General features: G+C 68.0%; 53 protein-coding genes, 1 tRNA gene and 7 pseudogenes (2 of these 61 only partly in view). 31 read left to right on the forward strand and 30 right to left on the reverse strand.

Annotated features, from left to right (window positions below):
- The 3 genes in view from ASF41_RS21725 to ASF41_RS21735 are tightly spaced (at most 13 nt apart) and all read left to right on the forward strand, a layout consistent with a single transcriptional unit that may run on beyond the window.
- Positions 1-343, forward strand: the 3' portion of a protein-coding gene (locus tag ASF41_RS21725; RefSeq protein ID WP_056496961.1) for an ABC transporter substrate-binding protein. 884 nt of this gene lie to the left of the window's left edge; the window shows 343 of its 1,227 coding nt (coding positions 885-1,227); its start codon lies beyond the left edge, outside the window; the stop codon is at positions 341-343.
- 13 nt (positions 344-356) lie between these two features.
- Complete coding sequence (locus ASF41_RS21730) at positions 357-1,226, forward strand: branched-chain amino acid ABC transporter permease (RefSeq protein WP_056213336.1); 870 nt, start codon at positions 357-359, stop codon at positions 1,224-1,226.
- 4 nt (positions 1,227-1,230) lie between these two features.
- Positions 1,231-3,699, forward strand: coding sequence for a branched-chain amino acid ABC transporter ATP-binding protein/permease (locus ASF41_RS21735; protein ID WP_056496964.1), 2,469 nt, complete (start codon positions 1,231-1,233; stop codon positions 3,697-3,699).
- Positions 3,700-3,741: 42 nt separating this feature from the next.
- Here ASF41_RS21735 and ASF41_RS21740 read toward each other — a convergent pair whose 3' ends face one another.
- Entirely contained in the window at positions 3,742-4,119 is a 378-nt protein-coding gene (locus tag ASF41_RS21740; RefSeq protein WP_347379729.1) for a response regulator, read from the reverse strand.
- A gap of 212 nt (positions 4,120-4,331) precedes the next feature.
- Between ASF41_RS21740 and ASF41_RS21745 the strand changes: the two genes are divergently transcribed.
- Entirely contained in the window at positions 4,332-4,997 is a 666-nt protein-coding gene (locus tag ASF41_RS21745; RefSeq protein ID WP_056496967.1) for a class I SAM-dependent methyltransferase, read from the forward strand.
- A 71-nt stretch (positions 4,998-5,068) separates the two neighbouring features.
- On the opposite strand, the gene ASF41_RS21750 is transcribed toward ASF41_RS21745, so the two are convergent.
- The 3 genes from ASF41_RS21750 to ASF41_RS21760 form a co-directional block, all read right to left on the reverse strand.
- Positions 5,069-5,440 carry a DUF6883 domain-containing protein gene (locus tag ASF41_RS21750; protein ID WP_056496969.1) on the reverse strand — a complete coding sequence of 124 codons (372 nt, stop codon included), beginning with the start codon at positions 5,438-5,440 and terminating at the stop codon, positions 5,069-5,071.
- Positions 5,437-5,715 carry a hypothetical protein gene (locus tag ASF41_RS21755; RefSeq protein ID WP_056496972.1) on the reverse strand — a complete coding sequence of 93 codons (279 nt, stop codon included), beginning with the start codon at positions 5,713-5,715 and terminating at the stop codon, positions 5,437-5,439. Before ASF41_RS21755 ends, ASF41_RS21750 begins: the two co-directional genes overlap by 4 nt.
- A 112-nt stretch (positions 5,716-5,827) precedes the next feature.
- Complete coding sequence (locus ASF41_RS21760; RefSeq protein WP_244479748.1) at positions 5,828-6,409, reverse strand: transcriptional regulator; 582 nt, start codon at positions 6,407-6,409, stop codon at positions 5,828-5,830.
- A 124-nt stretch (positions 6,410-6,533) separates the two neighbouring features.
- Between ASF41_RS21760 and ASF41_RS21765 the strand changes: the two genes are divergently transcribed.
- The 3 genes from ASF41_RS21765 to ASF41_RS21775 all read left to right on the forward strand — a co-directional run bounded on the left by ASF41_RS21765 (position 6,534) and on the right by ASF41_RS21775 (position 9,873).
- Positions 6,534-7,631, forward strand: coding sequence for a phosphatase PAP2 family protein (locus tag ASF41_RS21765; protein WP_244479749.1), 1,098 nt, complete (start codon positions 6,534-6,536; stop codon positions 7,629-7,631).
- A gap of 231 nt (positions 7,632-7,862) precedes the next feature.
- Positions 7,863-9,341, forward strand: coding sequence for a YdiU family protein (locus ASF41_RS21770; protein ID WP_056497342.1), 1,479 nt, complete (start codon positions 7,863-7,865; stop codon positions 9,339-9,341).
- 343 nt (positions 9,342-9,684) lie between these two features.
- A complete protein-coding gene (locus tag ASF41_RS21775; protein ID WP_056496979.1) occupies positions 9,685-9,873 on the forward strand; it encodes a hypothetical protein in 189 nt (62 codons plus the stop codon).
- 10 nt (positions 9,874-9,883) lie between these two features.
- Here the strand turns inward: ASF41_RS21775 and ASF41_RS21780 are convergent, their stop codons facing one another.
- Together ASF41_RS21780 and ASF41_RS21785 are read right to left on the reverse strand one after the other, a co-directional pair.
- Positions 9,884-11,230, reverse strand: a complete 1,347-nt coding sequence (locus ASF41_RS21780; protein ID WP_082504736.1) for an adenylate/guanylate cyclase domain-containing protein — start codon at positions 11,228-11,230, stop codon at positions 9,884-9,886.
- A gap of 78 nt (positions 11,231-11,308) precedes the next feature.
- Positions 11,309-11,794 (reverse strand): MmcB family DNA repair protein, encoded by a 486-nt coding sequence (locus ASF41_RS21785; RefSeq protein WP_056496981.1) that lies wholly within the window; start codon positions 11,792-11,794, stop codon positions 11,309-11,311.
- A 206-nt stretch (positions 11,795-12,000) separates the two neighbouring features.
- Between ASF41_RS21785 and ASF41_RS21790 the strand changes: the two genes are divergently transcribed.
- Positions 12,001-12,429 carry a hypothetical protein gene (locus tag ASF41_RS21790; protein WP_244479750.1) on the forward strand — a complete coding sequence of 143 codons (429 nt, stop codon included), beginning with the start codon at positions 12,001-12,003 and terminating at the stop codon, positions 12,427-12,429.
- Between the two features lie 6 nt (positions 12,430-12,435).
- Here the strand turns inward: ASF41_RS21790 and ASF41_RS21795 are convergent.
- Together ASF41_RS21795 and ASF41_RS21800 are read right to left on the reverse strand one after the other, a co-directional pair.
- Positions 12,436-13,221: pseudogene (locus ASF41_RS21795) on the reverse strand (cobalamin-binding protein).
- Between the two features lie 6 nt (positions 13,222-13,227).
- Positions 13,228-13,749 (reverse strand): DedA family protein, encoded by a 522-nt coding sequence (locus tag ASF41_RS21800; RefSeq protein ID WP_056496987.1) that lies wholly within the window; start codon positions 13,747-13,749, stop codon positions 13,228-13,230.
- A gap of 151 nt (positions 13,750-13,900) precedes the next feature.
- Here ASF41_RS21800 and pdxY point away from each other — a divergent pair, with 151 nt between their 5' ends.
- The 3 genes from pdxY to ASF41_RS21815 are packed head-to-tail and all read left to right on the forward strand — an operon-like array spanning position 13,901 to position 16,387.
- Positions 13,901-14,749, forward strand: a complete 849-nt coding sequence (gene pdxY / locus ASF41_RS21805; RefSeq protein ID WP_056496989.1) for a pyridoxal kinase PdxY — start codon at positions 13,901-13,903, stop codon at positions 14,747-14,749.
- A gap of 32 nt (positions 14,750-14,781) precedes the next feature.
- Positions 14,782-15,678: a PhzF family phenazine biosynthesis protein gene (locus ASF41_RS21810; RefSeq protein ID WP_056496991.1), complete on the forward strand. Its 897-nt coding sequence runs from the start codon at positions 14,782-14,784 to the stop codon at positions 15,676-15,678.
- A complete protein-coding gene (locus ASF41_RS21815) occupies positions 15,671-16,387 on the forward strand; it encodes a hypothetical protein (RefSeq protein WP_056496994.1) in 717 nt (238 codons plus the stop codon). The genes ASF41_RS21810 and ASF41_RS21815 overlap by 8 nt, the downstream gene beginning before the upstream one ends.
- Here the strand turns inward: ASF41_RS21815 and ASF41_RS21820 are convergent.
- Positions 16,378-16,707, reverse strand: coding sequence for a hypothetical protein (locus tag ASF41_RS21820; RefSeq protein WP_056213371.1), 330 nt, complete (start codon positions 16,705-16,707; stop codon positions 16,378-16,380). The two genes, ASF41_RS21815 and ASF41_RS21820, sit on opposite strands and share 10 nt — an antisense overlap.
- A gap of 165 nt (positions 16,708-16,872) precedes the next feature.
- A complete protein-coding gene (locus ASF41_RS21825) occupies positions 16,873-17,358 on the reverse strand; it encodes an SRPBCC family protein (protein WP_056213373.1) in 486 nt (161 codons plus the stop codon).
- Between the two features lie 561 nt (positions 17,359-17,919).
- Here ASF41_RS21825 and ASF41_RS21830 point away from each other — a divergent pair.
- From ASF41_RS21830 to ASF41_RS25345, 3 genes and pseudogenes are all read left to right on the forward strand, one after another.
- Positions 17,920-19,497: a 2-isopropylmalate synthase gene (locus tag ASF41_RS21830; RefSeq protein WP_056496997.1), complete on the forward strand. Its 1,578-nt coding sequence runs from the start codon at positions 17,920-17,922 to the stop codon at positions 19,495-19,497.
- Between the two features lie 103 nt (positions 19,498-19,600).
- Positions 19,601-19,676: transfer RNA gene (locus ASF41_RS21835), tRNA-Lys, on the forward strand.
- Between the two features lie 882 nt (positions 19,677-20,558).
- A pseudogene (locus ASF41_RS25345) lies at positions 20,559-20,840 on the forward strand (transposase); the annotation flags it as partial.
- 264 nt (positions 20,841-21,104) lie between these two features.
- Here ASF41_RS25345 and ASF41_RS21840 read toward each other — a convergent pair.
- Positions 21,105-22,148 (reverse strand): annotated as a pseudogene (locus ASF41_RS21840) (IS110 family transposase).
- Positions 22,149-22,289: 141 nt separating this feature from the next.
- Between ASF41_RS21840 and ASF41_RS26735 the strand changes: the two are divergent.
- The 4 genes and pseudogenes from ASF41_RS26735 to ASF41_RS25350 form a co-directional block, all read left to right on the forward strand.
- Positions 22,290-22,533: pseudogene (locus ASF41_RS26735) on the forward strand (IS3 family transposase); the annotation flags it as partial.
- 1 nt (position 22,534) lies between these two features.
- Positions 22,535-23,261 (forward strand): annotated as a pseudogene (locus ASF41_RS25825) (IS3 family transposase); the annotation flags it as partial.
- Positions 23,262-23,560: 299 nt separating this feature from the next.
- A complete protein-coding gene (locus tag ASF41_RS21850) occupies positions 23,561-25,063 on the forward strand; it encodes an integrase family protein (RefSeq protein ID WP_056496999.1) in 1,503 nt (500 codons plus the stop codon).
- 48 nt (positions 25,064-25,111) lie between these two features.
- Positions 25,112-25,483, forward strand: a complete 372-nt coding sequence (locus tag ASF41_RS25350) for a hypothetical protein (protein WP_156653435.1) — start codon at positions 25,112-25,114, stop codon at positions 25,481-25,483.
- Between the two features lie 228 nt (positions 25,484-25,711).
- Here the strand turns inward: ASF41_RS25350 and ASF41_RS25355 are convergent, their stop codons facing one another.
- On the reverse strand, positions 25,712-26,260 hold the full coding sequence (locus tag ASF41_RS25355; protein WP_156653436.1) for a hypothetical protein: 549 nt from the start codon (positions 26,258-26,260) through the stop codon (positions 25,712-25,714).
- Positions 26,261-26,988: 728 nt separating this feature from the next.
- On the opposite strand from ASF41_RS25355, the gene ASF41_RS21855 reads away from it, so the two are divergent.
- Positions 26,989-27,453 carry a hypothetical protein gene (locus ASF41_RS21855; protein ID WP_156653437.1) on the forward strand — a complete coding sequence of 155 codons (465 nt, stop codon included), beginning with the start codon at positions 26,989-26,991 and terminating at the stop codon, positions 27,451-27,453.
- 158 nt (positions 27,454-27,611) lie between these two features.
- On the forward strand, positions 27,612-30,944 hold the full coding sequence (locus tag ASF41_RS21860; protein WP_056497005.1) for a PIN domain-containing protein: 3,333 nt from the start codon (positions 27,612-27,614) through the stop codon (positions 30,942-30,944).
- 169 nt (positions 30,945-31,113) lie between these two features.
- Here the strand turns inward: ASF41_RS21860 and xerC are convergent, their stop codons facing one another.
- The 5 genes from xerC to ASF41_RS26500 all read right to left on the reverse strand — a co-directional run bounded on the left by xerC (position 31,114) and on the right by ASF41_RS26500 (position 36,157).
- Positions 31,114-32,280, reverse strand: coding sequence for a tyrosine recombinase XerC (gene xerC, locus ASF41_RS21865; protein WP_056497008.1), 1,167 nt, complete (start codon positions 32,278-32,280; stop codon positions 31,114-31,116).
- 1 nt (position 32,281) lies between these two features.
- Complete coding sequence (locus ASF41_RS21870) at positions 32,282-32,689, reverse strand: hypothetical protein (protein ID WP_056497011.1); 408 nt, start codon at positions 32,687-32,689, stop codon at positions 32,282-32,284.
- A gap of 913 nt (positions 32,690-33,602) precedes the next feature.
- Positions 33,603-33,818: a hypothetical protein gene (locus tag ASF41_RS21875; protein ID WP_056497014.1), complete on the reverse strand. Its 216-nt coding sequence runs from the start codon at positions 33,816-33,818 to the stop codon at positions 33,603-33,605.
- Between the two features lie 188 nt (positions 33,819-34,006).
- Positions 34,007-35,980, reverse strand: coding sequence for an AAA family ATPase (locus ASF41_RS21880; RefSeq protein WP_056497017.1), 1,974 nt, complete (start codon positions 35,978-35,980; stop codon positions 34,007-34,009).
- A gap of 45 nt (positions 35,981-36,025) precedes the next feature.
- Positions 36,026-36,157 (reverse strand): hypothetical protein, encoded by a 132-nt coding sequence (locus ASF41_RS26500; protein ID WP_280138167.1) that lies wholly within the window; start codon positions 36,155-36,157, stop codon positions 36,026-36,028.
- Between the two features lie 654 nt (positions 36,158-36,811).
- On the opposite strand from ASF41_RS26500, the pseudogene ASF41_RS24465 reads away from it, so the two are divergent.
- A pseudogene (locus tag ASF41_RS24465) lies at positions 36,812-36,973 on the forward strand (cation transporter); the annotation flags it as partial.
- 291 nt (positions 36,974-37,264) lie between these two features.
- On the opposite strand, the gene ASF41_RS25755 reads toward ASF41_RS24465, so the two are convergent.
- Entirely contained in the window at positions 37,265-37,543 is a 279-nt protein-coding gene (locus ASF41_RS25755) for a hypothetical protein (RefSeq protein WP_200941306.1), read from the reverse strand.
- A gap of 101 nt (positions 37,544-37,644) precedes the next feature.
- Here ASF41_RS25755 and ASF41_RS25760 point away from each other — a divergent pair, with 101 nt between their 5' ends.
- From ASF41_RS25760 to ASF41_RS21905, 4 genes are all read left to right on the forward strand, one after another.
- On the forward strand, positions 37,645-37,893 hold the full coding sequence (locus tag ASF41_RS25760) for a hypothetical protein (RefSeq protein ID WP_056497023.1): 249 nt from the start codon (positions 37,645-37,647) through the stop codon (positions 37,891-37,893).
- Between the two features lie 66 nt (positions 37,894-37,959).
- On the forward strand, positions 37,960-38,322 hold the full coding sequence (locus ASF41_RS21895; RefSeq protein WP_244479751.1) for a hypothetical protein: 363 nt from the start codon (positions 37,960-37,962) through the stop codon (positions 38,320-38,322).
- A gap of 143 nt (positions 38,323-38,465) precedes the next feature.
- Positions 38,466-39,830, forward strand: coding sequence for an efflux RND transporter periplasmic adaptor subunit (locus ASF41_RS21900; protein WP_056497024.1), 1,365 nt, complete (start codon positions 38,466-38,468; stop codon positions 39,828-39,830).
- An 11-nt stretch (positions 39,831-39,841) separates the two neighbouring features.
- Entirely contained in the window at positions 39,842-43,096 is a 3,255-nt protein-coding gene (locus tag ASF41_RS21905) for an efflux RND transporter permease subunit (RefSeq protein ID WP_056497027.1), read from the forward strand.
- A gap of 68 nt (positions 43,097-43,164) precedes the next feature.
- Here ASF41_RS21905 and ASF41_RS21910 read toward each other — a convergent pair whose 3' ends face one another.
- Positions 43,165-43,425, reverse strand: a complete 261-nt coding sequence (locus ASF41_RS21910) for a hypothetical protein (protein WP_056497350.1) — start codon at positions 43,423-43,425, stop codon at positions 43,165-43,167.
- A gap of 155 nt (positions 43,426-43,580) precedes the next feature.
- On the opposite strand from ASF41_RS21910, the gene ASF41_RS21915 reads away from it, so the two are divergent.
- From ASF41_RS21915 to ASF41_RS21930, 4 genes are all read left to right on the forward strand, one after another.
- On the forward strand, positions 43,581-43,865 hold the full coding sequence (locus tag ASF41_RS21915; RefSeq protein WP_056497030.1) for a hypothetical protein: 285 nt from the start codon (positions 43,581-43,583) through the stop codon (positions 43,863-43,865).
- 36 nt (positions 43,866-43,901) lie between these two features.
- Positions 43,902-46,067: a heavy metal translocating P-type ATPase gene (locus ASF41_RS21920; protein ID WP_056497033.1), complete on the forward strand. Its 2,166-nt coding sequence runs from the start codon at positions 43,902-43,904 to the stop codon at positions 46,065-46,067.
- A 111-nt stretch (positions 46,068-46,178) separates the two neighbouring features.
- Positions 46,179-46,580 (forward strand): signal peptidase II, encoded by a 402-nt coding sequence (locus ASF41_RS21925; RefSeq protein WP_244479752.1) that lies wholly within the window; start codon positions 46,179-46,181, stop codon positions 46,578-46,580.
- 112 nt (positions 46,581-46,692) lie between these two features.
- Positions 46,693-47,739 (forward strand): L,D-transpeptidase family protein, encoded by a 1,047-nt coding sequence (locus ASF41_RS21930; RefSeq protein ID WP_407067312.1) that lies wholly within the window; start codon positions 46,693-46,695, stop codon positions 47,737-47,739.
- A gap of 60 nt (positions 47,740-47,799) precedes the next feature.
- On the opposite strand, the gene ASF41_RS21935 is transcribed toward ASF41_RS21930, so the two are convergent.
- The gene (locus tag ASF41_RS21935; RefSeq protein ID WP_056497036.1) at positions 47,800-48,894 is read right to left on the reverse strand and encodes a HigA family addiction module antitoxin; all 1,095 of its coding nucleotides are present in this window, start codon (positions 48,892-48,894) and stop codon (positions 47,800-47,802) included.
- Between the two features lie 18 nt (positions 48,895-48,912).
- Positions 48,913-49,251 carry a type II toxin-antitoxin system RelE/ParE family toxin gene (locus ASF41_RS21940; protein ID WP_056497039.1) on the reverse strand — a complete coding sequence of 113 codons (339 nt, stop codon included), beginning with the start codon at positions 49,249-49,251 and terminating at the stop codon, positions 48,913-48,915.
- Positions 49,252-49,541: 290 nt separating this feature from the next.
- Here ASF41_RS21940 and ASF41_RS21945 point away from each other — a divergent pair, with 290 nt between their 5' ends.
- Positions 49,542-49,805 (forward strand): hypothetical protein, encoded by a 264-nt coding sequence (locus tag ASF41_RS21945; RefSeq protein ID WP_056497041.1) that lies wholly within the window; start codon positions 49,542-49,544, stop codon positions 49,803-49,805.
- A 67-nt stretch (positions 49,806-49,872) separates the two neighbouring features.
- Here the strand turns inward: ASF41_RS21945 and ASF41_RS25830 are convergent, their stop codons facing one another.
- The 4 genes and pseudogenes from ASF41_RS25830 to ASF41_RS21965 all read right to left on the reverse strand — a co-directional run bounded on the left by ASF41_RS25830 (position 49,873) and on the right by ASF41_RS21965 (position 52,946).
- A complete protein-coding gene (locus tag ASF41_RS25830; RefSeq protein ID WP_210167001.1) occupies positions 49,873-50,205 on the reverse strand; it encodes a hypothetical protein in 333 nt (110 codons plus the stop codon).
- Positions 50,206-50,537: 332 nt separating this feature from the next.
- A pseudogene (locus ASF41_RS21955) lies at positions 50,538-51,311 on the reverse strand (cobalamin-binding protein); the annotation flags it as partial.
- Between the two features lie 136 nt (positions 51,312-51,447).
- A complete protein-coding gene (locus tag ASF41_RS21960; RefSeq protein WP_056497051.1) occupies positions 51,448-52,191 on the reverse strand; it encodes a DUF4396 domain-containing protein in 744 nt (247 codons plus the stop codon).
- Positions 52,192-52,196: 5 nt separating this feature from the next.
- On the reverse strand, positions 52,197-52,946 hold the full coding sequence (locus tag ASF41_RS21965; protein ID WP_056497053.1) for a glutaredoxin: 750 nt from the start codon (positions 52,944-52,946) through the stop codon (positions 52,197-52,199).
- A gap of 136 nt (positions 52,947-53,082) precedes the next feature.
- On the opposite strand from ASF41_RS21965, the gene cueR reads away from it, so the two are divergent.
- Entirely contained in the window at positions 53,083-53,556 is a 474-nt protein-coding gene (gene cueR / locus ASF41_RS21970; RefSeq protein ID WP_056497056.1) for a Cu(I)-responsive transcriptional regulator, read from the forward strand.
- 35 nt (positions 53,557-53,591) lie between these two features.
- Here the strand turns inward: cueR and ASF41_RS21975 are convergent, their stop codons facing one another.
- From ASF41_RS21975 to ASF41_RS21995, 5 genes are all read right to left on the reverse strand, one after another.
- Positions 53,592-53,774, reverse strand: a complete 183-nt coding sequence (locus ASF41_RS21975) for a hypothetical protein (protein WP_056497059.1) — start codon at positions 53,772-53,774, stop codon at positions 53,592-53,594.
- Positions 53,775-53,833: 59 nt separating this feature from the next.
- Positions 53,834-54,166, reverse strand: a complete 333-nt coding sequence (locus ASF41_RS21980) for a four-helix bundle copper-binding protein (protein ID WP_056497061.1) — start codon at positions 54,164-54,166, stop codon at positions 53,834-53,836.
- Between the two features lie 165 nt (positions 54,167-54,331).
- Positions 54,332-54,733, reverse strand: coding sequence for a DUF305 domain-containing protein (locus ASF41_RS21985; RefSeq protein WP_056497071.1), 402 nt, complete (start codon positions 54,731-54,733; stop codon positions 54,332-54,334).
- A gap of 160 nt (positions 54,734-54,893) precedes the next feature.
- Positions 54,894-55,259: a hypothetical protein gene (locus ASF41_RS21990; RefSeq protein WP_056497074.1), complete on the reverse strand. Its 366-nt coding sequence runs from the start codon at positions 55,257-55,259 to the stop codon at positions 54,894-54,896.
- A gap of 30 nt (positions 55,260-55,289) precedes the next feature.
- On the reverse strand, positions 55,290-55,495 hold the final stretch of the coding sequence (locus ASF41_RS21995) for an efflux RND transporter permease subunit (RefSeq protein WP_056497077.1). The gene runs 2,941 nt beyond the window's last position; the window shows 206 of its 3,147 coding nt (coding positions 2,942-3,147); its start codon lies beyond the right edge, outside the window; the stop codon is at positions 55,290-55,292.

The raw sequence follows: 55,495 nt of genomic DNA on the forward strand, positions 1-55,495 counted from the left end.
CCAGACCTTCACCTTCGCGGGCAACACCAGCCCGAAGGCCCTCGCGGTCCTCGACGCCCTCAAGGCGAAGTATCCGGCGATCAAGTCGATGGCCGACGTCACCCCGGCGGTGGGCATCGCCAACGCCTACGACGCCACCCACCTGCTCGCCCTGGCGATCCAGGCCGCCGGCTCGACCAAGGGACCGGAGGTGCGGGACGGCTTCTACAAGGTCGCGACCTATCCGGGCCTGATCAAGACCTACGACAAGCCCTTCGCGCCGGGCCAGCACGACGCCCTCGGGCCGCAGGACTACGTCTTCACCCGCTTCCAGAACGGCGAGATCGTCGCCGTTACCAATTGAAGGGACGGGGCCGATGCTCACGGGAACGCTCATCACCGGCCTCGGCCTCGGCAGCATGTACGGGCTCGTGGCGCTCGGCTTCCACGTCACCTACGCGGTCTCGGGCACGGTGAACTTCGCGCAGGGCAGCGCCGTCACCCTCGGGGCGGTGCTGGGCTACACCCTGGCGGTGACGCTGGGCTGGCCGATGCCGGCGGCGATCCTCGGGGCGCTCCTGGGCTGCGCGCTCCTCGGGGTCACGGTGGAGCGGCTGCTGGTGCGGCCCTTCGTCGAGAAGGGCTCGGACGCCTGGCTCCTCGCCACGGTCGCGGGCGGCATCGTCCTCGACAACGCGATGCTGTTCACCTTCGGCAAGGAGCCGCGCAGCCTGCCCTCGTCCCTGGCGGTGACGCCGGTGGAGATCCTCGGCACCGGCCTCTATCCGCTCCAGCTCCTCATCCCGGTGGTCGGCCTCTCGGTGGCGGTGGCGATCCGGACCCTGTTCCGGCGCACCGACCTCGGCCGGGTGCTCCTGGCGGTGGCGCAGAACGCCGACGCGGCGCGGCTGATGGGCATCGACGTCCGGCGCACGGTGGCCTGCGCCTTCGCGCTCTCGGCGCTGCTGGCCGGGGCCGCCGGCCTCCTCATCGCGCCGCTGTTCTCGGTCTCGGCCGAGATGGGGGCGCTGTTCGGGATCAAGGCCTTCGCGGTGGCGATCCTGGGCGGCATCGGCTCGGCCACGGGCGTGGTGCTGGCGGGCCTGCTCTACGGCCTCGTCGAGGCCGGCGTCACCGCGACCCTCGGCTCCACCTACACCCAGCTCGTGGTCTTCTCGGTGATCATCCTGGCCCTGGCCCTGCGCCCCGACGGGCTCCTCGGCCGCGCTGCCATCAACAAGGTCTGAGCCGATGCACCGCCTGCGCGCCCCCGCCGCGATGCCCCTCACGATCCTGGCCCTGACCCTGGCGGGGCTGGCCCTGGTGGGGCTGACCGGCGGCTACAGCCACTTCGTCATCGCCCTGGTGGCCCTGACCACGGTCGCCGGAACGGGGCTCAACGTCCTCCTCGGGCTGACCGGGCTGATCTCCTTCGGCCATGCCGGCTTCTACGCCATCGGCGCCTATGCCAGCGCGATCCTCACCGGGGCCGGGCTGAGCTTCTGGCTCGCGCTGCCGGCGGCCGGCCTGCTCTCGGGCCTGGTCGGAGCGGGGCTCGCGGTGCCGGCCATGCGGGTGAAGGGCCCCTACCTCGCCATGGTCACCATCGCGTTCGGCTTCATCATCGAGCACGCCCTGATCGAGGGCGGGGCGCTCACCGGCGGCCAGAACGGCCTCGTGGTCACCGCCGGGCCGAGCCTGTTCGGCACCCCCTTCGCCGAGCGCGAGCTGGCCCTCCTCGCCGTGCTGGGCGCGGGCCTCGCCCTCTACGGCTTCCATCGCCTCGCCCGCAGCCGCCTCGGCCGGGCGATGCGGGCGGTGCGCGACGCCGACGTGGCGGCCGCCTCCCTGGGCTTCGACCCGGTGCGGGTGAAGACGCTCGCCTTCGCGATCTCGGCGGCGCTGACGGGCCTCGCCGGGGCGGTGCTGCCGCCCCTGATGCTGTTCATCGCCCCGAGCTCGTTCCCGTTCTCGCAGTCGATCCTGTTCGTGCTCTCCGTGGTGGTCGGCGGGGCCGGCACCGTGCTCGGGCCGCTCTTCGGCGCCCTCGTCACCGTGCTCCTGCCCGAGACCCTGGCGGGGCTCGCCGAGTACCGGCTGCTGTTCTTCGGCCTCGCCACCCTGGTGGTGCTCTGGCTGGTGCCCGCGGGGATCGTCGGCAGCGCGGCCCGGCTGCTGCCGCGGCCCCGCACCGGCGCCCGGCCGCCGGCGCTGGATTTCGCCCGGCTCATCGGGCAGCGCGGGGGCGAGTCCCTGGTGGTCGAGGGCATCGGCATCCGCTTCGGCGGCATCCGCGCGGCCGAGGGCGTCTCGGTCCGGGCCGAGGCCGGGGCGGTGACGAGCCTGATCGGCCCCAACGGCGCCGGCAAGACCACGGTGCTCAACATGATCTCGGGCTTCTACCGGCCGCAGGCCGGGGCGATCCGCTTAGGGGACCGGGACCTCGCCGGGGCCCCGGCCCACGCCATCGCCCGGGCCGGCATCGCCCGCACCTACCAGACCACGCGCCTGTTCGGCTCGCTCGGCGTCCTCGACAACGTCGCCCTGGCCTTCGAGCCGGGCCGCCTCTGGCGCCCCTCCGGCAAGGGCGACCGCGTTGCCGCCGCGTCCCTGCTGGACTTCGTGGGCTACGCGGGCGACCTCGACCGGCCCGCCGGGGAGCTGCCCCATGTGGACCGCCGCCTGGTGGAGATCGCCCGGGCGCTCGCCGGCCGGCCGCGCATCCTCCTCCTCGACGAGCCCGCCGCCGGCCTGACCCGGGCCGACACCGACGCCCTGGGCGGTCTCCTGCGCCGGATCGCCGGGCAGGGCATCGCCGTGGTGCTGGTCGAGCACGACATGCCCCTGGTGATGGGCGTCTCCGACGCGATCCTGGTCATGGATGCCGGGCGTCCGATCGCCCACGGGACGCCGGCCGCGATCCGGCACGACCCGGCGGTGATCCGCGCCTATCTGGGCGGGGCCGACACGCCGGCCCGGCCCCGCGCCGTCGCCTGGAAGGCGCCGGCCGACGCGGTGCTCTCCACCCAGGGCCTCACCGCCGGCTACGGCGCCGCCCCGGTCCTCGACCGCGTCGCCCTCGAGGTCCGCCCCGGCGAGACCGTAGCGCTGCTCGGCGCCAACGGCGCCGGCAAGTCGACGACCCTGCGGGCCCTCGCCGGCCTGCTCCGGCCGGTCTCCGGCGGGATCGTGCTGGAGGACCGGGCCATCGCGCAGCTGCCCGCCCACACCATCGCCCGCCTCGGCCTCGCCCTGGTGCCGGAGGGCCGGCAGGTGTTTCCCGAATTGACCGTGATCGAGAACATCCGCCTCGGGGCCCATGGCCGCAAGGCGCCCATCGACCCGGCCGAGATCGAGGCGCTGCTCACCCGCTTTCCCCGCCTGCGCGACCGGGCGACGAGCCGGGCGGGCCTGCTCTCGGGGGGCGAGCAGCAGATGCTGGCGATCGCCCGCGGGATGATGGCGCAGCCGCGCATCCTGCTCCTCGACGAGCCCTCCCTCGGCCTGGCCCCGGCGATGATCAACGCCCTCTACGCCGTGGTGGCGGACCTGCGCGACCAGGGCGTCACCATCCTGATCGTCGACCAGATGGCGGCCCTGGCCCTGACGGTGGCCGATCGCGGCTACGTGCTGGAGCAGGGCCGCGTCGTCACCGCCGGCACCGCCGCCGAACTCAGCGCCGATGCCGGCCTGGAGGCCGCCTATCTCGGCGCCGCCTGACAGGGCGGCCGGTCCGACCGGTGGCCGCGGCCAGCGCCCCTTCTAGCGCTTGCGTGCTTTCAGAGGCTCGGGTTTCTGACCGTCCGGCAGGATCATGTCGAGGTGGTCGTGGACGATCTGAGCGCTGAAGGGCTTGCCCAGGAAGACAGCCCCCTCGGGAAGATCCCCCACCCCCGGTTTGACGCCGCCGGATGCAACGACGATCGAGATGTCGGGCCAGCGCCTCGCGGTCGTTCGTGCCAACTCGAAGCCATCGGGGCCGCCCGGCATCTCCACATCGGTGAACAGCAGCACGATCAGGTCTGCGTGGTCCTCAAGCAGCTTGATCGCTTCAACGCCGTTTGCTGCCGACAGGGCGTGGAAGCCGGCATCCTCCAAGATCGTTTCCGCATCCATCCGAACGAGGAAATCGTCGTCCACGACGAGGGCATACGGCGCGTTCGGGGGGTGAGGCATGTCCATCAAGCCGAGGGGACGGACAAAAGTTCAGATTGGCGGGAGCATGGGTCTGGATCGCCCCGGCTGGCGCGCCTGATGGATCGGGCTTCGGAGCGGGAGCCAAGAGGGTCGAAGCGTCCGCAAGCCACCCGACGCGGACGTTCGCCGGATCGTCGCGCGTGATACGATCCGGCATGGATGCTTTCTCAGATTCGCAGGCCGTTGCCCGCTACGCCGAAAACCCGCCGCGCATGGTGCCCGGCTATGCCGACATGCAACGTATGGCGAGGCTTCTCCTCGCGGAACGCGCCCCGGACAAGGCACAGGTGCTCGTTCTCGGTGCGGGCGGCGGCCTCGAACTCAAGGTGTTCGCCGAGGGGCAGCCCGGGTGGACGTTCGTCGGCGTCGATCCGTCTGCCGCAATGCTCGACCTTGCCCGGAAAACCCTGGGCCACCTCTCCGACCGTGCGCATCTTCATGAGGGGCTGATCGATGGCGCGCCGGAGGGGCCGTTCGACGCTGCCGCCTGCATCCTGACCCTGCACTTCATCGAGCGTCAGGAGCGGTCACGCACCCTCCGGGAAATTCGGCGTCGTCTAAAGCCCGGTGTACCCTTCGTCGCGGCGCACTTCAGCATTCCGCAGGATGAACGCGACCTCTGGCTTTCACGGTATGCCGCTTTCGCGACGGCCTCCGGCATCGAACGCTCACACGCTGAGCGTGCAAAGACCGGGATCGTAGAACGCTTGCCGATCCTTTCGCCCGAGGAGGACGAGACGCTGTTGCGCGAGGCTGGGTTTAGCGGGGTCCGCCTCTTCTACGCCGGGTTTGCCTTCCGGGGCTGGGTCGCCTGGGCCTGACGCCAAAGAGCCGCAAACCACCCCTGCTGGTCGTTCACACGGTCGAACGGATCGGCGCCCGATCCTCCGGATCAGGGTCGCGGCGCCGACCGGTCACGGTCGGGAAACGCCGCCCCGAAGCGGCCCGTTTCGCCCTCGGCCCCTGCGATCACCAGCCAGACCGAGCGGATCCAGGGCCTGCGGCCCGAGGGTGTCCCCAGGGGACCGACGCAGGTCAGCATGTCGGCTCCGTATTCGGAGGGCTGGCGGGCGACGAGGGCAGCGCCCTGGGCTTGGGCAAAGAGGGCGTCCGCGAACGCCAAGGGCTCGGTCGGCGCGAAGCCGAACCCGGGGAAGAAGCGTGCTTTCGGCCCGCCATGCGGGTGTGTCACGTCCAGCAGATCATTGCAGATCTTGCGGGTATCGATGCCGAGCCGGTGCGGGACGACCGCGTTCCCGCTCACCGCTCCGCTGGGACGGCGAGCGTCAGGAGCGCGGGCGGGACCGCCGCAAGGGCCTCGGCGGTCTCGGCAAACTCGACCAGGTACGCGCTGGATCCCGGATAGACCCCGACGATCGTCCCCTCGGTCCCCGCTTCGATCCGCGCGCCCGACTCGGCGTTCACCGCACCGATCAGCACGACGCGGTCCAGGTGTCGCAGGCCTGGCTGGTCGTTCCTCGGCAGGAACTGCGTTTCGATCGACAGGCAGGAGAGGATACGCTGCCCGCCGAATGGCACACCTGGCACCGATCCGCGACGGCCGCGGGCGGGTGATGAAACCTCGCCGGCCTCACCGGACGCAGGGTTCGGGCGCTGGGCAAAGGCTCGCCCCATCTCCACCCGAGACCGCTCACTCCACCCCGCCTCCGCCCTCCTCGCGGAGCAGCGCCGCGGCGCGGCTTCGGGCGCGGGCCCAGCGCCGGCACTCGCGCCGGGCATCCGACAGGGCGCGATGCTCCGCCGCCGGATCGTCGCGCGCCTCCAGGCGTAGGGTCGCCAGGAGCTTGCCCGCCAGGGCGTCGCGCGCGGTCGGCGCCACGCCGCCCGCCGCGAGCACGTCCAGGACGACGCGGCGCTGCGCCTCCGCCGTGGCCTTCAGCCGGAGGGCGTGGCGCGGCAGGCCGGCGGCGCGCAGGAGCCGGCTCAGCCAGTGCCCGTCCCAGGAGGGCGCCGAGGCGTAGATCGCCACGTCGCGCAGGGCCGTGAGCATGTGCAGCGCCACCCAGTCGTGGGCGACGCCCTCCCGCACCAGGCGTTCCCGGGCGAGCCCGTGCACCGCCTCGGCCTCGGGCGCCCAGTCGGTCCAGCCCGGGGCCGGGCGGATGAGGAAGCTCTCCGACTTACCGTCGGGAAACACCCACGCGACCTCGATCGGGTAGCTGGTCTTCGCGAGGGAGGACGCCTCGAAATCCAGGAAGGCGATGCGGCTCAACGGGGGACCATTGGGGGGACCATCGGGGCTGGGAACCGGAACGGGATGGGGAAAAGGAACGCCGCCGGGCAACAAACCGGCGCAAAGCCGAGTTCCGGCTGCGACGAACCACGAAGGATGCCGGGTGAGCGACGCAACTCCGATTTCGATGCCCGCGCGCGGGACGCGCCGCGGACTCGCCGAGGCCGCCTCCCTCGCAAGATCCCCCCTTTCAGGATCCGCCCTTTCAAGATCCGCCCTCGCCAAACCCATCGCCCGCATCGGCCGGGTCTCGGCCGCCCTGGCCGCGCCGCATCCGGCGCTCTGGGGCCTCGCCCTGGCGGTCGCCCTCCTCGATGCGGTGTGGCTGCGCCGGGCCGGGATCGCCCTGGCGCCGTTCGGCTTCGGCGTGGCGGCGGGCCTCGTGGCGGCGCTCCTCGCCCTCGCGGTCCTGTTCGGCCCGATCCTGTCCGAGCCCAAGCTGCGGGCGATGGCCCTGGCGAGCGCCGGCCTCATCGCCGTGACCGTGCCGATCGCGGTGCTGCACTACCTCACCGCCACCTGGGCCCTGCCGCTGGCCGATGCGCGGCTGGCCCGAGCGGAGGCGGCGCTCGGCCTCGACTGGCCCGCCTACTACGCTGCCCTGCAGGCGCAGCCGCGCCTCGCCTGGTGGCTGGCGCTCGCCTACCACACCAGCGGGCCGCAGGTCGGGCTCACGGTGATCGCGCTCAGCGCCACCCTCCGGGTCGGCCGGCTCTGGGCCTATGTGCGGATGTTCGCCGTGCTGCTCCTCACGGTCGTGCTCATCGCCGCCCTGGTGCCGGCGGCCGGCCCCTTCGTGCAGTACGGTCTCGCCACCGTGCCGGACGGCTCCATCGAGACCCTGGGCGCCCTCTGGCACCTCGACGCCCTGGAGCACCTGCGCGCCGGGACCCTGCGCACCCTGGCCCTGGAGGACATCCGCGGCCTCGTGACCTTTCCCTCCTTCCACGTCTGCCTTGCGGTGCTGACCGCCTGGGCGCTGGCGCCGATCCCGGTCCTCGGCCCCCTGGCGATCGCCCTCAACGCCGTCATCGTGGTGGCGACCCTCGGGGCCGGTGGGCACTACCTGCCCGACCTGCTGGCCGGCTTCGTGCTCTCGGTCACGGTCATCGGCGGACGCGCGATCCTGCGCGGACGCCGCACCCGCGCGCCGGGCCTCCTGACCGAACCCGCCCCGCACGGGTCGCGTTGTCCGGGGTGAACGCGCGCGGCCGGCCCCCTCAAGGCCCCCGCGCCGTGCGCCATCACCCGAGCCGGGGCCGATACGCCCATCGCCGGGGCCGTCGCCTCCGGACAGGACGGCCCCGCGCGCGACGTTCGGGATCGCCATGATGTGCCTTGGCCTTTGCCTGAGGATTTGCCTTGGCGCATGCGGCGCCCCACCTCGAGAGCAATGCCGCCCGCCGCGCCGCACACGGGACCCATGCCCTCGATGACAGCCGCCATTCCCTTCGCCAACACCTATGCCCGCCTGCCGGAGCACTTCTTCGCTGCGGTGAACCCCACCCCCGTGGCGGCGCCCCGCCTGATCCGGGTCAACCGAGAACTCGCCGCGGACCTCGGGATCGAGGCCGCCTGGCTCGAGAGCCCGGAGGGCGTCGCGGTGCTGGCCGGCAACCGGGTGCCGGAGGGCGCCGAGCCCCTGGCCATGGCCTATGCCGGCCACCAGTTCGGCAACCGCGTGCCCCAGCTCGGGGACGGCCGGGCGATCCTGCTCGGCGAGGTCGTCGGGCGCGACGGGGTCCGGCGCGACATTCAGCTCAAGGGCTCGGGCCCGACGCCGTTCTCCCGGCGGGGCGACGGCCGCGCCGCCCTCGGGCCGGTGCTGCGCGAGTACGTGGTCAGCGAGGCCATGACGGCCCTGGGCATCCCCAGCACCCGCGCCCTGGCAGCGGTGCTCACGGGCGATTCCGTGAGGCGCGAGACGGTCCTGCCCGGCGGCGTCCTGACCCGGGTCGCCACCAGCCACATCCGCGTCGGCACCTTCCAGTACTTCGCCATGCGGGGCGACGTCGACGGCGTGCGGGCGCTGGCCGACCACGTCATCGGCCGGCACTATCCGGAGCTGGCGGAAGACGCCAACCCCTACGGCGCCCTGCTGACCCGGGTGGTGGAGCGCCAGGCCGACCTCGTCGCGCGCTGGCTCCTCGTCGGCTTCATCCACGGGGTGATGAACACCGACAACTGCGCCGTCTCCGGCGAGACCATCGATTTCGGACCCTGTGCCTTCCTCGACGCCTACGATCCCTCCGCCGTGTTCAGCGCCATCGACGAGAATGGCCGCTACGCCTACGGCAACCAGCCGGGCATCCTGCACTGGAACCTGACCCGGTTCGCCGAGGCGCTGCTGCCCCTGCTGGCGCCCGAGACCGAGGACGGCATCGCCGTGGCGCAGGACCGCCTCGCCGCCTTCGGCCCCCGGTTCGAGGCGGCCTATTACGGCGGCCTGCGGGCCAAGCTCGGCCTCACCACGGACCGGGACGAGGACCGCGAGCTCGGCCGCACCCTGCTGGAGGCGATGCAGGCCGGGCGCGCCGACTTCACCCTGACCTTCCGGCGCCTCGGCGCGGCGGCCCTCGGCCCCGAGGGCGACGGTCCGGTGCGCGACCTCTTCGACGACTCCATTGTATACGAGGCCTGGGCGACCCGCTGGCGCGCGCGTCTCGCCGCCGAGCCGGGGGACCCGGCCGCGCGCCGGGCGGCGATGGACCGGGTCAACCCGGCCTTCATCCCGCGCAACCATCGGGTCGAGGCGGTGATCGAGGCGGCGGTCGCGCGCGACGACTTCGCGCCGTTCCACGAGCTCGTGGCGGTGCTGGCCCGCCCCTACGACGACCAGCCCGCCTTCGCAGCCTATGCCGCGCCGCCGCAGCCGCACGAGCGCGTGCTCCAGACCTTCTGCGGCACCTGAACCGAACCGGCTCCGCGCCGGCCGGCGAAAGTCCCCGCCGCCGAAGCCGGCGTGGAGCCCCTGGATCGGCCCCGGACCGAGGGCGCGGAAGCGGGCGCCATCGACCCGCCGCACCTGACTTTTCAAGGGCTTATCGGCGACGCGGACCAGGATGCCAACGAGCCCGACCCGATGGGCCGCGGGAAGACCGGGTGGGTGGACAAGGCCGGAGGCGCGCGCGTCCGGCGGACGACCTTCCGAGGCCACGGATTTCCCCGGTGGGGAGGGAACGCGGCTAGGCTTGCGGCATTTCTGGTATATTGTATTTTAAAGCGGCTCGTCAGCCCATGCCAGAGGTGTCCCGATGCCCCAGACACTGAAGCCGGACCGTCCGATCTGGCCCTCCGTCCCGGACGACCGTCCGCCGCCGCGGACCACGCAGCCGGAGACCCCGGCCCCCGAGATCGATCCCGCGATCCTCGATCGGTCCAAGTCCGACGAGGCGGCGAGCCAGCGGGTCGGGTTCGAGGGCTTCGGCTCGTTCGCGGGCTGACCGTCTCCGCTCACGCCATATAGGCCATCGGGTGGTCCGGCACCGCGTTATCCGCCGCGGTCGGCTCGGCCCAGTCCACTGCGAACAGCAGCATGTCGCGGGTGTCCCGGCACTCCGATGGGGGCATGTTCGCGAGCTGGAGCGATGCCCGGGTGGCCGGCCCGAGGAGGCGGATCACCTCGTCCGAGGCTGCCAGGGTCAGATCGGCGGCCTTGGCCCGGGCCTCGATCCGCGCGAGCCGGTTCATCGCCGTGCCCAGAACCGTGAATTCGGCCCGGTGCCCGTCGTCGAAGACACCGACCAGCACCTCGCCCGCATGCAGCGCCATGGTGATGCGCAGCTCCGGCCGCTCCTCGCGGCAGCGGTCCGCGTTCAGGTCCGCGAGACGGGCGACGACGGTCCGGGCGCAGGCCAGCACCGCCTCGGCCTGCGCCTGGGGACGCCCGGCGATGAACTGGGCCAGGATGCCGTCACCCACGTACTTGTCGACGATGCCCCCGTGCTCGCTCACGGCCACATGGGTCAGGGCGCGGACATCGAGCAGGGCCCGCACCACCTCCTCCTGGGCATGGTCCCGCGAGAAAGCGGAGAAGCCGCGCAGGTCGAGGCCGAACAGGCAGGCGTGGCGGGACTGGACCGCACCGACGCCGCCGCCGCTCTGGGCGAGCTCCCCCGCCACCCGGCGCGGCACGAAGCGCGCGAGATTCGTCCGTTCCCGCTCCATCCGCAACGCGGTGGTCACCGCCATCTGCAGCCGCCGCACCCCATCGATCACCACGAGGCTCGCGGCCAGGAAGGTGAGGAGGCCCGGCACCTCCTCCTCCAGGGTCACGTGTGGACCGAGAAGGGCGCTCTCGGGAGCGAGATAGGCGAGGAGGATGGTGCCGCCCCAGGCGAGACTCACCAGTCCCGAGAACACGACGGTGTGCCAGACCCGCATGCTGAGCCCGGTCTGGAGCAGGAGCAGGAACGCCGGCAGGCGGCTCACCGCGGTGGCCGTCTCCTCGGTCTCCACCGCACCGAGCAGGATATGCTCGACGATCAGGAACAGGGCCACGCCGGCGTTCAGCAGGGTCGCGGTCCAGGCCAGCCACTCCGTCCCGGGCTCCGCTCCGCCGTCCCGCTGCGAGGCACGCCAGTCGGCGATCCCGAGGCCGAGGGAAAAGAGCGCGTAGACCCCGAGGCCGATCCAGTGATGGGTGGAATGGGCCGAGCCGTCGTAGCCCTGGGCGGTGGCCACCAGCACCAGGACGATGACGAGGTAGAGCACCAGGGAGCGGCGGCCCGAGGCGGCCTGGAGCCGTCGCAGGATGGCGGGATCACCGTCGTGTGGACGGCGACGGGAGGGCAGGCGCATGCGGTTGGCAATCGATGAGTGGTGCGTGGTTCCTTACCACGCCGCGCCGCCCGCGCATCGGCGGCGATTCGCCGTGCCTCAGAGGGCGCCTTCGCGGATGGCGCCGGGATCGGCCAGAACGTGCAGAAGGCGCGCGGCGCTGTGGGCGAAGCGCAGGGTCACGGCCTTGCGCCGGGGGCCGCTCAGGGGATGGTCCGCCGGATCGCGCAGGATCGCGGCGCCGAAGGCATCGGCGACGATGAGGCCGGCGTCCTCCGGTGTCATGGTGGTCGAGAGCGTCTCGGGGATCGCGAAGTAGAACCGGTCGCAGTAATCCCGGTAATCCGGCCATTTCCGGTCGGCCCGGAAGTCGGCGACGCTGGATTTGATCTCCACGATCGTCAGGCGCCCGGCCGGGCAGAGGGCGATGACGTCGGCACGGCGGCCGTTCGCCAGGGAGAATTCCGGAATGGTGACGTGACCCAGTTCGGCGAACAGACGCCGGACGCCGCGCTGGACCTGGAGGGCGGTGGCCGACTGACGCCGGTCGGGCGGAAGAATCATGGACGCGAGGGCTGCTGACATACGGCTCTGATGCATCGGAACGACGTCCCGAATCGGGACAGGTCCCAGGAAATCAGCCGCCGCGCGGCTTGTCACCTGCGACCCCTTTGCGCCCGTCGGGGATGGAGCGCGGGCCGGGTTCATGGCACCGCTCGTGATGGATCGGGTGCGGGGAGGCAGGCCTGCCGCAGGACGAAGACGCAGACCGGAATGCGGAGACGACGCGGGTGGCGCGCGAATTGGAGCGTCTGGAGGCGCTGGCCATCCGGCGGCGCCTGCGGGTGCGCCTGCTGCGAGCGGCGCGCGGTACCTTGGGCGCCGGCGCGACCCTGGCGACGCTGATCAAGCTGAAGCTGGCGGGCTCCCTGACGCTCAAGCTCGGCATCGCCGTGCTGGTCGGGCTGGGGCTGGCCTGTCCCTTCGTCGTCCTGGCGGTGGTGGTGCTCATGGGTTTCGTGCTCGCCGTGGTGAGCCTGTTCGACGGAGGGTCCGTCGATTGTCCCGATACCGCCTGGGGTGACGGCTGCGAGCGCCGGGAGAAGCGGGCAGTCCGCCTGCGCCACCTCATCGCCCGGCGCGAAGCCTGGCTCGCCGCCCCGTCGGGGCCGGCTCCCAGCGCGCAACGGCGCGAGGCCGCTCCGCTGTCGGCCCGCTGAATCCGTTCAGCCCACGTCCCGCAGGGCGGCCCGGATCGCGTCGAAGCCGTCCGTGAGGGCGGCGGGCCCCGGCTGGAGGATCAGCGGCGACTTGATCTCGTGGATGCGCCCGGCGGCCACCGCCGGGATGACGTCCTATCCCGGACGGGTACGGATGTGCGCGCGATTCACGCGCTTGCCACACCAGGAGGCGAGGATCACGTCGGGCCGCGCCGCGATCACGGCCTCCGGGCTCACGATCCGGTCCCGGGCCGCCGCCTGGCGACTCTGTTCTGGGAAAACGTCGTCGCCGCCGGCCGCCGTGATGAGGTCCGAGACCCAGCCGATGCCCGAGATCATCGGCGCGTCCCATTCTTCGAAATAGACGCGCGGACGCGGCCGGCCGACGCTTTCCGCGGCGGCGGCTGCGATCCGGTCGGCCAGCCGCGTCGCCAGGACCTCGGCCTCGGCCGGTACGCCGGTCAGGGCGCCCACCGTCCGGATCATCGCCAGGCAGCCGGCCAGGTCGCGCTGGTTGAACAGGTGTACGGCGATGCCGGCCCGGGCGAGGTCGGCCACGATTTCGGCCTGCAGATCGGAGAAGGCCAGGACGAGATCGGGAGCGAGGGCCAGGATCTTGGGCAGGTCGGCGCTGGTGAAGGCCGAGACCCGGGGCTTCTCCCGCCGGACCCGGGCCGGGCGCACCGCGTAGCCCGAGACCCCGACGATGCGGTCCTCCTGGCCGAGGAGGTAGAGCGTCTCGACGGTCTCCTCCGTCAGGCAGACGATGCGCTCGGGCGGAAACCGGCGCACAGCGCCTCAGCCCTTCAGGTAGCCGAGGAGCCCCGCCCCCGGCGCCAGCATGAGGAAGGCCCAGGCCAGGGCCGAGGTCACGTTGGCGATCTGGAACGGCAGGCGCTTCACCCCGAACACGCCCGCGACCAGCGGCACCACGGCCCGGGCCGGCCCGATGAAGCGCCCGATCAGGATGCCGCCGGCCCCCCACTTTCGGCAGAATCCCTCGGCCCGTGCGACGATGGCGGGATAGCGCCGCATCGGCCACATCTGCTTCGCGCCGTCCTTGTAGTAGTGCCCGAACTCATAGGAGACCCAGTCGCCCAGCGCCGCCCCGAGGGCCCCGGCGAGCATCACCGGCCAGAACGGGATGCCGATCGACCCCATCAGCGCCCCGATGCCGAGGAGCAGGAAGGTGGCGGGTACCAGCAGCGACAGGAAGGCCAGGGACTCGCAGAACGCGAGCACGCCGACGATGAGCGGCGTCCAGCCCTGGTTCGCCTCGACGAAGGCGAGGGTGCTGGTGCGGATCGATTCGAAGTCCATGGGGCTCGCTTGAGGTTCGGCGCCTTCCTGTGACCGAGGGCGCGGATCGGGGCAGGCGCGTGGCGCGCCGGTGGGGGTGCGTCGAGAGGGAGAACCGGGTTAAGGGCTGGCGTTAGAACGTCTCGGCCGCGGGATTTCGGGAGTTTCCGGCATGAACATCCTCTCGATCCAGTCGCATGTCGCCTTCGGTCACGTGGGAAACGCCTCGGCGGTGTTTCCGATGCAGCGCCTCGGCGTCGAGGTCTGGCCGATCCACACGGTGCAGTTCTCCAACCACACCGGTTACGGCGCCTGGCGCGGCCGGGTCTTCGACGGACCGGCGATCGAGGATCTCGTCGCCGGCATCGCCGAGCGCGGCGTGCTCGGGACCTGCGATGGCGTACTCTCGGGCTACATGGGCTCGGCCGACATCGGGACCGCCATCGTGCGGGCCGTGGCCGCGGTGCGGGCGCTGAATCCGCAGGCCCTCTACGCCTGCGACCCCGTGATGGGCGACACCGACCGCGGCATCTACGTGCGCCCCGGCATCCCCGAATTCCTGCGCGAGCAGGCGGTGCCGGCGGCCGACATCGTCACTCCGAATCAGTTCGAGCTGAACCACCTCTCGGGCCTGCCCACCGGCACCCTCGCGCAGGCCAAGCGCGCGGTGGCCTCGGTCCAGGCGTTGGGGGCCCGCGTCGTCCTCGTGACCTCGCTGATCACCGACGATACGCCGGACGACGCCATCGACCTCCTGGCGGGGGAGGGCGGCCAGTTCTGGCGCCTGCGCACGCCGCGCCTTCACCTCGACGTGAATGGCGCGGGCGACGCCATCGCGGCTCTGTTCCTGGTGCACTACGCCCGGACGTGCTCGGCCGCGCTGGCCCTGGGTATGGCCGGCGCCTCGGTCTACGGTCTCCTGCGCCGCACGGCCGAGGCGGGCTCACGCGAGATCCTCACGGTGGCGGCGCAGGACGAGTTCGTCACGCCGAGCGAGACGTTTCCGGTGGACACCGTCTAAGGTTGATTCTCAGAGAGCCTGGAGACCCCGCCATGCCCCGCCGCTTCGTGACCCTCGACGTGTTCACCGACACGGCGCTGACCGGCAATCCCCTGGCCGTCGTGCTCGATGCCGAGGACCTCGACACCGCCGCGATGCAGGCCCTGGCCGCCGAGTTCAATCTGTCCGAGACGGTGTTCGTTCTCCCGCCCGAGACACCCCGGCACCGCGCCCGGATGCGCATCTTCACGCCCACGTCCGAACTGCCCTTCGCCGGGCACCCCACCCTCGGCACCGCCATCCTCCTTGCCCTGCGCGACCAGCGGGCAGGGCTCACCGACGCGATGGCCTTCGGGCTCGAGGCCGCCCTCGGAACCCTGGCCTGCGTGGTCGAGCCCGGGGAGGGGCGCGGTACCGGGCGCTTCAAGATGCCGGGGCTCCCGGAATATCTGGGGGAGGGACCCGAGACGAACCTGGTCGCGGCCGCCCTGGGCCTGGAGCCAGGTGAGATCGGCTTCGCCCGCCACGTCCCGAGCCGGCACCGGACCGGCCCTTCCTTCCTGTTCGTGCCACTCGCCAGCCGAGCGGCCCTCGACCGGGCTCGCGTCGTGCCGGCAGCCCTCGATGATCTCGGCACTCCGGCCGCGCTCTACTGCTACACCCTCGACCCCGAAGAGGTCGGCCACCGCTATCAGGCCCGGATGTTCGCGCCCCATCTCGGCGTGCCGGAAGACCCGGCCACCGGCTCGGCCGCAGCGGCCTTCGCCGGAGTGATGATGCAGTTCGAGCCCCTGGGCGGCGGGGAGCACGACATCGTCCTGCGCCAAGGCGTCGCCATGGGCCGACCGAGCACGATCGGGGTCCAACTCGTCGTCGAGGCCGGTGCCCTGCGCTCCGTGGAGATCAGCGGGGCGGCGGTGCTGATGAGTGAGGGCACCCTGCTTGTCTGACGGTTTCACGCTGACGCCGCTTCGGCACATCGAGGCCCGACTGGTCCCTTCCGACTGGTCCTGGGCCCGCGACCATGCCGGGGCGATCGCCGAGACCTGGGCGCGGCGACGCACCGAGCGGCCGGACCTGTTCGACGGACGGGTGCTCCTTGCCCGCGACTGCCGCATCGATGGATCGACCTGCGTGATCGACCTGTTCGAGGTCGCGTATTCTCAGTTCCTCGCCTTCCGCCTGGCCGGCTCCCCGGATCCGGCGGTGACCAACGCCTTCGCGGCGGTGGTGCCGTGGAGCGCCGACGGCGCGGCCCTCTTGGGCATCATGGGCGGACACACAGCCAATGCCGGGCAGATCTACTTCGCCTGCGGAACCCCGGATCGAACCGACACCCGCGAGGGCGGTCGCGTCGATCTCGCCGGCAGCGCCGGGCGGGAGTTCCTGGAGGAAACGGGTCTTGCCCTTCCGGCCGATGCGCCGGACGCGTGGGTTTTGGTCTCGGGCCAGAGCCAGCACGCCTTCCTGCTCCCGGTCCGCTTTGCGGAAACGGCCGAGGTGCTGCATGGCCGGATGGAGGCACACCGCCAAAGCGAGGCCGCGCCAGAACTCGCCGGCTTCGCCATCGCGCGCGGGCTGGACGACCTCGACGCCGTTCGGATGCCCGGCTTCGTGCGCGCCTATCTCACCGACGCCTTCGCGGGCGCTCAGCGGTAGCCGTAGCGTGCCTTGGCGGCGCCGAGCAGACTGAGGGCCTCACGCTCGCGGCCGCCCGCGCAGGCATCGGCGGCGTGGCGCAGGTCGGCCCCGAAGCGCTCGCCGACGGGCGGGTTTAGGTTGCCGGTAGCGACATCGCTCTCGACCACCGCCTGGGTGCGGGCGATGGACGGGCCGCAGCCGGTGCCCTGTGGCAGGGGCGCGGCGACCACGGGGGCTGCGGCGACGGCGACCGCGGGGGGCGCCGAGGCGGTCGGCTTGCAGGCGCCGAGCAGGGCGGCGGAGAGAAGGACGGCGACGGCGAGGCTGACCCGGGACACGGCGGCTCCTGACGGTACCCGTGCCGAGACACGGCACAGCTTGATCCGGGCCGGTTTTGCGCCGAGCGCTCTGGCTGGTCAATCGGGCGCGGGTCCGAATGAACCTGCAGGCGAGGGCAGCCTCGGTGAGCCGCCCTCGGTCTTGGTCCGCTTACTTCGATCCGCTTACTTGGACTTGTCGGCGATAGCCTTCAGGCCGGAATCGTAGATGCCGGAGATCGCATCGATTGCCACCGCATCCGGCGCGCCCTTCGCCTTGAAGCTGCCGGTCCAGTTCACGGTCGAGCCCGAGCCCTTGGGCATCACCGAGAGGGTCGAGGAATAGTCGCTCACCGGCAACGGACCGGAAACGATGGCATAGGTGTAGCTCATGGCCTTGTCGTCGCGCTTGGTCTGCGACTCGACGATGGTGCCGCCACCCTTCAGGCTCAGGGTTCGCAAAGCCTTGCCGCCGTCCTGCGACAGCACGCATTTCTCGATGGCCGGATGCCACTGACCGATGCCGCAGAAATCGCCGATCGTCGCCCAGACCTTGGCGGGAGGGGCGGCGACATCGATGGTCTTGGCAGCATCCAGCGCCAGCGCCGGCGCCGCTCCGGCGATCAGGGCGAGGGCAGGCAGGGCCAGGGTGCGCGACAGCATCCGCGACATAATGGGGATTCCTTCCAGATTTTTTCTTGCGTGGACGGACTGATTTCGCCGCCGAATCGTATTCGATCCACCAGCGAAGCTAGGCGGAGCAGACCGCACGGCAATGCATCCGGCCGAAACGATTGCGAATTCCATCGAGACCTTGTGGGGAACTGGGCTCTGAGACCGAATTCCTCCCTGTCCGGCGGTCGCGCGCATTGCTGGCGGGCGCGGCGCTGAAACTTGTCAAGCGGGCCCTCAGCGGCTAGGTAAACCGCCTTCGCAAGCGTTCGCGCACCGCCGCGGTGCGCCCTTGCCTCTCGGGAGAGACGAGCCTTGGCCAGCGCCGGCTCCACGCGCAGCACGACCGACGCCGCCTTCGCGGCCGTCCGGTCGCGCGCGTCTCTCGCCGCCCTGCTCCTCCTTATCCGCCCCTGAGGGCCGTCCGGGCGCGTGCGCCTGGGCTCTCAGGGGAGTGCAGTTTTCTAAGGTCGGCGCCCGTCCACCGGCGCTTGCCCGGACCCCTCGATTTCCCGATGCCGCGTCCCCGGTTCTGGACCGCGTTCCGACAGGATACCCAGCATGACGACCTCCCCGACTCCGGCGCCCGAAGCCCGCGCGAAGGACCGCGTTCTCATCTTCGACACCACCCTGCGCGACGGCGAGCAGTGCCCCGGTGCCACCATGACCCTCGACGAGAAGCTCGCGGTCGCCGAACTCCTCGACACCATGGGCGTCGACATCATTGAGGCGGGTTTCCCCATCGCGTCGAACGGCGATTTCGCGGCGGTCTCCGAGATCGCCCGGCGCGTCAAGCGCGCCACCGTCGCGGGTCTCGCCCGCGCGATTCCCGCCGACATCGCCCGGGCCGGCGAGGCGGTGCGCCAGGCCAGGCGCGGCCGTATCCACACCTTCGTGTCGACCTCGCCGATCCACCTCGCGCACCAGATGCGCAAGTCCGAGGATGAGGTGGTGGAGATCATCCTGAAGACGGTGTCCCAGGCCCGCGACCTCGTCGAGGACGTGGAATGGTCGGCCATGGACGCCACCCGCACGCCGATCGACTATCTCTGCCGCTGCGTCGAGGCGGCGATCCGTTCGGGCGCCACCACCATCAACCTGCCCGACACCGTGGGCTACGCCACACCGGACGAGTACCGCCGGATGTTCCAGGACGTCCGGAACCGGGTGCCGAACGCCGACAAAGCGATCTTCTCGGTGCATTGCCACGACGATCTGGGTCTCGCCATCGCCAATTCCCTGGCTGGCATCGAGGGCGGCGCGCGGCAGGTGGAGTGCACCATCAACGGCATCGGCGAGCGGGCCGGCAACGCTGCTTTGGAGGAGATCGTCATGGCGATCCGTACCCGCGGCGACGTCATGCCCTTTGAGACCGGCATCGAGACCACGATGCTCACCCGCGCCTCGAAGCTCGTTAGCCATGCGACGAACTTTCCCGTGCAGTACAACAAGGCGATTGTCGGTCGGAACGCCTTCGCGCACGAGAGCGGCATCCACCAGGACGGTATGCTCAAGCACACGGAGACCTACGAGATCATGACTCCAGCCTCGGTCGGCGTTGCCAAGACCTCGCTCGTCATGGGCAAGCATTCGGGCCGGGCCGCCTTCCGCGCGAAGCTGGACGAACTCGGCCTCGTGCTGAGCAACAACCAGATGCAGGACGTATTCGAGCGCTTCAAGGCATTGGCCGACCGCAAGAAGCACGTCTACGACGAGGACATCGAGGCCCTGGTCGACGAGAACCTCGCCACGGCGCATGACCGGATCCGCCTCGTCTCCCTGTCGGTGATCGCGGGCACCCGCGGCCCGCAGCGGGCGACCCTGAAGCTCGATATCGCAGGCCGGATGGTCACCGAGGAGGCCGTCGGAAACGGCCCGGTCGACGCCGTGTTCAACGCGATTCAGGCTCTCGTGCCGCATCAGGCCGACCTCGAACTCTATCAGGTCCACGCGGTCACCGAGGGCACGGATGCTCAGGCCGAGGTCTCGGTGCGCCTCAAGAGCGGCGAGCGCAGTGTGACCGCCCGCGGCGCCGACCCCGACACCCTGGTCGCTTCGGCCCGTGCCTACCTCTCGGCCCTCAACAAGCTCGAAGCCTGGGCGGAGCGCCTGCATGCCCAGAGCCCAGCCGCGGTTTAGCCGAGAAAATAACGCCCCGGGGGTGGACACCCCCCGGGGCGTTTGCTATCAGCCCCCTCGTCGCGGCGGACTTGGTGGGCCGCAGCGATCGCCGCAAGGCGTTGGGTGCATAGCTCAGTTGGTAGAGCAGCTGACTCTTAATCAGCGGGTCCAAGGTTCGAACCCTTGTGCACCCACCAAACATATTAATCACTTAGGTGATTTAGCAGCCCAGCAGTTTGAGGCGTGGGTTGCAGTTGAGCTGCAGTTCCTTTTTCTGATTATACCTGACGGGCTGAAGAGCTGTCTTCTTCATGTGCTGTCGCTAAAGCTACGTGGAAATCGCGGGCGCGAGCTTCCATCATGACCAACCGGTGTGTTGCTGCATCGTTGAAGCGGTCCACTGGAACATCGAACAACTGATAGACAGCCTCCGTCAATCGGCGCCGATGTGCATATGGGGGCTCGCTGAGGCCCGGTGCTTCACGGTCGATCCCGTCCATGCTGACGGCCCTGTCTATGCCGCCTTCCAAGCCCCACCGCGCGGCGGTCGTACAGTAGGGTGATAATGTATTGCAGTGGAGGTCGCTTGCCGCGCTGCCCTGATTCCGGCGAGTGGGGTCGGACAGAAGCGCCACCACAAAGTCCATAACACCCAAGGGTGTTCGTGGCGTCCCTACCAGTCTCTCAAGAGGGAAGCTGACTGCGCCTACCGAGATAAGAACAGGTCTATCCGGCATGTCTATGCCTCGCCTTGCACTGCGAGGGCATAAGCCTGTCACGATCGTGCTGCGCTGTCTCGCCCGTATTGCAGGACCGCGGTCACTACCCGCTTGTGGCGCGTAATGCCACCGAAGGCCGAGCGGTCTACCCCGCAAGCATCGCAGACATCGGACAAAAGCGATCCGCTTTCCAGGTCTCCGATGACGCGCTCCAGGGCACCCTCCAGCGACCAAGCCACCGCCTTAACGCTGACGGCGGAGACGGGCCGGCCGGCGGCATCCTTGGCGATGCCCTTGGCCTGCCTCCTGAAAAGTGGTCCTCCCTGAGGTATGGCTTCGAGCCATGTGGAGGATGTTGTCATGGGACGGAAGAAGCACACGGCTGAAGAGATTGTCGCCAAGCTGCGCCAAGTTGATGTTCTGGTCTCGCAAGGTCGCAAGGTCGCCGAAGCAGTCCGCTTCATTGAGGTGACTGAGGTCACGTATTACCGCTGGCGCTCCAAATATGGCGGCCTGAAGGGTGACCAGGTCAAGCGGCTGAAGTCCCTGGAGACAGAAAACCAGCGCCTTCGTCGGGCGATCTCCGACCTGACTTTGGAGAAGCTCATCTTGAAGGAGGCAGCTTCGGGAAACTTTTCTTCTCTATTCGGGGTTCATCGGTCAACTCCCTTTCGTGCGCATCCTGGTTCGGCGCGTGAACGGTCCTGTGGAGCTCTTGCTTCTCTCCGAGGTCGACGTGGGCCGCCTCATGATGGGATCAGAGGGAGTGAGTGGAGCGGTTCTCAAGCCGCGCGCTCGGCAGAACCGACGCTCGAGTTTCCTCGGTCTCACCCGCTCCCGTCGTCCCCACAGGGACCTCCTCCACGCCGGAGGAGCTCGGTGTTACGTTATGCTGGTGTGCGGGCCTCAGGCCGCCGTAGCGGTCGCGACCGACCAGCGGAAGTCCGTCTCGTCGCGCCACATGCGGTGCAGCACAATCGCCAGCTTGCGGGCGACGGCCACGAGCGCCTTCTGCATGCCCCGCCGCTTGGCCACCGCCAGTCCCCAGACCTTCAGCGAGGACCACCGGCCGCGCGGGCTGGTTAGCAGCACGAGCGCGGCCTCATACAGCGCGGCACGCATCATCGTGTCCCCGCACTTCGAGATCCGTCCGATCCGCATCGTCTCGCCGGACTGGTAGAGCCGCGGCGTCAGACCGTAATGTGCCCCAACGCATTGCGAGCGCCCGAACCGAGCCGGATTGTCGACGCAGGTGCGTTAGGTCAACGCCACGATCGGCCCGACGCCAGGCGCGGTCATCAGCCGCCGGCAGATCGGATCGGTACGGACCTGGTCCAGCAGCATCTTGTGCAGCTTGGCGAGCTGGGTCCGCAGCGCGGAGCGTGCCTCTAGCAGCGGCAGGACCACGGCCGCGACGAACGGCAGATCGAGCACGAGGTCGCGCACGCGCTGCTCGAACCCGGCAGCCCCCACGACGCCGACCTTGAGGCCGAAGTTGCGCAACTGGCCGCGTAGGTCGCTCTCGATGTCGTAGGCCTTGCGCTGCAGGAGCTTGCGCGAGGTCAGGAGCAGGCGGCGTTGCTGGCTGGCCGGCGTCTTGACGTGAACCGGCTTGAACAGGCCGACCCGCATCATCTGGGCGATGCCCATGGCGTCATTGCGGTCGGTCTTGTTGATGCGCGCCGAGAGGGCAGCGTGCATGTGACGGGTCTCAACGCAGATCGCCGGGAGCCCTGCCTCGACCAGGCCGGCGTAGAGCCAAGGCGAGAGCGGCCCCGCCTCCAGGCCGACACGCCCGTAGCTGTGTCCGAGGTCGCTGAGATGCCGGCTGATAACCTCGGGATGGCTCTCGACCGTGGCGCGGTGCACGACCTTGCCGTGGGGATCGACGATGCAGATCGCGGTCTCCTTCACGGAGACATCGAGGCCGACGTGGTGCTGCTGGTCCATGGCAGGGCTCCGAGGTTGGTTCAGAGCACCATCATGCCGCTTCCACCGCGCGACGCACCCCGAATACCCCATCTGAGCCCGGCTCGCCGCCGGGCGTGTGTCGACTACGTCGTTGCCGAGCATGGCGTATCGGAACGCTTTGCCTGCCGTGTCCTGGGCCAGCATCGTTCGACCCAACGCAAGGCCGCCGTGGTGGTCGAGGATGAAGCTGCTCTGACGGCCGCGATCATCGCATTGGCCGTCCAGTACGGGCGCGACAGTTACCGTCGGATCACGGCCTTGCTCCGGCGTGACGGCTGGACGGTGAACGTGAAGCGCGTCGAACGGATCTGGCGCCGCGAGGGGCTCAAAGTTCCGGCTCGCCAGCCGAAGCGGGCACGCCTTTNCGTCCAGTACGGGCGCGACAGTTACCGTCGGATCACGGCCTTGCTCCGGCGTGACGGCTGGACGGTGAACGTGAAGCGCGTCGAACGGATCTGGCGCCGTGAAGGGCTCAAGGTCCCGGCTCGCCAACCAAAGCGGGCACGCCTTTGGCTCAACGACGGCTCCTGCCTGCGACTACGGCCCGAGCGGCCTGACCAGGTCTGGTCCTACGACTTCGTCGAGCGCCGGACGCACAATGGGCGCCAGTACCGGATGCTGAACGTCATCGATGAGTTCACCCGCGAGTGCCTGGCCATCCGGGTCGCCCGTAAGCTCAAGGCGCTGGACGTGATCGACGTGCTCTCGGATCTGTTCAGTTTGCGCGGCGTGCCCGGTCATATCCGCTTGGACAACGGGCCGGAGTTCATCGCCAAGGCCGTACAGGACTGGATCGCGGCGGTGGGATCGACGACCGCCTACATCGAACCGGGCAGTCCGTGGGAGAACGGGTATTGCGAGAGCTTCAACGCGAAGCTGCGCGATGAACTTCTCGACTGCGAGGTGTTCTATACCCTGAAGGAAGCCAGCGTCGTGGTCGAGCAATGGCGGCGGCACGACAACAGCATCCGACCGCACTCGTCGCTCGGCTACCACCCGCCTGCACCGGAGGCCGTCATGTGGCCAACGGAACCGAGCAGCTCAGCGCCGCTCGCACAACTCGCCATCGTCACGCGACCGACGATGCACTAACTTCGAACCTGGGCCACCGAATGGGGGCAGACCAGGAACGTGGGGAACGCGAGATCAGCGGTAGAGGGTTAGAACTGCTGATGCTTCAACGAGTTAATTGGAGCGGGCGATCGGGATCGAACCGACGACATTCAGCTTGGGAAGCTATTGCGGTCATGGTTAGCAGCCGCTAAATCCGATGAGCGGAAAAACGTAAGCACCTGTTTTAAAACAACTTTTTTCTGTTGGTTCCATCCTTCTCAGGCTTGCTCGGCCTCTACACCCGTGTTGTATCCCGGTTGTATCCGAAGGAGGACGACGTGGGCAAGACGACGGGCAGGGGCAGCTACACCCGCGAGAAGGTCCGGATGACGGCGGCGACGGTCGATCGGGCCGCGGCGATGATCCAGGACGGTGCACTCACCGGACGGGGCGCCGAGATACTCGATACCGCCACCCCCGGCCTGACCCTTCGTGTCACCCGCGCCGCCGGGACGTGGTACCTGCGGCACCGGAAGGCGACGATCCGCCTGGGATCGATCGAGACCCTGAACCTCCCGGCCGCCCGCGCGGCCGCCATCAAGGTTCGCGGTGACGTGGAACTCGGCATCGACCCGAAGCCCGACGTCGCCATGTTCGAACGGATCGTCGTTCGTGGAGACAGCCTCGCCCATGCCGTCGACGTGGCGTTTCCGGAATACCTGGAGGAGCAGTCGGACGAGGACCGCCGTCGCCGTGGTCCGTGGGAGGTGAGGGACCTCGTCGACGAGTTCATGACGGCGAAGGCCCCCAAGCTGAAGCCCTCTTACGTGCCGCTATACGAGCGGTACCTGCGCTACGAGGAACTCGACCCTATCGCCCGCACCCCGGTGGCTAACTTGACGCTGGCGCAGCTTGAATCGGCTCGCGACAGGATCATCGAGGCCCATGCCGTCTCGGCCGCCGCCCGCACCGTGGCGCAGATGAAGGAGGCCCTCACCTGGGCGAAGAAGAACCACGCCACGAAGGCCGGTTTCAAGCAGGGGGCGCATTCCTGGTGGAAGGAGGAATGGAACATCGAATACAGCGCGGGCACGCGGACGCATGAGCCGACTGTGGCGGAGATCGCCCGGACCTTGGTTCTCGCCGAACGACACCGGTCCCTCGCGAATACCGAGCAGCAGACCGGTGTCGGCATGTTGGCGGCCCTGTGGGCGGTGGCCCTGACCGCCCAGCGCACCGGGGCCCTGACGCAACTTCGCCGGGATGGTGTCATCCCTTGGGAAGGCCATCCCGGCTGGCAGGTCTGGACATGGACGGCAAAGATGATGAAGGGCGGCAAGGCCGGCGGGCGTCCGCACGGCCTTCCGATCCCGCCCGCCGCCGTCGAGGCCATGTCGAGGTTCGAGACCGATCCAGACTCCGAATGGATGTTCCCGAGCCGGGCGGGTGGCAAGCGCGTCACGCCGGTCGGGCTGAACCAGCTCTTCTATCGCCTGCAGGGCAAGATGAAGGCCGGGAAGGGCGGGGCCATGACCGAGCGAGCCGGCGGCAACCTGCTGCATGCGAACGATATACGAACGTGGACGCCGCACGATACGCGCCGCACGATCGCTTCGTTCCTGCTCGACGAGGAACTCGGAGGCGTTGGTTCGGCGATCCTGGCGCACAGCCGGGGCAAGAACGAGCCCGAGGAGGCCAAGATCGAGGACATAACCCGACGGGTGTACGCGAATGCCCAGCGCCTGCCGCTGAAGGCCAAGGGAATGGAGATCTGGGTCGACCGTTTGCTTGCGGCGTACGAACGCGAACGGGCAGCGATGGATCGCGTCAAGGTTTACTGAAGGAGGTCGGGACTAGCTTGCCGCCTGGACCAACCCACAGGCTTGCCAATGCCCCGTACCCCCGCCGAGATCGGCAACCGTGTTTTCGCACGTTTGACTTCCGATGATCGGGAGCACCTTGCCCGCGCCATGGCGGCGGCAGCTCTTTCGGGACGGACCGGCGAGGAAAACACCCTATGCGGCGATCTGGGCAACGCCGGACTATGCGTGCCCGTCGGCGCGGGTAAGCCCGTCACCGAGCAGGCGATGCGCGACATGTGCCGGGTGCTGGAGGAGGCACGCCGGTCTCCGCACACGGTCGGTGACGATTGGATCTGTCTCCTGAAGGATGCTTTCGGGCACGCGAATAGAGAGCGGCTTGTAGCTCTCTTCGCGGCGGCAGCCGAACCGATCGCATCAGTTCCCAAATTGATGGAATGAGTGCGAACCGCGCCTATAATTGGCAACACGCCAGATGAACGATGCCCGTTGGGGAGTATCTTCAGGAAGTCATCGGGCTCGCCCCCTTACGTGGACCATCGACGCGGGCGATCGTCTGCAAGCAGCGGATGAGATCGAATGACGCCTTCATACGTCTCTTGATGACAACTAACTAAACCATTCATTCAAGCTCCAATAGAGCCTGACTGCCATTTTTATACAAAGACCCTAGCCCCGCTTATTGCGAATATCGCTGTAAGCGACAATGTTATATGAAACCCAGCGATTTTGGATACGTTTTATTTTCTCTTGACGCTGCAGGGCCGCTGTAGCTGTTCGCGATGGCCCCAATGTAAACCCACCTTTTTTCATAAGATCCTGGAACATGGTCCCGGTAAGGCCTTTCACGCCTGCATCGGATATCAGTTTCAAGGCATGGTCCATTGCCCCAACAACACCGGGCGCTTGTGGTATGTCGATTGTCGCGGGGACAAGGTTGGATTTCAATGACGCTATCTCACCCCTAATTTCAGATATTGCGTCGCCATACTTATCTAGAGCTTCGACAAATGGTGTGATGTCAATTGTTTTATCATCAGTCGGTCTTAGCGGCTTTCCGCGGATAATCTTAGGTTCAGGGGTCTTATTTCTATTATTGATATAGTTATTCATTGCGTCTGAGACTAAGCTACTGAAGGTTCGGCCTTCCTCAAAAGCAATTATCTTAAATGTTTTATGTATTTCCGGTGAAATGTAGATTGTCACCTGCTTCGCCATAGCCGCACACCTGTTTGTCTCAGATGACGGCAGTTTTGACCTTAAAATGTTACGGACGTCATAACGGCAGTCAAGACGTCAAGCAGTCAAAACTGCCGTTATGACATCATTTGTAGGATCAAATTCTTTCCGGGTTCCACCGGATGAATTTTAGGCCCGAGCTGAACGTCATTGAGAAAAGTTTGGGACTTAGCATTCCAAAGCCTGCATCTGTATGCAGCTAAGGGCCTACCTGTGCCTTCGATGCCTATGCCGAGGAAGGTTGTGAAACGTCAGATTACTGAGCTATTTCAATGCGTTGAGGTGCTGGAGGTGGGGTGCCACTCAGCAGCCTTATTATAGGTTACGCCCGATTGGCGTTTCATCCCTTAAATAATGAAAGCCTTATATTTCAACGCTCTAGCGTTCAAAATCGGGAGCGGTTTGAGGATCGGCCAGTCCGGGGCAATCCGTGCCCTGCCGATCTCTTCCGATCCCCTTTACACCTGACCAAATCTAGCATGATCCGGCCCATACCTGAAGAGGCTGCCGAGAGAGCTATCGATTAACGGCTCGCCCAACGAACCCGATGCATATTGGCCGGGCCAACGGCTGGGAAGGCACAAGCGGTCACGGGCGGCGGCATCACTACGACGTGTGGAATGACCACCGATAAGACATGGCCGGGACTATCCCCCACGGAGGTTCGTGCCTACTTTGTTCTCAGCTGCCAGGATGGATCGGACCCGATGCCGCTTGACCCTTCGTTGTTGAATGCGGCCCTGATCGCGGGTGGTGCGCTCGTCGCCGACGCGACCGTGAAGGAGATGACCAAGGACGCCTATCAGGCCCTCAAGGCCAAGGCATGCGAGCTTTTCGGGCGCCGGGCGGTGAAGGCGACGGAGAAGCTGGAGGCTTCCGAGACCCGGGACGAGGGCAAGGCCGAGCTGGCGCTTGTCATTCCCGACCTTCGGTCCGACGAGGCCGAGGAGATCCAGCCGGTCCTGCAGGCCTTCCTGGATGCGATGCGTCAGGATGAGCCAGCCCGTGAGGGCCTCGCGCATGCACGGATCGCACTGAACCTGGACGTCGGCGGCAACGTGCTGATCGACAACGTGCAGGATGCCCGGGAGATCGGCATCCGGTCCCGCTCCGAGGGCGACTTCACCTTCACCAACGTCAGGATGGATCCGGGTACCCGCTCGGGAAACTGATTGGCGCGCCGTGGGACCCGAGCGGCGCGCCGAACAAAACCCCCGACCCAATCGTCCATAGTACCGCGATCAATTCGCGATCCGGACGCGATTCCTTTTTCAACCTGCCCGGCAGCACGCAGCATTACGGGCTATCGGACCCCCACCTCATCGCCGAGTTGGTCGCCGAGAAAATCCTGCTCGGTGCCCCGACCGGGCTGACGACGCTCGCCCCGAGCGACGGCCCGCCATCGCCGAAGCCCTTCGAGGAATGGCTCGACCGGCAGATCGATCGCCTGCGTGATCGGGCTTCCGCGATCGATCCGAAGGCTGCCCTCCAGGGTTTCGAAGAGCTGCTGAAGGAGCTGCCGGAGGGCTCCAGCGGCGCGATCCGGTTTCGCGTGAAGGCGAACATCGGACATCGCTACCTTGCCCTCGACGACGGCGAGAACGCCGGCAAATGGCTCCTGGAGGCATTCGAGGAAGCACCGACCGACCCTCGTGCGATCGCAAATCGGGCCCTCGCCCATTTCGTGCGAGGAGAGACCCGGATCGCCTACGATTACGGCGTCGCGGAGCTTCTGCTGGATCCGACGAACAAGACCCTCGCGTCGTATCTCCCGCAGTTCGCCGTCCTGCTCCCCGAGATCGAGCGGCCGCTGGCGGACATCCCTGCCGAGATCAGGGATTGCGAGGAAGTCGCCATCGGCGAGATCGCCTTCCATCGCGGGCGGGACGCCCGACCCGTCTGGTGGGAGCTGGCCCGTCGCGGGATGGACCTTTTTCCGAAATCCAAGGCCATGGCGTTCGTGCGGGCGCTCGCCGATCTCGATGAGGTCTGCCGCGACGAACGGGTCCAGCGGACGCACCTGCCCACGGCGGAGCAGCGTCGGCGGCTGAGGTCGAGCGCCGAGGTGTTGGACGCCCATTGGATGGCCAGGCAGGCAAGCCTGGGAAGCCGCTTCGAGGATGGCGTACAGGCGCTCGTAGGAGCCATGGTCGCCCACCACATCCTCTGGGATGCGGGCAAGGCGATCGAGCGTGCCACGCGGATCGCCGATGCGGGCCTGTCGGAGCACGACGTGCTGCTGAACGCGGTCGTCGTCGCCCTATCGATCGGTGACGTTAAGCTCGGTCGTCGCCTGATCGACCTGCGGCCGAACGATCCCGATCTCGCCTTCCACGCCGGCTATCTCGACTTGCAGGACGGGCGATGGGACCTCGCCGCCGAACGCTTCGCCCATGCCAACGTGCCCGACTTCGAGCGTTCCGTCGTCGATGCCGTCTGCCTCTTGGCAAAGGTGCGGGCCCGGTCCGCCGATGCCCTTCCCCTCGATGAGATCATGCTGGCGTTCCCGGCCAGCCCGAGGGCGCTCGTGATGATCTCCCGCGTCGCGACGCAGGTCGGCGAGGTGGAGATCGCCAAGGCCGCATTCGGGAATGCCCTCGGGTGCGTGAACGACGATACGCACATGGCAGGCCGCCTTATGGTGGCGAGCCTGGCCGTCGACATCGGGACGCCCTCCGACGTGATCCGGCTGCTCGACGGGCACCTCCCCGGGCGGGGCTACGAGCGGGAGAACGCCTGGCTCGCCGTCGCCCATGCCAACGAGCGGCCCCATCGTCCGCGGAACCTGCGTTTCTTCGAGACGCTGCCGCCCGAGCTCCGCGCGTCGCACGAGATGGCCCGGGCCCACGCCAGCATCCTGCTCGACCTCGACAGGATACCCGAGGCGCTGACCCTGTTGCGACGCCTTCGGCTGGACGAGGAGGGCGATACCTACGTCACGCTGCGGCTCGTCGATGCGATGCGGCGCTCCGGCCAGGAGAAAGCGGCCCGCAGGCTGCTACGTTCGATGCCCCTCGACAGGATGAAGGGCTCTCCGGAACACGCGATGATGCTGGTCCAGGAGGTCGCCGCCGCCGGCAATCGGGAGGCCGCCTACGCCGCCGGCTACGACCTCGTCAGGAAGCATCCGGATCTGCCGGATATCGCGCTGGGCTACGTCGGCCTCGGGCTGATGAGGGACGGAGGTCCCGGGTTCCGCATGAGGAAGGCCGGGCCGGGTGCCTTCATCGTCCTCGAAGGACCGGCGGGCTCAAGCCGATCCTTCGCCATCGACGACGGGACGGAGTTCTTCGGCATCCCGGTGGAGCCGGTGGGAAGCCCCCTTGCAAGGCTGATAGCCGGTAAGGCCCGCGGCGAGACCTTCGAGATCCCGAAGATGGGAGCCGACCCCGAGACCTGGAAAGTGGCATCGGTGCACGGGAAGTACCTCCAGCTCCACCACCGGATCATGGAGGAGTTCGAGATCCGGTATCCCGGCGTGCCGGGGCTCTCGCGCTTCACGATGGGGGACGGCGACGTATCGGAGGCGCTGGCCCTCGTCCGAAGGTCGGCCGAGCAGAATGCCCGTACCGCCCGGTTCTACATCGACCAGCATATGCCGTTGGCAATCGTGGCGCGCTTCCTCGGCGGCGATCCGGTCGGGTTCGCCCAATACGTACGGACGCTCGGTGCCGAGATCGCGACCTGTACGGGCTCGGGGCAAGAGAGGGAGGCGGCATGCGCGTCGGTGCTGGGTGCGCGCGGTCGCGGGGCGGTCCTGGATCCGTACACCGCCTGGATCGCCGCCGAGATGGGCCTGCTGCCGGCGTTGAAGGACTGGTTCGGCACGCTCCACGCACCCCGCTCGTGCATCCGGATGATCGAGCGCATGATCGAGAAGCAGCGCCAGGGCATCGGGCGGCGCCAGATGACGATGGCCTGGCACGAGGGGCAGTTCTATCGGGACGAGATCAACGATGATTTCCTCCACTCCCAGATCGCCGTCCTGGAGGCGGGCCGGGACAAGATCGTCGCGGCCTGCGAGATCCATTCCGTCCTGGTGCCGGACGCCACGTCCGACCTTACGGACGCGATCCTGGAAATGGCGGGATCGAGCATGCTCGACGCGGCCTTCCTTGCCGTGGGGCATGGCATTCCCCTGCTCTCGGATGACGCGCACTATCGGTCCTGGGCCGCCGCGGCGACGGGATGCGAGGGCATCTGGCTTCAGGCGGCCCTGGCGATGGCAAGGGAAACCGACGCCCTCGCGAACGCAGACTATGGATCGGCCCTCGTCGGCCTGGCCGCGCGACGGCATTCATTCGTGTCGCTCACGGGCAATGCCCTTCACGAGATCTACCGTGGGGATGACCATCCGCTGGATCGCCTCAGGGTGGTGGCCAGGTACGTGGGCGGAAGCGAGGCCGACATGGTCTCGCACTTCCGGGTCGTCATCGATTTCCTGTCGTTGATCTGGGACCGCGACGATGGCACGCCCGTCCTGAAGAGGATGGCGGCGACGGGCCTTGTCTTCGAAGCCTTCCTTAACGGGAGGAAGGACGACTGGATCGACTGGTTGCGACGCCTCATCTTTTACGCACCCCGGACGTTCGCCTTCCGGAGGTACCTTCGGGATTGGCTGAAGGGTCATTTCATCGCGGTGGAGCGTCTGGCCGACCTATAGCAGCGTGACCCCACCAACATGCTCGATGCGGTCGCGTCCGGGTCGAGGCATCAAAGTGGCGGACGAACCTGTCACGGAAGTCGCCGTGAGGATCCCTCGAATCGAAAAGGGCCGCCCGATCGGGCGGCCCTTTCCTTTCATTATGTCGCCCACGTGGGGCGGGCCATCGTCAGTCGGCCAGGCAGAGGTGCTCGTCCTCGTCTTCCTCCTCCGCATCCTCGGCGACCACGGCATGGTTCGCCACCGCCTTCGCCAGCATCGCCACGTAGCTCGCCTCGGCCTGGTCCATGCGGGTGAGGACGTCGGTCGGGGTGATATGCACGTAGTGCTTCTGCGTGATCGCCACGTTGGCATGGCCGAGGAACTTCGAGACCGCGTAGATGTCACCCGTTGCCCGATACATGCGGGCCCCGGCCGTCCTGCGCAGGTCGTGGATCGTGAGATCCTCGATCCGAAGCTTTTTCGTCGTGGCCCTGAAGCGGTACGCGAAGCCGTTCGCCGTGATCGGACGACGGATGGCCACACCTTCCTCCCGGGCTTCGTAGGTAAACACGAACTCCGGATGGAGGCCGCGATTGCGGACGAGGATGTCCCGGATGGCCTGCGTCATGCGGAGCTCGTGGAACTTACCCCCCTTCACGCACACCCGGATCGCATTTTCCTCCATGTGCACGTCCCTCCACCGGAGGAGCGCGCTGCCGCGGCGCAGGCCGGTCCTCAGCATGAACCGCACGAGATCGGCGTAGTCGCCGATCGCCGGGACGAGCGCGACCTCCTCGCCGAACGAGAGCTCACGCTTCCGCGCGAACACCTGGGGATGGAACAGTCCCCACTTCGGCATGGACGGCAGCCTGACCCCCAGGACCGTCATGGCGTAGTTCATGATGGCGGAGGCCGGACGGATGACGCCGTTGACGACGGTTCCCTCGGCGACCAGCCCGCTTCCCTGGCGACCCCAGCGGGTCATCAGCCGACGCTTCTCGACCAGGCGTCCGATCATGGCGTTGCTGATCGTCGAGAGGAGCGTCTCCGGCCCGATGTTGTCCACGAGCCAGTCGATGTCCTTCTCGCGGTACGAGGACCGCCCGCCCTTGGACTTGCTACCGAGGTACTTGTCCGCGGCATCCAGGAAGACGATGTCACCTCCCGGTACGAGTTCCTCGGCCGCCTTGGCGGCGTTACGGATCTCGGCCGCCTTCCACCGCTTGGAGAAGGCGATCGCGTCCTGCTTGTTGCTGCAACCGGTCGACTTGTTGAAGCGCTTCCCGGCGACCGAGAAGCTGCAGTAGTAGTTGGATGAGTTCTTCGGCTTCCAGACGCCGTGATTTTGGGCCATGTCAGATTTCCTTCATCTTCCTGATGCGTGCGTTGCGGCGTTCGGCGTAGGTCGGGTTGGCGCCCAGCGGGACCGGGCGTTCGAAGAGCTTGGGCTTGGCGAAGGCCACGGCGATGACCGCATCGGTCCTGCGACGGCGGACGAAGCCGTCCAGGTCGTCATCCAGGACACGCAGGTCCCGACGTTCGTCGCCGCGACCGACGTTCACGGCCACCAGGCTGCCGTCGTCGATGTGCGCCTGGACCTGGCGTAGGGAGATGCCGAGCTTCTCGGCCACGTCCGGCAGGCGGTAGGCGATGCCGAAGCGCAGCTCGATCCGGGCCTCGTAGCCCTTGGTGCCGATCCCTTCGGCGGGCATGGTTCCCCCATCGTGCGCCTCGATGAGGTCGCGCGTCCTGTAGGCAGACATTGGGTGCATTCCTTCGGTTGGCCCCTCGGGGCGCGGGTTCAGGGAGGCCTGTCGGGTCGCTTCGCTCGTCCCGTCAGGCTCCGTCGTCTCGGACCGCGGCCGGACGGCCGCCTTCCATTTCTCGCCTCGGGTTCACCGAGGACCAGGATTGTCCACCGCCGACATGCGTCGGCCGGCCTCGCCCCGGATTGACCCGGATTCCTCGTCTCCCTATGTTCGACCTCGGTTGGCCTCGGGATGTCCGAGGCGGGTTGACATCGATGGGACGGCGTCGCTTCGCAACGTCCGCCGCTCCCATCACGCATCCAGACCAACGAGTTCCGTCGGCTCGCGCCGGCGGCGCTTCTGTTTTGCGGTCCTAAGATCCGATCATCGGTCGATCACACCTCCTAGCTTTTGCTGTCGTTCGTTTCCGCGACACCAGTTGTTCGGCGCCGCCCCATTTCCATGACTTGAACGCCCCTTCCCTGTCGAGTCGGTCTCGTCCAGGGTGCGAACAGGGCCGTAGACCCTATTAAGACCTTGTGAGATAACGCTTTTTTGGGTCTTTAGTTGATGTCTCTATAATCCTATTATCGTTGCGAATTCCTATTTCGATGCCATGTTCGTCCTCGTGCCATGGGGGCGGAAAAAAAGCGGCCTTCGGCTAGAGTCATGGAATCGCTGATAGAATCAAATTCCTATTTAAGCCGTCGCGGCTTTACTTGCATTGGAAAGCATAGCCTTAGTATATCGGGAGTCGCTGGTTCGAAACCGGGCTGGTTATCCACAGATCCGATGCCTTTTGTTCGATTTCTTTGCTTGAGACCCGTTTTTCGCCATCGATGCCGCCATCAAGTCGTCCCCTCCGTCTCGCCTCGCTCGATCGAAGGGCCGATGGCCGATCTCGGCAGCATGCCCACATGGCCTCCCCTCAGGGGTTTCCCGGAAACGGAACGACGACGCCGGCCCCGTCGATGGCCTTGACGATCTGGCGCCGTCGTCGGAGCGCACGCCGCTCGGCCTCGACCAGGACCTCTGCGGCGATCGCAAGCCGAGCCCGTTCGACGGCCGCGCCGTACACGTCGGCGCCCAGTTCGCGCTGGATCTCGGCGAGGCTGCCCAGGAGGGCGAGTACACTCTCATCCATGGTGGGCTCCCGTATCGTGACCGATCGAATGGCGACGCTTCCCAATGCGGGTGTGCTCCGCAACGGGATGCGCGGGTTCTCCGGGGCGTAGGGCACGCGATCGCGGACGATCGTGGCTCCCGCGAAACCGAAAGGCGGATAAGGTCCGCGAACTGGCACGGGCTGGCCCGCCCCGTCCGCCATCGCGATCAGCGGTCATGAGAGCCTCCCGCATTCGCCTCGCCCTGGGACGCCGCGCATCGGGCGATGATCGCCCTGACCTGGTCACCGGAGACGACCCGATCGGCTAGGAGAAGTTCGGCGATGGCCTGGACGGGGGCCCGGTGCGCCCGCACGAAATCCTGTGCGATGGCAAAGAGCCTTTGCAGGTCGCGCTCGACGGTCGCTTGCAGGCCCGGGCTCCTTTGGAGCATGTCCATCGCGTTCGCGCTGGTCGAGACGAAGGTCAGGCGGGTGCCGAGGCCATACGAGGTATGCGCCGTGGCGAGCAGGCGGGTGGCCGTCGCGAGGTCAGAGCCGTGCTCGCCGCCGGCGCCGGTGTTGGCCGAGCCCGTCAGGGCGTCCTGCGCACGTCCTGCGAGCGCGACGACGACCTGGTCGTCGAGCTCGCGGCGGGTCAGCATCATGCCTTGCGTCAGCTTGGCCCTCGTCATGCCCGCGGCGGACCCTTGCGTGCCGATGGAGACCTCGCGGACCTGACCGGCTCCAAGCACCTCGACTGCGCAGGCGTGAGCTGCCTCATGGCGAGCGAAGACATGCAGCTCGTGCTCGGTGAAGGCGTCGCTGGGCGCGATGCGCTCGACCAGGTCGGCCATCCGCATGGGCCGTCCGGCCGCGCGGGCCGCCCGGCGTGCGTCGGCGACCCATGCCACGGTTTCCGCCCCGGACATGCCCACGCCGAGCCGTGCGACCCCCATCAGGTCCGCGTCGGGGAGGTCCTCTGCAAGGTGTTGGCGAAGGATGCCTGCCAGACCCTCGGCGTCGGGTGGGAAGATCCTGATGACCGGATGGAGGCGTCCCGGCCGGACCAGAGCCGGATCGAGCTTGTCCCCGTGGTTGGTCGCGCCGATCACGATGATGCGCGACGTCGGTCCGGACGTGGTCGAGTCCAGGGCCAACAGGATGCCGTTGACGATCGGCGTCCACCAGTCCCGGCCATGGTCGGACAGGGTCGCGCGGTTCGGGAGGGCGTCGAGCTCGTCGAGGAACAGGATCGAGGGGGCCTGCGCGGCGGCCAGGGCAATGACCCGGGTCGCTTCCTTCATGACCCCGTCGAGGTGCCCGTTCGAGCCGGTGAACCAGCCGCTGACCGACGTAGCGACGAGGGGGAGCTTGGCGCTCCGGGCGATGCTTCTCACCAGGGAGGTCTTGCCCAACCCCGGGGCACTGTCGAAGCAGCAATTCCGGGAAATCTCGGACCAGTTGAGCCGCCCTGCACGCCATTCGTCGAGATCGTGCACGAGGGCCGTGGCCCAGACATGAGCCTTCCCATAGCCCTTGAGCTCGCTGAGGAGCGGTGCTTCGGGCATTCCAGTGTCTCGCTGCCCGCCAGCCTTCGAGGCCGAGGCGGCGACGAGCCGACGGACGCATTCTCCGGGCGTGGAGCCACGACGGATCGCGGCGGAGATCTCGCCGATGTCGAGGCCGTCCGAGACGTTGCCTGGGAGCTTGCGCGGCGGCCGTCCGGTCGCTTCCCGGATCGCCCTGGCGACCATTCGGTTGGTTGGGTGGTTGAGCTTGATCCGGATGTCGGCCGACGCCAGGAGCGCCGACGGCAGGTAGAGTTCGGGTGCCTGCGAGATGCCGAGGACCCGCTCGCCGAAGGCGAGGCAGGCCGAGGTCTTGTCGTTTCCGACCGCTGGATTGTCGGTAGTCTTCGAAAGACCGGTTCGCGTGAAGCAGTGGGCGAACTTAGCTAGATCACGGACCATGATCTCGACGTCGGCGGCCCAGGCGGGTCCCGGGATCTCGACGATGAGGGCGCAGGCGCCGTCCCGGTTGAGCCTGCGCAGGTCGGCTGGACGCAGGGCCGCCTTGATGGCGGCTTCGGTCAAGACCTCCTGGGGAGGCCGGTATCCTTCGAGGCGGGCTAATGCCGTGGCGCTGCGGGGATCGTCCTCGGGGAATTCGAGGAAGTCGTCGGCGCGCGTTTGCTTGGCCATAGGGCTGCTCCCATGCGGGGCAGCCGGCCGCGAATGCGCGCGCCGTCAGGCCCCGGGACTGATGTTCCGAAATGTTTTCGCGAGGCGGCGCGCGTCGGCGAGGCCGACAACCGCCGCATTCCGGCTGAGCGGCCGGTTCGCGAATTTTCGGAAGGTCCACGGGGCGGTCATCTTCATCACCATTTATCGGCCCCGCAGCCCTTGAGGACCGTCGAGGCGTTTCCGGAACGCCTTCGAGGCGCGTGAGAACAAATAAGGAATCCAGGAGCGGCACGTCAAGGAATCGAGCTGAATTCAACTGAATTCAAGTCGCCTGCCGAACCTTGCGGTGAACAACGGGGATTGAAGATTCACCAGGCATCACCTTGGCAAGGGCGGGGGTGACGCCGTTCGTCCTGCCGCAAAACAGCATCGGCCACCGGTATCTCCCGGCATCCGGCGAGACGTTGCGGACCGAACCATGACACACCGGCAACCTCGCCCGGCCGCAAGAACGAACCGGTCTCGCAGCTTGCTATCCTGGCATCCCGATCCACGATCTCGTCGGGTCGCCGGTTTTCGCGATCCGGATTTCGGGCATCCATGGCGACAAGGTCGGCGCCGCGGATCTGTTAAGTCTTACAGATGCAACAGTATCAGCGATTACGTCTCATCTGTGAGACGTAATCAGGATGTGGCTACGCCCCTACGGCATTCTTTGCGGGAAGGTGTGGAAACCTGGATGCGTGAAGGCACGGGATTCAAAATGGCCTCGGCCGGATCGGCGCAAGCTCAATGGCCGTTCCCGGATCACCCGATCAGCACACGGCCCGATCGTCCCGCGCCTGGAATGCCGTACTCGGAGTCTGGGGCTCCTCCAGCGCCTGGCCGGACCTCCCGGCCGCCGCGGTGATGGCGGGCATCCTCCTGACGTCGTCCGTCGAGATCCTACGTCAGGCATGGGCCGAGCACCGTGAGGGCGCCGTCGCGACGCACCCAGTGCCGGTCGAGTGAGACCACCCCGGTGAATGGCCGGCCTCGGCCTCGTGCTGGGGGGCATCAACCCCGTGATCTCCCCGGATTCAAAGGGATGATGAAGGGCGGTTGCGCGGCCATGCCATTATCCGCGTGCCGGGCCGCCATCGAGGATCGTCCCCCCGAGCAACCTTTGCGCACGATCCGACATCGCAAGAACTTCGTTGCCAAATATTCCCGACTTTTACCGGGAGCATTCGGATCGGTTTCCCCGAATCGTACGTTCCTGCGTCGTAATTGAGAGGGGACTTCAATATGAAAACCAAGTTCTTAGCCATCGCCGCCATTGCGACGCTGGCCTTGTCGCCGGTCGCGGCCCTCGCGCAGCACATCGATGTCGGCCCGGGCGGCGTACGCGTCCACGGCGACGGTCATGGTGAGCGCCATGGCGAGGGTCATCGGGATCGCCACGACGACCACCATGAGGTCGTGCGCGAGCATCACCACCATGATGACCACCACGATGATCACCACGGCGGCGAGCGTCGCACGACGATCATCGAGCGCAACTGAGCCCTTACGGTCCGGGACCTCGTGAGCCGGTTTCACGGGGTCCCGGATCTAAGTCCGCATTTCCATGAACGGCGGTTTCAGTGTCCGTTCAACTCAAGGGGGCCATCCTGACGACATACCCCCTTGAGGAACGAGCCATGCGAGTTCGCATTTCGGCCCTGATCGCCGTCAGCCTGATCCTGGCACCGGCCGCCGCATCCGCCCAATACTACGGCGGCGGCTTCGACCGGCGCGGCGACGTGCACGTCGACCGCTACCACCACGGCGACCACGACGACGTCGTCATCCATCGTCCGCACCGGGATTACGGCGACCGGGCGTACTATGGCGAGCGTCGGTTCTACGGCGAACGCAGGCACCACCATCACCACCACGACGACTATTGAGGCTTCGGTCCTCCACGCGGGCCATCCGCCATGTACGGGTGGCCCCGGATCGTTCATAAGGCGACCATGAGCACGGGACCCCGGATCAGGGCCTACGAGACGATGCGCGGCTGGTGGGCGACCACCGTCCGCGTGCTGTCGTTCGTCCTTGTCCTGGCGCTCGTCGTCCCCGGCACGATCCATTCCTCCGAGGCCCATCGTTCGGCCAGTCACGAACTGTCCGTGTCCGCACCGACCCAGGCGGCCGCCGCCGATCACGCCGATGCCTGCCCCGCCTGCCATTCCGCCTGCGGCTGCCATCAGGCCCTCAGCGTCGACGGGACGCCCGCCTTGCCGTCTCCGGCGACGGGACGCGCCACCTACGCGACCGTGACCACCGCCCTTGGATCGGTGTCGCCCGACCGCCTGCCCAGGCCGCCTCGCGCCTGAGGCGACGTCGCCACGACCGTGGCACGTCCCGGCCGGCCCCTGACGGGTCGCGGCCGCCTCGCAATCGCGAAATACCCAGAACGGGACCGTCCCCGGCCGCATGAGCGGCGGTGCGACGTCCCTGGCGGACCCGGCCAATTTTCATGCGTGCATTCCTCTCCGTGGCCTTCCTGGCCATCGGCATCGCCATCGGCGGTGCCTTCCCCTGCGTGTCCGAGGTCGTTCAGGGCGCACTCGCCGCCGCCGGCCTGACGAACGCCCGGGCGGCGCCGCCGACCAACGCGGCCATGACCAGGCCGGCGACACCCGCAGCCGACGACGGCCACGGTCATGGCGAGCATGGCCACGAGCATGCCGAGGGCGAGCCCAAGCCTGCCGGCGAGCACAAGCACTCCGAGGGCGAGGCGCACGGCCACGACGAGGAGGGCGAGGGCAAGATCAAGATGACGGCCGAGCAGGCCGCCGAGCAGGACATCAAGCTGGCGACGGTCGAGGGCGGGATCCTCTCGCGCCACCTCCTGGTCCCGGGCACCATCGCCCAGGACGCCGACCGGATCGCCCGCGTCCCCGTGCGGGTCGTGGGCACCGTCTCCGAGATGCGCAAGCGCCTCGGCGAGGCGGTGGCCAAGGGAGAGGTCGTGGCCGTCCTCGACAGCCGCGAGGTGGCCGAGGCCAAGAGCGACTTCCTCACCGCGACGGTCAAGGCGGACCTGGAGAAGACCAACTTCGACCGCCAGCAGGCCCTCTGGGACAAGCGGATCTCGGCGGAATCGGCATTCCTGAACGCGAAGGCCGCCTACTCGGAGGCGACCCTTCGCGTGGATTTGGCCCGGCAGAAGCTGTCGGCCCTGGGCCTCAACGCCGCCGAGGTCGCCACCTCTGCCAGGAAGGACGAGACAACCCCCAACCTGTCGAGCCTGCGTCGCTACGAACTGAAGTCGCCGCTGGCCGGTCGGGTGGTCGAGCGAAAGGTCGACGTCGGCACCGCCGTGGGCAAGGAGGGCGATCCCGCCGACGTGTACACCGTCGCCGACCTGTCCTCGGTGTGGATCGAGCTCGCCGTCCCGACCACCGAGCTGTCGAAGGTCCGCGAGGGCGCCAAGGTGACCATCGTCGGCGGCGACGACGCCTCCCGCGCAGAGGGCAAGGTCGTGTTCGTCAGTCCGATCCTCAACCCGGAGACGCGTTCGGCCCGGGTCATCGTCTCGCTGCCGAACAAGGACATGGCCTGGCGGCCCGGCACCTTCGTCACCACCGAGGTCGAGATCGCCCAGGACAAGGTGAAGGTCCGGCTGCCCAAGTCCGCGATCCAGACCATCGGCGGCGAGAAGGTGGTGTTCGTGCGGACCCCGGAGGGCTTCGAGCGCCGGGACGTGACCATCGGCAAGGCCGACGACGACGCCTTCGAGATCCTGTCCGGCCTCAAGCCCGGGGACGAGGTCGCGGTGGCCAACTCCTTCGTCCTGAAGGCCGAGCTCGGCAAGGCCGAAGCCGACCACGCGCACTGAGGGCGGCCATCATGATCTCCAAGATCCTCGACTTCTCGGTCCATCAGCGCTGGCTCGTGGTGCTCCTGTCACTGCTGGCGGCGGGCTTCGGCGTGTTCTCGCTGACGAAGCTGCCCATCGATGCCGTGCCGGACATCACCAACAACCAGGTGCAGATCAACACCACGGCCCCTTCGCTCTCGCCGGTCGATATCGAGAAGCAGGTGACCTACCCGGTGGAGACCGCTCTCGCCGGGATCAAGGGCCTGGAATACACCCGCTCGCTCTCGCGCAACGGCTTCTCCCAGGTCACGGCCGTCTTCTCGGAAAAACTCGACATCTACTTCGCCCGCCAGCAGGTGGCGGAGCGCATCGGCGAGGCGAAGTCGACCCTCCCGCCGGGAGCCGAGCCGCACATGGGGCCGATCTCCACGGGCCTCGGCGAGATCTACATGTGGTCGATCCACTACGCCAAGCCGGAGGAGCGCAAGGTCTCCCCGGACGGCAAGGCCGGCTGGCAGGGTGACGGGAGCTACCTGACCCCCGAGGCCCAGCGGCTCACGACGGAATTGGAGCGCACGGCCTACCTGCGCACGGTCCAGGATTGGATCATCCGCCCGCAGGTGAAGACCGTCCCCGGGGTCGCCGGCGTCGACAGCATCGGCGGCTTCGACAAGCAGTACCACGTCCAGCCCGACCCGATGAAGTTGACTTCCCTCGACCTGTCGTTCGCCGACATCGGCCGGGCGTTGGAGGCCAACAACGCCAACCAGGGCGCCCGCTACCTTGAGGACAACGGCGAGGGCTACGTCGTCCGTGCCGCCGGCCGCCTGGAGACGATGGAGGACATCGGCTCCGTGGTCGTGACCACGCGCGGCGGTGTGCCGGTGCGCATCTCCGACATCGCCGAGGTCCGGATCGGACGCGACCTGCGCACCGGGTCGGGCAGCGAGGACGGGCGCGAGGTCGTCATCGGCACCGCCCTGATGCTGATCGGCGAGAACAGCCGGACGGTCTCGGCCGCCGTCGACGCGAAGATGACGGAGCTCCGGCGCACGCTCCCGCCCGGCGTCGAGGTCCAGACGGTCCTCAACCGCACGGTGCTGGTCGAGGCCACCATCAGGACGGTGGCGAAGAACCTGGCCGAGGGTGCCGCCCTCGTCATCGTCATCCTGTTCCTGCTGCTCGGCAACATCGGCGCGGCCATCGTCACCGCGCTGGTCATCCCGGTGGCGATGCTGATGACCATGACCGGCATGGTCCAGGGCCGCATCAGCGCCAACCTGATGAGCCTCGGCGCCCTTGATTTCGGCCTCATCGTCGACGGCGCCGTGATCATCACAGAGAACGCCCTGCGCCACCTCGCCGAGCGCCAGACCGAGCTCGGGCGCAAACTCGACCTGGAGGAGCGCTTGTCGACCGTGCGGGCCTCGGCCGAGGAGATGATCAAGCCGTCCCTCTACGGGCAGGCCATCATCATCCTCGTCTACGTGCCGCTCCTCACCTTCACCGGGGTCGAGGGCAAGATGTTCGAGCCGATGGCGCTCACCGTCATCATCGCCCTCGTCTCCGCATTCGTCCTGTCCCTAACCTTCGTGCCGGCGATGATCGCCATCGTCATCACCGGCAAGGTAACGGAGAAGGACAATTTCATCATCCGCGGGATCAAGGCGGCATACCGCCCGGTCCTCGGTGCCGCCCTGCGCATCCCGATGACCTTCGTCGCGGTCGCCCTGGTGCTGCTCGTCGGCGCCGGGTTCCTGTTCACCAAGCTGGGGCAGGAGTTCATCCCGCAGCTCGACGAGAAGAGCATCGCGCTGAACGCACAGCGGATCCCGTCGACCTCCCTGACCCAGTCCCAGGCGATGCAGCTGAAGGTCGAGCAGGCCATCAGCCGATTCCCCCAGGTCGCCTACGTCTTCTCGAAGACCGGCACCGCCGAGGTCGCTTCCGACCCGATGCCGCCGAGCTCGTCCGACACCTTCGTCATCCTGAAGCCGCAGGTGGAATGGCCCGACCCGGCCATGTCGAAGGCCGACCTGCAGGAACAGATCGAGAAGTCCCTCGGGACGCTCGCCGGCAACGTCTACGAGTTCTCCCAGCCGATCCAGCTCCGCTTCAACGAGCTGCTGGCCGGCACCCGTGGCGACCTTGCCGTGAAGGTGTTCGGCGAGGAGTTCGAGCCGATGCTGAAGGCCGCCAACCAGGTCGCCGCGATCCTGCGCGGGACCGAGGGCGCCGACGACGTCAAGGTCGAGCAGACGGCCGGGCTGCCGTTCCTGGAGATCAAGATCAACAAGACGGAGGCCGCGCGCCTCGGCCTGAGCACGTCCGCGATCCAGGACGTCATCGGGGCGGCCATCGGCGGCCGCGAGGCCGGCATGGTGTTCGAGGGCGACCGCCGCTTCCCCATCGTGGTGCGCCTGAACGACAAGGTGCGCGAGGACCGCGAGGCCCTGGAGAACATCCCGGTGCCGCTGCCCCCGGGGGTCAACGGGAGGGCCTCCTCGGTGCTGCTGAAGCAGGTCGCGAGCTTCTCCGTCACCGAGGGCCCGAACCAGATCTCGCGCGAGAACGGGCGCCGCCGGGTCGTGGTCACCGCCAACGTGCGCGGTCGCGACATCGGCTCGCTGGTGGCCGAAGCCCAGGCCAAGGTCGCGTCCGGGGTCCAGTTGCCGGCGGGCTACTACGTGACCTGGGGCGGCCAATTCGAGAATTTGGCCTCGGCCCGGCAGCGCCTGATGGTGGTGGTGCCGGTATGCTTCTTCCTGATCTTCCTGCTTCTGTTCTCGGCCCTGAATTCGGCCAAGGATGCGCTCCTGGTGTTCAGCGCCGTGCCCCTGGCGCTTACCGGCGGCATCGCCGCCCTGTGGCTGAGGGGGATGCCGTTCTCGGTGCCGGCGGCAGTGGGGTTCATCGCACTGTCCGGTGTGGCGGTCCTGAACGGCCTGGTGATGCTGACGTTCATCAAGCAGCTCATCGCCGAGGGGCGCCCGCGCCGCGAGGCCATCCTGGAAGGCGCCATGACCCGGCTCCGCCCGGTGGCGATGACGGCGTTGGTGGCTTCGCTCGGGTTCGTGCCGATGGCGCTCGCGACCGAGACCGGCGCCGAGATCCAGCGTCCGCTGGCGACCGTCGTCATCGGCGGCCTCATCTCGGCGACCCTGCTGACCCTCGTCGTCCTGCCGGCGCTCTACGCCAGGTTCGCCGGTGCGGTCGCCACGAGGAAGGATGCCGGTACGGCGCATCCCGGCGAACGTCCCGCCCTTCCCCAGGCCGCGGAATGATGGGGCGCCGCGTGGGGACGGGGCCGGGTGATGGCCACCCCGTCCGGCCCGTCATTCCTCTCCCGGGGCTACACCGTGCCGTGACGGTCGTCCCCGGACGTGTTGGTCCAGATGATCAGGCGCCAGAGAACCGGTCCCGCCTGGGGGTGCTGGTGGTGGTTCTGGGGCGGGAACGGGTCGTCCGCGTTGCACGTCGACTCCTTTCCGCAGTTCCGGCACCGGTAGATGCCGGATCTCGGGACCGTCGCGCCGGGCTTGTAGTCCGTGGTCCACACGGGCTCGGTGCCCCCGCACTGCACCACGTTCTCTGCGTTCTTGTACCAAGCCACGGCTATGATCCCATCGACCGTCCGAACCGGCCATTCGAGCAAGATAACGCCTGTTCGGGACAGGACAAGAAGCCCAGCGACCGTCTCGCGCCCTTCCGAGGACTTATACTGCGCGATCGTTCGCACGGCCCGATCCACCGCGACGGCAAGCGCCGATGAGCAAGAAGCTCGCTCGAACCTTCCCCCACTGGGGTAGCGGCGGCGTACGTCGCCGACGCCACCTCAGGCCGCATGTCCGGCGTTCGGCCGGCCGTGCGTTCGGGGTGATCCTCGTCGCGATCCCGGCCGGCCTCTACCTGCTCTACTGCCTCTGCCGCATCGGCGGGGAGACCCACTTCCACCTGATGCCGGCGGGATCGCCCCACATCCGGAATGGCTCGCCGTTCGTCGACGGAGCCTCGACGACGCGGCCGCCGGCGTCGGAAGTGGATCGGCACTGACCGATGACGCCACGGAACTCGCAAGGGACAGGAACCATGGGTGGGATCCCCGCAGCCGCGGCGCTGCGCTACCGCGTGAAGGGCATGGATTGCCCGAGCTGCGCGTCCAAGATCGAGACGGCGGTGACACGCCTTCCGGGCGTCGGGGACGTGCGGGTGAACTACACGGCCCAGGTCCTCGACCTCACGCTCGACGAGGCCGCCACGCCCCGGGGTACCCTGGAGGAGCGGATCGCCGGGCTCGGCTACGGTGTCGCCGCCCTTCCCACGGCCGCCGACCTCGCACGCGCGCACGCCACCGGCACCGAGGTTGCCGCCATCGAGGAGGACGAGGCGGAGCCCTCGGCCTGGCGCAGTCGCAAGGGGCTGCTGGCCCTGGCCATCGCCGCCCTGTTCGCGGCTGGCTTCCTCGTCGATCAGGTCCGGCCGGGCCTCGCCGGCGAGTACGCCTACTGGCCCGGTGCGCTTTTCGGACTTGCCTTCTACGGACGTCGGGCCATCGCCGCGGCGCGCAACGGCTCGCCCTTCTCCATCGAGATGCTGATGTCGGTCGCCACCGTCGGGGCGCTCGCCATCCACGCCGCCGAGGAAGCGGCGGTGGTGGTCCTGCTGTTCACCGTTGGCGAGATGCTCGAAGGCTTCGCGGCGGGCCGGTCGCGGGCCGGCATCAAGGCCCTTGTCGGCCTGGTGCCGAAGACGGCCCGCCTGGTCGGGGAGGACGGCATCCTAAGCGAGGTGCCGGCCGCAGCCCTGCGGATCGGGCAGACCGTGCTGGTGCGCCCCGGGGACCGCGTGCCAGCCGACGGCGAGGTCACGGACGGGGCGTCGAGCCTCGACGAGTCCCCCATCACGGGGGAATCCGTGCCTCGCGCGAAGGAGGTCGGGGACCCGGTCTACGCCGGCAGCGTCAACGCGGACGGCGCCCTGCAGGTCAGGGTCACGCGGATGCCGTCCGACAACACCGTCGCCCGCATCCTGCACATGGTGGAGGAGGCGCAGGCCTCGAAGTCACCGACCGCCCGCTTCATCGATCGCTTCAGCGCCGTGTACACCCCGGCTGCTTTCGCCTTCGCCACCCTCGCGGCCCTGGGTCCGCCGCTCCTGCTCGGGGCCGACTGGGGCACGTGGATCTACCGGGGGCTGGCACTGCTCCTCATCGCCTGCCCCTGCGCCCTGGTGCTCTCGACCCCCGCCGCCATCGCCTCGGGTCTGGCCACCGGTGCGCGACGCGGCCTTCTGGTGAAGGGCGGCGCGGCCCTGGAGACCATGGGCCGGGTGCGCACGGTCGCCTTCGACAAGACGGGCACGCTGACGGTTGGACGTCCGCGCGTCACGGACGTTTTACCCTTCGCCGCGGACATGACGGATCGCGCCCTGCTCGGGCTGGCGGCGGCGGTCGAGGCGGGGTCGAGCCACCCCATCGCCCGCGCGGTCCTCGAACGCGCGGAGGCGGACGGCATCCCGCTGCGGCCCGTCCGCGACGCCCGCGCGGTGCCCGGGAAGGCCGTCCAGGCCACGATCGCCGGGCGCACGGTCACGGTGGCATCCCCGCGCCACGCCGCGACGTTGGCGCCCCTCGGAGCCGAAGCCGAGCGGACGGTGGCGGCCCTGGAGGAGGCCGGCAAGACCGCCGTCGTCGTGGTGCGTGACGAAGAGGCGCTCGGTGTCGTCGCGGTCCGGGACGAGCCCCGACCGGACGCGGCCGCCGGCATCGCGGCCCTGCGCGGGCTCGGCGTCGAATGCGTGATGCTGACGGGCGACAACCGCCGCACCGGTGAGGCCATCGCCCGGGGGCTTGGGCTGTCGGTCCGGGCCGACCTCCTGCCCGCCGACAAGCTTTCCGAGATCGGCGCGTTGAAGGCGATCGGACCGGTGGCCATGGTCGGCGACGGCATCAACGATGCCCCGGCCCTCGCCGCGGCCAGCGTCGGCATCGCCATGGGCGGGGGTACCGACGCGGCGCTGGAGACGGCCGACGCGGCCATCCTCAACGACCGGGTTTCGGACGTCGCCGCCCTCGTGGCGCTCTCCCGGGCGACGCTCGGCAACATCCACCAGAACGTGGCCATCTCGCTCGGTCTCAAGGCGGTGTTCCTCGTGACCACGCTCGCGGGCATCACCGGGCTGTGGCCGGCCATCCTGGCGGATACCGGCGCGACCGTCCTGGTGACGGTCAACGCGCTCCGCCTCCTGAGGGCATGATGGGGTCCCGGCCGCACGGACGGGCCCGCCGGGTCGCGACGGTAGGGGCGGTCGTGGTGGCCGCCGCGGCCGTCGACCTGGTTGCGAAGGCGACCGCCGAGGCGTGGCTGGATGAGGGGGCGTCCGGGGCTACTGCCCTTCGTCGACCTGACCCTGTCGTTCAACCACGGCATCAGCTTCAGCCTGTTCCCGGCACGGGACCCATCATCCCTGGCGCTTCTCCTCGGCATCCAGGGCACGCTCACCTGCTTCATCGCCGTCTGGGCGGTGGCAGCGGCAGGCGGGCTCGAACGCCTCGGGCTCGCCGCGATGGCCCGCGGCGCCGCGGGCAATCTCATCGACCGGTTCATGGACGGGTCTGTCACCGACTACCTCGACCTGCACACGGGCGGCATGCGCTGGTTCACCTTCAACCTGGCGGATGCCTGGATCTCCGGTGGCGTCGTCCTGCTGCTCATCGACGGCATCAGACAGGGCCGGCGGCATCCCCTTACTGGGGAACAGGCCCCATGATGGCCCCGATCCCGCCGAACCGCGGACACGGCAACCCGTCATGCCCCTAACGGGCCCAGGCTCGGACACCGACACCGGCGAGGCCGACATGCTGAATAAGATCACGCTTGGGTTGGCGCTCCTGCTGGCGCTGTCCGCGTGCAAGGACGGACGGTACGCGGGCTCGACGCGTCACCTCGCGCCGATCCCGCCCGAGACCCTGTCGTTGATGGCGACCGAAGGGGTGTCACCCAGCGATCCGATCCTGCTGCGGGCCTACAAGAAGGAGGCCGAGATCGAACTCTGGAAGCGCGGCGCGGACGGCAGGTACGCCCTGCTGAAGACGTATCCGATGTGCCGGTGGTCGGGTCAGCTCGGGCCAAAGACCCGGGAGGGTGACCGACAGGCCCCCGAGGGTTTCTACGCGATCACGCCGGCGTCCATGAACCCGAATTCCAGCCTCTATCTCTCGTTCGACCTCGGGTTCCCGAATGCGTACGACCGCTCCCTCGGGCGCACGGGTACGCATCTGATGGTCCACGGCTCCTGCTCGTCCCAGGGCTGCTTCGCGATGACGGACGAGGCGATCTCGGAGCTCTATGCCGTGGTCCGCGAGGCGTTCGCCGGAGGGCAGCGTGCCGTCCAGTTCCAATCCTATCCGTTTCGCATGACCCCGGAGAACCTGGCCCGACACCGGCAAGACCCGAACATGGCCTTCTGGAAAAACATCAAGGAAGGGGCTGACCGGTTCGAGGTGGCGGGCACGGAACCGGTCGTCGACGTGGTGGGCGGGCGCTACGCGTTCGATGCGGGCGCCGACGCCTCGACCGCCGATGCGGTCGCCCGGAAGCGGGCGGACGACGAGCGGCAGGTCGCCGCCCTCGTAGCAAGCGGAACGCCGGCCGTCCGGCTGGTCTACGAGGACGGCGGTCAGCACCGGGCGTTCCGCGAGACCATGATGGCGGCCGGCGACGGGCTGGGCGAGGTAAGCCGACCCGAAGCCCTGGCATCAGGCCCGCGAGAGGTGGCTATGCCAGCGCAGGGGCCGGTCGCGCTCGTCGGAAGGCGGGAGCCAGTACGGAGCACGGCAGCGCCCAAGCCGTCGGGGACTAGCGTAACCGTGGCTGAGCGTCGGCGCCTACTTGAGACCTTCGCCGCGGCGGGGGACGGGCCGAAATAATGCGCCTGTCAGCCATCGGCGACCCCATGACCGGGGCAGCTTGATCGAAGCGCCGTGCACTCAGGCGGCGGCGACCTCGTCCGCCCATCCCAAACGTGCCTTCAGGTCGTTCAGGTGGCTGAAGGCGACGACGCGGCGGTGTTGCAGCATGCCGACCACGATGCCCGGATGAAGCCCGACCTCGTCGGCGAAGGCCACGACCTCCTGTTTCGTCCGTGGGCACGTGGTGGCGAAGGCATCGATCCGCTCGCGCCCGACCAGCATCTCCTCGGCCCAGGCATCCGCCTCGGCCTCGACGTCGTTGTTCTCGCCGTTCTTATCGTCGACGAAATTCATTCCCCGATGCAGGCTGATGTGCGCCGCCTCGTGGAAGAAGGTCCACCAGAAATGGTCGTTGCTCTTCATGCGCAGCGACATCTGGATCATGGGACGCTCGTCGTTCAGCCATCGCGCCGACCCGAAGACGCAAGTCTTGCTCAGGGGCTTCTGGAACACCAGGGCGACGCCGGACGCATGGCAGATTTCGAGCATGCGCGGCTCGAAGGTCTCAGGCCTTTCCACGGTCAGCGAACGGATCTCTGCACATCCCTGCTTGAACCGCCCTGGATCGTAGGCAGGCAGGCTAAGCCGGCGCACCTTCTCCTCGCCCAGCATCAGCCAGCACAGCATGTGGTGGGGCGAGGTGGTGCCGGTCCTCGCCTTGCGGTGGTGCACGGCCAGGGAACCCAGCTTCGCCTCGTAGGCATGCGGCCCCCCGATCCCGAGGAGGCCCAGCAGCCCATCCATGATCCTGCCAAGGTCGTTAGTCTGGGGGAGGCGACCGCAGGCTTTCAGTTCCCGAATGGGGAACCCCTTGAGCCACTCGGCCTCACGGACGGCTGCCTCCTGCTCCCGCTGCCGGGCCTGGAACAGGTCCCAGTTCGCCTGGAGGCCGGTCCAGATGTAGGCCTTGAGACCGAGCACATGCTCCAGCTTAAGTGCGGTCTCGGGCGTGACCGGGTTGGAGCCGTTGATGATCGTGCTGACGAGCTTGGGCGTCATGTCGGCGATGCGGGCGAACTCGGCCTGGGACCAGCCGCGCTCCTGGATGTACTCTTCGAGGTGTTCGCCGGGATGGGTCGCCCATTGCGGCGTCCAGGCTTCCTGCGTCGTCATCCCCTTGGTCTCCGCCGTTCAGTTGCCATGGTAGTCGACGATTTCGATGATCTCGACCGCCGTGACCTGACCCGTGTCGAGCCCGCCGTCAGGCAGGCAGGGCAACGGGTCGTGGTCGGGCACGAAGACGATACGCCAGTTGTCCTTGATCGTGACCGAGAGTTGGCCGTCCCGGTTACCGCCGAGTTGATGCCGGCGGTCGGGTGGCTCCGTCGGGACGTCCGAGAGGCAGGCCGCCTGCCCCAAAACGTCCAACCGCCTCCGTATCGGTTTCGCCCTGTCCCCGTAGGCCTTCGCCATCTCCTTCGGGTCCGATAGCGCCTTCCTCAGGCGCTTAGACCGGAAACGGATCTGCATCGCACCAATCCGTTACCTGCAAGGTAATGCTCCGCACTCCGTTACCCAATAGGTAACACGGTCGCATGCGCATGGCGACTCCTTCCGAACCCGGGCCGCCTTGAGGATGAACACCCTTGATTTGGCGGTTAGTGGAACAAGCCTTCCTTAGCCATGGGGATCGGGAGACTGCGCAGCCTCGGAACCCTCTTTGGAGCGGAGCCGTTCCTCCTCGCTGCCGTACGATTCGTACCGGTCCCAGGATCGGCCCGGGCGAGGATGAGCCACCAACAACCAACGAGGAAGCTCCCATGAGGAAGTCCCTGTTCGCCGTCGCCGCCCTGGCCACGCTCGGCGCAATCGGCATCGCCGCCCCCGCTTCGGCCGCCCCCGGCATGGTCGGCGCCGTCGATGCCCAGACCAGCATCGTCGACGTCCGCATGCACGACAGCCACGGCCACCGCGGCCATGGCATGCGCCATCACCACCATCGCGGGCACGGCATGCGCCATCATCACCATCACCGCGGCCACATGATGCGCCACGGCCACGGCCATCGCCACCACCGCATGTGATCGTCCAGGGGCCCTTCGGGGCCCCTCCTCGTAGCAGACTGCCCCGGGTTCCAGGGTCTGGACGGGATTAAGGGGACACCGCCGGGCGTTCGTTCCTCATTGAGGAGGAAAGCCCATGACGCGCACCTTTTCCTTGATCGCCCTGTCGATTCTGGCGGTCCTCACCTTCGGCACGAACGCTTCCGCCGCGCCCGTGACACCTGGCGGGGCGATTGCGATGCAGGATGGTCCCGGCCTCCTGCGGCAGGCCCAGTACCACCATCATCACCATCGACGGCACCACCATCACCATGGCGGTGGCCACTACGGCCGGGGCCATCATCACGGCTGGGGGCACCATCACCATTTCCGCCCTCACCACCACCATGGCTGGGGGCACCACCATCACCATCGGCGGCATCACCATCACTTCTAGGATGGCTCGCCGAGCCTGACGGCCACGGTCGCTCGGGTCGACGCCGCCAAACCGCCAAGGGCAACCCAGGCCGCCTTGGTTCGCCGGTACCCGTCATGGCGCGGGCGTCCGAGCGGATCGGCATGCACGCGCCGTATCCAGCCGCGCCGGACGAGGACCTCCAGCGAGTGCGCGTCGAGGCGCGCCGCCTCGATCCACCCGTCGTCCGGAACCTTGAGAAGCTGGGTGCGGTGTTGGTCCGTCAGGCGCAAGGTCGGCAGGGCTGCGAGAGCGGAGCCGGTCCCCTGCTCGGAGAGGTCGGCCTTCGGAAGCGGATGTCCGAGGGCCTGCAGTATCGCGTCGAGGCCGTCCGTAAGGGCTGCCGGTCCGGGCTGCAGGATCAAGGGCGACTTGATCTCGACGATGCGGTCCTGCGCGACGGCGGGAATGGCGGACCAGCCCGGCCGCGCGGCGATGCGGGAGGGCACGACCCTCTTCCCGCACCAGGACGCCAGGATGACCTCGGGCGCGGCGGCTAGCACCGCCTCCGGCGTCACGATGCGGTCCTTGGCGGCCGCTTTCCGGGCGAGCTCCGGAAAGACGTCGTCCCCGCCCGCGATGGCCACGAGCTCGGAGACCCAACCGATGCCGGAGATCAGGGGCTCGTCCCATTCCTCGAAGTACACCCGCAGCCGCGCCCGATCCCGGGCCTGCGCCGCCACGCGCTCCAGCCTGTCCTCGTAGCTCCGTACGAGCGCCTCCGCCTTGTCGCGGGCGTCGACCAGGGCCCCGACCGTGCGGATCATGGCGAGGATGCCGGCGACGTCACGGTGGTTGAAGGCGTGCACGGCGACACCGGCCCGGACGAGGTCGGCGACGATTCCGGCCTGAAGGTCCGAAAAGGTCAGCACCAGGTCCGGAGCGAGGGCAAGGATCCTCGGGATGTCAGCGCTGGTGAAGGCGGAGACCCGCGGCTTCTCACGGCGGACCTGGGGCGGTCGGACGGCATAGCCGGAAACTCCGACGATGCGGTCCTCCTCGCCGAGGAGGTACAGGGTCTCGACGGTCTCCTCCGTCAGGCAGACGATGCGTTCGGGCGGGAAGCGGCGCATGACCCTGCATGTCCTCTTGGGCGGGTTTCGGAAGCGGCGTCCCGACGGAAGGGCTGCGTTCCCACCTAGCCCTTGTGGTGGCAGGCCCGTGGGGATGCGTCACATGCCGGAGGGCGGTCAAGTGCACGAAAGTCCGTCACATCCGCTCCTTGATCCCGGTGGAGACCAGCCACCAGTTCACCGGGTAGCTGGTCAGGAACCCCGCCACCATGGCTACCTGCATGGCGAACCAGAACTCGGCCGAGTTCACCGGTGCGCGCTCTCCGGCAAGCTGCGGGAACAGGTTGAACTGGGCGAAGGCCATGAAGCCGTACATGCCGACCTGCCAGGCGATCAGCGACAGGGTGTCGGCCTTGAGCGCGGCGACGATGCCCTGGCCCGGGGAGAGGCCACGCATCGGGACGATGGCGTAATACTGGAACACGATCCCGAGCCCGAAGGCGAAGACGAAGTCCAGCGCCCAGACCGCGTACATCTTCTCCTCGAAGAGCGAGTGCCAGCCGAACCAGACCGCCACCGCCGGCACCAGGAAGGCGATCCACTCGGCGGCGACGTCGCCCAGCATACAGCCGCTCCCGCAGTGGAGCGCGCCCTTGCTCACCATCACCCGGAAGGGCGTCTGCGTCATGTTCGGAGGCTTCTCGTCCCGCTCCATCGCGCGGTGATGCGCCTCCATGGTCGCGAGGCGGCCATAGCGGAAGTAGGCCCAGACCACGAACACCGTGCCGAACAGGGCGCTGACCGGCCAGACCACGTTCATCACGGTCATGTGCTGCGGATGCCGAATGACTTGCACCGACAGCAGCAACGAGCAGGCGGCCCCGAGCAGCAGGGCCAGGATCGAGAGCGCGTGGAGCCAGGAGGGGAACGTCGTGGCCATGCCGCTCAATGCCCCATCGCCAGCATCCAGACGGCCATGGCGACCATCATCACGTTCTCGGTCAGCGAGACGAAGCCGAGGGGCACCTTGCTCGATCCGCCGACGCAGGCGCACTTGATCTCGCGCTTGTCGACGTAGACCGCCTTGAACACCGAGACGGCGCCGATTGTGCCGATGAACAGGGCCACGGGGATCGACAGCCAGTTCAGGGCGCCGGCCACCATCAGGACGCCGGCGATGCCCTCCAGGAACGGGTAGGCGTAGGCGTAGCGCACCCAGCGCTTGGCCAGCAGGTCGTACCCGAGGAACATCGAGGAAAAGGTCTCGACGTCCTGGAGCTTGAGGAGCGCCAGCACGCACATGCTGAAGGCGATGAACCACTCGGCCGCGCGCATCGTGAGCGGGGTGCCGTACACGGCGTAGCTCGCCGCGAGCGCCATCAGCGCCGTCATCGAGAACACCGCCACCACCGGCGTGTAGGTCGTCGCGTTCGGGTCGTTGGCGGCCTGGCCGAAATGCCGCCTGAGGTCGTCGAAACCCCCGACGCGCTCGCCGTTGATGAAGGTCTGGGGCGTCGACTTGACCCCGTGCTCGGCCTTGAAGCGGTCGGTCTCCTCGCGGGTGGTGAGCCAGTGGTCTTCCACCTGGAAGCCCCGGCGTTCGAGGAGGTCCTTCGCCTTGAGGCCGTACGGGCACGTGTGCTGCGGCATCATCATGCGGTACAGGACCGCCTTGCGGGACGCGGTGGCTTGCATCGGAAACTCCGTGGGTTGTCGGGCCGGGATGCCGTCCGTTCGTCAGTCTGAAAACGACGGGCCGGTCGCGGCCGATTGGGCTTGCGGACCTTTCTGCACCTTCCCATCATAGGAAGGTCAACGAGGAGCCATCACGATGAACATCGGCGAGGCGAGCCGGGCCTCAGGGGTCTCGGCCAAGATGATCCGGCACTACGAGGGCATCGGGCTCGTGCCCCCGGCGGACCGGCGCGAGAGCGGCTATCGCGATTACGGAAACGCCGACCTGCACCGGCTCGGCTTCATCCGGCACGCCCGGGACCTGGGCTTCTCGCTGGACCGCATCCGGGTGCTGCTCGGGCTCTGGAGCGACCCTGGCCGCAGCAACGCCGAGGTGAAGGCCATCGCGAGGGCCCACGTGAAGGAGCTCGAACAGCGGGCCCGCCAACTGAACGAGATGGCCGACGCCCTGCGGTCCTTGGCCGACGCCTGCGAAGGGGACGGGCGTCCTGACTGCCCTATCATCGCCAGCCTGGAGACCGGGGCGAAGGTCCCGGCTTGCCATACGACGGACGGCAGCGCCCCCCCCGTGCCTCCCGAGCCGCGCAGGAAGGCGAAAGCCGGACGCTGAGGGGGCGACCCGCCCGAGCGTCCGGCGCAATCACCTTACATCGACATCTTCTTCCCCATGCCCTCGCAACAGCAGCCCTTCTTCCCGCTTTTCATCGACATCGAGGCCATCGGCTTGGCGCACATGCCCTTCGCGCCCTTGCCGCAGCACCCGGCCGCCATGGCCGGGGTCAGCGAGAGGGCGAGCATCGCGGCCGCGGCCAATATCATCTGCTTCATCGTTTTCTCCTGGGTGGTTCGGAAACGACAGGGACGACCCCGGAGGCCATCCCCGGGGCTCAAGCCGCCATCTTGCGGCAGCTCTCGGCACAGCGGCGGCACTGCTCGACGCAGTCCTGCATGTCGCCCACCTGCTCGCAGCTCCTCGCGCAGGCCTCGCAGACCTCGGCACAGGCCCGGCAGGTGTGCTTGTGCTCGGGGGTACTGAGCAGCATGAGGTGGGCGGAGGTCCGACACATCTCCGCACAGGCCAGCATCAGGCGGAAATGCTCCGGCTCCACGTGCTTGCCGCCGGCCGGCAGGCAGTGGTTCGATGCCATCCCGAGGCAGGTCTGGTAACAGCGCAGGCACTCGTCGATGCACGACTGCATCTCGCTCGACATGTTGTGCATGATATTCACTCCGTAAATTGACGAATAGGCTCAGTTTTCCAACAAGACCGATCATCAAAGAATGCGTTGATCCTGTTATAGTTATAACCGAATGACTTTTATAAGGTTCAATTATTCCGCTGGAATGGAACTCAACGATAATTGATCGCTATTTTTTGCATGCAATCACTTGTCATGCTTCTTCAGCCAAGCCTCCATCTCGCCAACCTCCTTTTCCTGGTCGTCGATGATCTTTTGAGCCATCTCCTTGGTCGCCGGGTCCTTGGCATGCTTCAGGGCGACCTTGGCCATCGCCACAGCACCCTTGTGGTGGGGGATCATGTGGGTGCGGAAGTCGACGTCCGGGTTGCCGGTGTAGGCCACGTCCATATCCTTCATCATGGCCATGTCGGCGGCCTTGAAGTCCTTGGTCGAGGCGTTGTCCTTCGGGTCGGGCTTCATGGAGGACATAGAGCCCATCTCCTTGTCGGACATGGAACCGTGATCGTGCGTGGCCTGGGCGAGGGCCGGGCCAGCCAGTCCGAGGCCGAGGGCGGTGACGAGGGCAATCTTGCTGACGTTCTTCATGGGGTGAACTCCTTGGTTCGTCGGGGTGGATGGGTCGGGAAGCATCGGCTTCGCGACCGGTGGTTCACGCGGGGGGACTGGCTTTCGGCCGATCCTCCCCGCATCCCTTTCGGGATCTCCGGCTCTCTCCGGTCGCGACCGTGGCCCGGGGAGCGATGGCTCAATTGAACTTGCCGCTTGCGGTCGCGCCGTCCGGGGCGGTGAGCTGGACGGCGCCCTTGGGGCTCTCGCCGAGCGCCACGGACGCCTTGCCGGAGAGGCGGTTGCCCTCGACGGGTTCGAGCGGCACGCGTGTGGGCTTGCCGCCGACCACGAGGATGGCGGTGCCCTTGAAGCCAGCGGTCGGGACCGGCTTCTGGCTGCCGTCGGAGACGAACACGTCGACGGCCTCGCCCTTGGCGACGAGCTCGACGTGATACTTGCCCGCGTCCGTCACCCGGCCACCGTGTTGGCCGGACACCTCGTGCGCACAGGCCGGCATGGCGACCAGCGCACCGGCCGCGAGGGCCATTCTCCAGGGAATCATCGGGTTTCTCCTTTTTCAGGATGGGATGGTTCAGAACGCCTCGACCGGACGCGGCTTGGCGCCGTCCGGACTGGGGGTATCGGTGGCTTCGCCTTGCGCGGCGCGCAGTCGCTCCAGCGGGGCCCGGCCGAAGCGCAGGAACAGGACCGGGGTCAGGACGGTGTCGAGCAAGGTCGCGCTGATCAGGCCGCCGAAGATGGTCACCGCGACCGGGTGGAGGATCTCCTTGCCCGGGT

The organism is Methylobacterium sp. Leaf111, assembly GCF_001423285.1.
Classification (GTDB): domain Bacteria; phylum Pseudomonadota; class Alphaproteobacteria; order Rhizobiales; family Beijerinckiaceae; genus Methylobacterium.

Excerpts from the sequence above, each read along its gene's own strand:
- ASF41_RS21730 (WP_056213336.1), top strand. The coding sequence starts at position 357 with ATGCTCACGGGAACGCTCATCACCGGCCTCGGCCTCGGCAGCATGTAC.
- ASF41_RS21735 (WP_056496964.1), top strand. The coding sequence starts at position 1,231 with ATGCACCGCCTGCGCGCCCCCGCCGCGATGCCCCTCACGATCCTGGCC.
- ASF41_RS21745 (WP_056496967.1), top strand. The coding sequence starts at position 4,332 with ATGGATGCTTTCTCAGATTCGCAGGCCGTTGCCCGCTACGCCGAAAAC.
- ASF41_RS21770 (WP_056497342.1), top strand. The coding sequence starts at position 7,863 with ATGACAGCCGCCATTCCCTTCGCCAACACCTATGCCCGCCTGCCGGAG.
- ASF41_RS21775 (WP_056496979.1), top strand. The coding sequence starts at position 9,685 with ATGCCCCAGACACTGAAGCCGGACCGTCCGATCTGGCCCTCCGTCCCG.
- ASF41_RS21780 (WP_082504736.1), bottom strand. The coding sequence starts at position 11,230 with ATGCGCCTGCCCTCCCGTCGCCGTCCACACGACGGTGATCCCGCCATC.
- ASF41_RS21785 (WP_056496981.1), bottom strand. The coding sequence starts at position 11,794 with ATGTCAGCAGCCCTCGCGTCCATGATTCTTCCGCCCGACCGGCGTCAG.
- ASF41_RS21800 (WP_056496987.1), bottom strand. The coding sequence starts at position 13,749 with ATGGACTTCGAATCGATCCGCACCAGCACCCTCGCCTTCGTCGAGGCG.
- pdxY (WP_056496989.1), top strand. The coding sequence starts at position 13,901 with ATGAACATCCTCTCGATCCAGTCGCATGTCGCCTTCGGTCACGTGGGA.
- ASF41_RS21810 (WP_056496991.1), top strand. The coding sequence starts at position 14,782 with ATGCCCCGCCGCTTCGTGACCCTCGACGTGTTCACCGACACGGCGCTG.
- ASF41_RS21825 (WP_056213373.1), bottom strand. The coding sequence starts at position 17,358 with ATGTCGCGGATGCTGTCGCGCACCCTGGCCCTGCCTGCCCTCGCCCTG.
- ASF41_RS21830 (WP_056496997.1), top strand. The coding sequence starts at position 17,920 with ATGACGACCTCCCCGACTCCGGCGCCCGAAGCCCGCGCGAAGGACCGC.
- ASF41_RS25350 (WP_156653435.1), top strand. The coding sequence starts at position 25,112 with ATGCCCCGTACCCCCGCCGAGATCGGCAACCGTGTTTTCGCACGTTTG.
- ASF41_RS25355 (WP_156653436.1), bottom strand. The coding sequence starts at position 26,260 with ATGGCGAAGCAGGTGACAATCTACATTTCACCGGAAATACATAAAACA.
- ASF41_RS21855 (WP_156653437.1), top strand. The coding sequence starts at position 26,989 with ATGCCGCTTGACCCTTCGTTGTTGAATGCGGCCCTGATCGCGGGTGGT.
- xerC (WP_056497008.1), bottom strand. The coding sequence starts at position 32,280 with ATGGCCCAAAATCACGGCGTCTGGAAGCCGAAGAACTCATCCAACTAC.
- ASF41_RS21870 (WP_056497011.1), bottom strand. The coding sequence starts at position 32,689 with ATGTCTGCCTACAGGACGCGCGACCTCATCGAGGCGCACGATGGGGGA.
- ASF41_RS21875 (WP_056497014.1), bottom strand. The coding sequence starts at position 33,818 with ATGGATGAGAGTGTACTCGCCCTCCTGGGCAGCCTCGCCGAGATCCAG.
- ASF41_RS21880 (WP_056497017.1), bottom strand. The coding sequence starts at position 35,980 with ATGGCCAAGCAAACGCGCGCCGACGACTTCCTCGAATTCCCCGAGGAC.
- ASF41_RS26500 (WP_280138167.1), bottom strand. The coding sequence starts at position 36,157 with ATGAAGATGACCGCCCCGTGGACCTTCCGAAAATTCGCGAACCGGCCG.
- ASF41_RS25760 (WP_056497023.1), top strand. The coding sequence starts at position 37,645 with ATGCGAGTTCGCATTTCGGCCCTGATCGCCGTCAGCCTGATCCTGGCA.
- ASF41_RS21895 (WP_244479751.1), top strand. The coding sequence starts at position 37,960 with ATGAGCACGGGACCCCGGATCAGGGCCTACGAGACGATGCGCGGCTGG.
- ASF41_RS21900 (WP_056497024.1), top strand. The coding sequence starts at position 38,466 with ATGCGTGCATTCCTCTCCGTGGCCTTCCTGGCCATCGGCATCGCCATC.
- ASF41_RS21905 (WP_056497027.1), top strand. The coding sequence starts at position 39,842 with ATGATCTCCAAGATCCTCGACTTCTCGGTCCATCAGCGCTGGCTCGTG.
- ASF41_RS21915 (WP_056497030.1), top strand. The coding sequence starts at position 43,581 with ATGAGCAAGAAGCTCGCTCGAACCTTCCCCCACTGGGGTAGCGGCGGC.
- ASF41_RS21920 (WP_056497033.1), top strand. The coding sequence starts at position 43,902 with ATGGGTGGGATCCCCGCAGCCGCGGCGCTGCGCTACCGCGTGAAGGGC.
- ASF41_RS21925 (WP_244479752.1), top strand. The coding sequence starts at position 46,179 with ATGAGGGGGCGTCCGGGGCTACTGCCCTTCGTCGACCTGACCCTGTCG.
- ASF41_RS21935 (WP_056497036.1), bottom strand. The coding sequence starts at position 48,894 with ATGACGACGCAGGAAGCCTGGACGCCGCAATGGGCGACCCATCCCGGC.
- ASF41_RS21940 (WP_056497039.1), bottom strand. The coding sequence starts at position 49,251 with ATGCAGATCCGTTTCCGGTCTAAGCGCCTGAGGAAGGCGCTATCGGAC.
- ASF41_RS21945 (WP_056497041.1), top strand. The coding sequence starts at position 49,542 with ATGAGGAAGTCCCTGTTCGCCGTCGCCGCCCTGGCCACGCTCGGCGCA.
- ASF41_RS25830 (WP_210167001.1), bottom strand. The coding sequence starts at position 50,205 with ATGCCGCCGATGGTGATGGTGGTGCCCCCAGCCATGGTGGTGGTGAGG.
- ASF41_RS21960 (WP_056497051.1), bottom strand. The coding sequence starts at position 52,191 with ATGGCCACGACGTTCCCCTCCTGGCTCCACGCGCTCTCGATCCTGGCC.
- ASF41_RS21965 (WP_056497053.1), bottom strand. The coding sequence starts at position 52,946 with ATGCAAGCCACCGCGTCCCGCAAGGCGGTCCTGTACCGCATGATGATG.
- cueR (WP_056497056.1), top strand. The coding sequence starts at position 53,083 with ATGAACATCGGCGAGGCGAGCCGGGCCTCAGGGGTCTCGGCCAAGATG.
- ASF41_RS21975 (WP_056497059.1), bottom strand. The coding sequence starts at position 53,774 with ATGAAGCAGATGATATTGGCCGCGGCCGCGATGCTCGCCCTCTCGCTG.
- ASF41_RS21980 (WP_056497061.1), bottom strand. The coding sequence starts at position 54,166 with ATGCACAACATGTCGAGCGAGATGCAGTCGTGCATCGACGAGTGCCTG.
- ASF41_RS21985 (WP_056497071.1), bottom strand. The coding sequence starts at position 54,733 with ATGAAGAACGTCAGCAAGATTGCCCTCGTCACCGCCCTCGGCCTCGGA.
- ASF41_RS21990 (WP_056497074.1), bottom strand. The coding sequence starts at position 55,259 with ATGATTCCCTGGAGAATGGCCCTCGCGGCCGGTGCGCTGGTCGCCATG.